General features: G+C 67.0%; 57 protein-coding genes and 2 pseudogenes (1 of these 59 running past the window's edge). 14 read left to right on the forward strand and 45 right to left on the reverse strand.

Annotated elements, in window-relative coordinates; genetic code table 11:
- The coding region (gene ilvA, locus PVZ72_RS16085) for a threonine ammonia-lyase, biosynthetic (RefSeq protein WP_273862458.1) at positions 1–1,167 on the forward strand (1,167 nt) is incomplete at its 5' end.
- Positions 1,168–1,979: 812 nt separating this feature from the next.
- Here the strand turns inward: ilvA and PVZ72_RS16090 are convergent.
- The 22 genes from PVZ72_RS16090 to PVZ72_RS16195 form a co-directional block, all read right to left on the reverse strand.
- A complete protein-coding gene (locus tag PVZ72_RS16090) occupies positions 1,980–2,216 on the reverse strand; it encodes a hypothetical protein (protein ID WP_133862244.1) in 237 nt (78 codons plus the stop codon).
- 59 nt (positions 2,217–2,275) lie between these two features.
- Positions 2,276–2,725, reverse strand: coding sequence for an excinuclease (locus tag PVZ72_RS16095; protein ID WP_158894320.1), 450 nt, complete (start codon positions 2,723–2,725; stop codon positions 2,276–2,278).
- A gap of 101 nt (positions 2,726–2,826) precedes the next feature.
- On the reverse strand, positions 2,827–3,225 hold the full coding sequence (locus tag PVZ72_RS16100; protein ID WP_133862242.1) for a hypothetical protein: 399 nt from the start codon (positions 3,223–3,225) through the stop codon (positions 2,827–2,829).
- A 23-nt stretch (positions 3,226–3,248) separates the two neighbouring features.
- Complete coding sequence (locus PVZ72_RS16105) at positions 3,249–4,481, reverse strand: beta-ketoacyl-ACP synthase (RefSeq protein WP_273862459.1); 1,233 nt, start codon at positions 4,479–4,481, stop codon at positions 3,249–3,251.
- A complete protein-coding gene (gene fabG / locus PVZ72_RS16110) occupies positions 4,481–5,218 on the reverse strand; it encodes a 3-oxoacyl-ACP reductase FabG (RefSeq protein WP_273862460.1) in 738 nt (245 codons plus the stop codon). The genes PVZ72_RS16105 and fabG overlap by 1 nt, the downstream gene beginning before the upstream one ends.
- Positions 5,215–5,664 carry an ApeP family dehydratase gene (locus tag PVZ72_RS16115; RefSeq protein ID WP_273862461.1) on the reverse strand — a complete coding sequence of 150 codons (450 nt, stop codon included), beginning with the start codon at positions 5,662–5,664 and terminating at the stop codon, positions 5,215–5,217. Before PVZ72_RS16115 ends, fabG begins: the two co-directional genes overlap by 4 nt.
- Positions 5,661–6,845, reverse strand: coding sequence for a beta-ketoacyl-[acyl-carrier-protein] synthase family protein (locus PVZ72_RS16120; protein ID WP_273862462.1), 1,185 nt, complete (start codon positions 6,843–6,845; stop codon positions 5,661–5,663). Before PVZ72_RS16120 ends, PVZ72_RS16115 begins: the two co-directional genes overlap by 4 nt.
- A complete protein-coding gene (locus PVZ72_RS16125; protein ID WP_273862463.1) occupies positions 6,842–7,342 on the reverse strand; it encodes a hypothetical protein in 501 nt (166 codons plus the stop codon). Before PVZ72_RS16125 ends, PVZ72_RS16120 begins: the two co-directional genes overlap by 4 nt.
- On the reverse strand, positions 7,339–8,586 hold the full coding sequence (locus PVZ72_RS16130) for an NAD(P)/FAD-dependent oxidoreductase (protein WP_093257486.1): 1,248 nt from the start codon (positions 8,584–8,586) through the stop codon (positions 7,339–7,341). The genes PVZ72_RS16125 and PVZ72_RS16130 overlap by 4 nt, the downstream gene beginning before the upstream one ends.
- Complete coding sequence (locus PVZ72_RS16135; RefSeq protein WP_187981070.1) at positions 8,579–10,903, reverse strand: MMPL family transporter; 2,325 nt, start codon at positions 10,901–10,903, stop codon at positions 8,579–8,581. The genes PVZ72_RS16130 and PVZ72_RS16135 overlap by 8 nt, the downstream gene beginning before the upstream one ends.
- Entirely contained in the window at positions 10,900–11,484 is a 585-nt protein-coding gene (locus tag PVZ72_RS16140) for an outer membrane lipoprotein carrier protein LolA (protein WP_187981071.1), read from the reverse strand. The genes PVZ72_RS16135 and PVZ72_RS16140 overlap by 4 nt, the downstream gene beginning before the upstream one ends.
- Positions 11,472–11,906 carry an acyl-CoA thioesterase gene (locus PVZ72_RS16145; RefSeq protein WP_187981072.1) on the reverse strand — a complete coding sequence of 145 codons (435 nt, stop codon included), beginning with the start codon at positions 11,904–11,906 and terminating at the stop codon, positions 11,472–11,474. The genes PVZ72_RS16140 and PVZ72_RS16145 overlap by 13 nt, the downstream gene beginning before the upstream one ends.
- A complete protein-coding gene (locus PVZ72_RS16150; protein ID WP_187981073.1) occupies positions 11,899–13,425 on the reverse strand; it encodes an HAL/PAL/TAL family ammonia-lyase in 1,527 nt (508 codons plus the stop codon). Before PVZ72_RS16150 ends, PVZ72_RS16145 begins: the two co-directional genes overlap by 8 nt.
- A complete protein-coding gene (locus PVZ72_RS16155; protein ID WP_187981074.1) occupies positions 13,415–14,335 on the reverse strand; it encodes an LpxL/LpxP family acyltransferase in 921 nt (306 codons plus the stop codon). Before PVZ72_RS16155 ends, PVZ72_RS16150 begins: the two co-directional genes overlap by 11 nt.
- Entirely contained in the window at positions 14,332–15,069 is a 738-nt protein-coding gene (locus PVZ72_RS16160; RefSeq protein WP_187981075.1) for a glycosyltransferase family 2 protein, read from the reverse strand. The genes PVZ72_RS16155 and PVZ72_RS16160 overlap by 4 nt, the downstream gene beginning before the upstream one ends.
- The gene (locus tag PVZ72_RS16165; RefSeq protein ID WP_187981076.1) at positions 15,066–16,712 is read right to left on the reverse strand and encodes an AMP-binding protein; all 1,647 of its coding nucleotides are present in this window, start codon (positions 16,710–16,712) and stop codon (positions 15,066–15,068) included. The genes PVZ72_RS16160 and PVZ72_RS16165 overlap by 4 nt, the downstream gene beginning before the upstream one ends.
- Positions 16,709–17,281: a hypothetical protein gene (locus tag PVZ72_RS16170; protein ID WP_187981077.1), complete on the reverse strand. Its 573-nt coding sequence runs from the start codon at positions 17,279–17,281 to the stop codon at positions 16,709–16,711. The genes PVZ72_RS16165 and PVZ72_RS16170 overlap by 4 nt, the downstream gene beginning before the upstream one ends.
- Positions 17,282–17,291: 10 nt before the next feature.
- Positions 17,292–17,546 (reverse strand): acyl carrier protein, encoded by a 255-nt coding sequence (locus tag PVZ72_RS16175; RefSeq protein ID WP_027599969.1) that lies wholly within the window; start codon positions 17,544–17,546, stop codon positions 17,292–17,294.
- Positions 17,547–17,556: 10 nt separating this feature from the next.
- Complete coding sequence (locus PVZ72_RS16180) at positions 17,557–17,817, reverse strand: phosphopantetheine-binding protein (protein ID WP_017642722.1); 261 nt, start codon at positions 17,815–17,817, stop codon at positions 17,557–17,559.
- Positions 17,810–18,577, reverse strand: a complete 768-nt coding sequence (locus PVZ72_RS16185; protein ID WP_187981078.1) for a lysophospholipid acyltransferase family protein — start codon at positions 18,575–18,577, stop codon at positions 17,810–17,812. Before PVZ72_RS16185 ends, PVZ72_RS16180 begins: the two co-directional genes overlap by 8 nt.
- Positions 18,574–19,296, reverse strand: a complete 723-nt coding sequence (locus tag PVZ72_RS16190; RefSeq protein ID WP_187981079.1) for a beta-ketoacyl synthase chain length factor — start codon at positions 19,294–19,296, stop codon at positions 18,574–18,576. Before PVZ72_RS16190 ends, PVZ72_RS16185 begins: the two co-directional genes overlap by 4 nt.
- A 368-nt stretch (positions 19,297–19,664) precedes the next feature.
- On the reverse strand, positions 19,665–20,942 hold the full coding sequence (locus tag PVZ72_RS16195; protein ID WP_133862224.1) for an MFS transporter: 1,278 nt from the start codon (positions 20,940–20,942) through the stop codon (positions 19,665–19,667).
- A gap of 107 nt (positions 20,943–21,049) precedes the next feature.
- Between PVZ72_RS16195 and PVZ72_RS16200 the strand changes: the two genes are divergently transcribed.
- A complete protein-coding gene (locus tag PVZ72_RS16200) occupies positions 21,050–21,946 on the forward strand; it encodes a LysR substrate-binding domain-containing protein (RefSeq protein ID WP_187981080.1) in 897 nt (298 codons plus the stop codon).
- Between the two features lie 21 nt (positions 21,947–21,967).
- Here PVZ72_RS16200 and PVZ72_RS16205 read toward each other — a convergent pair whose 3' ends face one another.
- The 3 genes from PVZ72_RS16205 to PVZ72_RS16215 all read right to left on the reverse strand — a co-directional run bounded on the left by PVZ72_RS16205 (position 21,968) and on the right by PVZ72_RS16215 (position 26,217).
- Positions 21,968–23,650 (reverse strand): ATP-dependent nuclease, encoded by a 1,683-nt coding sequence (locus PVZ72_RS16205; protein ID WP_187981081.1) that lies wholly within the window; start codon positions 23,648–23,650, stop codon positions 21,968–21,970.
- Complete coding sequence (locus tag PVZ72_RS16210) at positions 23,631–25,505, reverse strand: 3'-5' exonuclease (RefSeq protein WP_187981082.1); 1,875 nt, start codon at positions 25,503–25,505, stop codon at positions 23,631–23,633. The genes PVZ72_RS16205 and PVZ72_RS16210 overlap by 20 nt, the downstream gene beginning before the upstream one ends.
- 319 nt (positions 25,506–25,824) lie before the next feature.
- Positions 25,825–26,217, reverse strand: coding sequence for a globin domain-containing protein (locus PVZ72_RS16215; protein ID WP_187981083.1), 393 nt, complete (start codon positions 26,215–26,217; stop codon positions 25,825–25,827).
- Positions 26,218–26,432: 215 nt separating this feature from the next.
- Between PVZ72_RS16215 and PVZ72_RS16220 the strand changes: the two genes are divergently transcribed.
- Together PVZ72_RS16220 and PVZ72_RS16225 are read left to right on the forward strand one after the other, a co-directional pair.
- Positions 26,433–27,125: a bacteriorhodopsin gene (locus tag PVZ72_RS16220; RefSeq protein WP_187981084.1), complete on the forward strand. Its 693-nt coding sequence runs from the start codon at positions 26,433–26,435 to the stop codon at positions 27,123–27,125.
- Between the two features lie 2 nt (positions 27,126–27,127).
- Entirely contained in the window at positions 27,128–27,979 is an 852-nt protein-coding gene (locus PVZ72_RS16225; RefSeq protein WP_187981085.1) for a Brp/Blh family beta-carotene 15,15'-dioxygenase, read from the forward strand.
- On the opposite strand, the gene PVZ72_RS16230 is transcribed toward PVZ72_RS16225, so the two are convergent.
- Both PVZ72_RS16230 and proP read right to left on the reverse strand, forming a co-directional pair.
- Complete coding sequence (locus PVZ72_RS16230) at positions 27,953–28,432, reverse strand: Lrp/AsnC family transcriptional regulator (protein WP_064309082.1); 480 nt, start codon at positions 28,430–28,432, stop codon at positions 27,953–27,955. The two genes, PVZ72_RS16225 and PVZ72_RS16230, sit on opposite strands and share 27 nt — an antisense overlap.
- Before the next feature lie 490 nt (positions 28,433–28,922).
- Positions 28,923–30,374, reverse strand: coding sequence for a glycine betaine/L-proline transporter ProP (proP, locus tag PVZ72_RS16235; protein WP_133863240.1), 1,452 nt, complete (start codon positions 30,372–30,374; stop codon positions 28,923–28,925).
- Positions 30,375–30,665: 291 nt separating this feature from the next.
- Between proP and PVZ72_RS16240 the strand changes: the two genes are divergently transcribed.
- Positions 30,666–31,646, forward strand: a complete 981-nt coding sequence (locus PVZ72_RS16240; RefSeq protein ID WP_187981086.1) for a DUF6515 family protein — start codon at positions 30,666–30,668, stop codon at positions 31,644–31,646.
- 19 nt (positions 31,647–31,665) lie between these two features.
- Here PVZ72_RS16240 and PVZ72_RS16245 read toward each other — a convergent pair whose 3' ends face one another.
- Positions 31,666–32,349, reverse strand: a complete 684-nt coding sequence (locus PVZ72_RS16245; protein WP_187981087.1) for a class I SAM-dependent methyltransferase — start codon at positions 32,347–32,349, stop codon at positions 31,666–31,668.
- 898 nt (positions 32,350–33,247) lie between these two features.
- Here PVZ72_RS16245 and PVZ72_RS16250 point away from each other — a divergent pair.
- Positions 33,248–33,700 carry a type IV pilin protein gene (locus PVZ72_RS16250; protein WP_133863246.1) on the forward strand — a complete coding sequence of 151 codons (453 nt, stop codon included), beginning with the start codon at positions 33,248–33,250 and terminating at the stop codon, positions 33,698–33,700.
- On the opposite strand, the gene PVZ72_RS16255 is transcribed toward PVZ72_RS16250, so the two are convergent.
- Entirely contained in the window at positions 33,697–34,536 is an 840-nt protein-coding gene (locus PVZ72_RS16255) for a DUF6502 family protein (protein ID WP_273862464.1), read from the reverse strand. The two genes, PVZ72_RS16250 and PVZ72_RS16255, sit on opposite strands and share 4 nt — an antisense overlap.
- A 121-nt stretch (positions 34,537–34,657) precedes the next feature.
- A complete protein-coding gene (locus PVZ72_RS16260; protein WP_007161029.1) occupies positions 34,658–34,801 on the reverse strand; it encodes a hypothetical protein in 144 nt (47 codons plus the stop codon).
- A gap of 177 nt (positions 34,802–34,978) precedes the next feature.
- Here PVZ72_RS16260 and PVZ72_RS16265 point away from each other — a divergent pair, with 177 nt between their 5' ends.
- The gene (locus tag PVZ72_RS16265) at positions 34,979–36,079 is read left to right on the forward strand and encodes a catalase family protein (RefSeq protein WP_273862465.1); all 1,101 of its coding nucleotides are present in this window, start codon (positions 34,979–34,981) and stop codon (positions 36,077–36,079) included.
- A gap of 8 nt (positions 36,080–36,087) precedes the next feature.
- Here the strand turns inward: PVZ72_RS16265 and PVZ72_RS16270 are convergent, their stop codons facing one another.
- Positions 36,088–36,720 carry a glutathione S-transferase family protein gene (locus PVZ72_RS16270; RefSeq protein WP_273862466.1) on the reverse strand — a complete coding sequence of 211 codons (633 nt, stop codon included), beginning with the start codon at positions 36,718–36,720 and terminating at the stop codon, positions 36,088–36,090.
- Between the two features lie 127 nt (positions 36,721–36,847).
- Between PVZ72_RS16270 and dbpA the strand changes: the two genes are divergently transcribed.
- A complete protein-coding gene (gene dbpA / locus PVZ72_RS16275; RefSeq protein WP_273862467.1) occupies positions 36,848–38,221 on the forward strand; it encodes an ATP-dependent RNA helicase DbpA in 1,374 nt (457 codons plus the stop codon).
- Between the two features lie 261 nt (positions 38,222–38,482).
- On the opposite strand, the gene PVZ72_RS16280 is transcribed toward dbpA, so the two are convergent.
- From PVZ72_RS16280 to PVZ72_RS16300, 5 genes are all read right to left on the reverse strand, one after another.
- Positions 38,483–39,355 carry an oxygenase MpaB family protein gene (locus PVZ72_RS16280; protein ID WP_273862468.1) on the reverse strand — a complete coding sequence of 291 codons (873 nt, stop codon included), beginning with the start codon at positions 39,353–39,355 and terminating at the stop codon, positions 38,483–38,485.
- 3 nt (positions 39,356–39,358) lie between these two features.
- Positions 39,359–39,946 carry an NUDIX domain-containing protein gene (locus PVZ72_RS16285; RefSeq protein ID WP_133863251.1) on the reverse strand — a complete coding sequence of 196 codons (588 nt, stop codon included), beginning with the start codon at positions 39,944–39,946 and terminating at the stop codon, positions 39,359–39,361.
- Positions 39,947–40,061: 115 nt separating this feature from the next.
- The gene (locus tag PVZ72_RS16290; protein ID WP_133863252.1) at positions 40,062–40,709 is read right to left on the reverse strand and encodes a TIGR04211 family SH3 domain-containing protein; all 648 of its coding nucleotides are present in this window, start codon (positions 40,707–40,709) and stop codon (positions 40,062–40,064) included.
- A 236-nt stretch (positions 40,710–40,945) separates the two neighbouring features.
- A complete protein-coding gene (locus PVZ72_RS16295) occupies positions 40,946–41,158 on the reverse strand; it encodes a hypothetical protein (protein WP_133863253.1) in 213 nt (70 codons plus the stop codon).
- Between the two features lie 22 nt (positions 41,159–41,180).
- The gene (locus PVZ72_RS16300) at positions 41,181–42,017 is read right to left on the reverse strand and encodes a CDP-diacylglycerol diphosphatase (RefSeq protein WP_273862469.1); all 837 of its coding nucleotides are present in this window, start codon (positions 42,015–42,017) and stop codon (positions 41,181–41,183) included.
- Here PVZ72_RS16300 and PVZ72_RS16305 point away from each other — a divergent pair.
- Positions 42,016–42,282 (forward strand): DksA/TraR family C4-type zinc finger protein, encoded by a 267-nt coding sequence (locus PVZ72_RS16305; protein WP_017642690.1) that lies wholly within the window; start codon positions 42,016–42,018, stop codon positions 42,280–42,282. The genes PVZ72_RS16300 and PVZ72_RS16305 overlap by 2 nt on opposite strands.
- 150 nt (positions 42,283–42,432) lie before the next feature.
- Here the strand turns inward: PVZ72_RS16305 and PVZ72_RS16310 are convergent, their stop codons facing one another.
- From PVZ72_RS16310 to PVZ72_RS16330, 5 genes are all read right to left on the reverse strand, one after another.
- On the reverse strand, positions 42,433–42,804 hold the full coding sequence (locus tag PVZ72_RS16310; RefSeq protein ID WP_187981093.1) for a VOC family protein: 372 nt from the start codon (positions 42,802–42,804) through the stop codon (positions 42,433–42,435).
- A 65-nt stretch (positions 42,805–42,869) separates the two neighbouring features.
- Positions 42,870–43,568 carry a helix-turn-helix transcriptional regulator gene (locus PVZ72_RS16315; RefSeq protein ID WP_273862470.1) on the reverse strand — a complete coding sequence of 233 codons (699 nt, stop codon included), beginning with the start codon at positions 43,566–43,568 and terminating at the stop codon, positions 42,870–42,872.
- A gap of 78 nt (positions 43,569–43,646) precedes the next feature.
- Complete coding sequence (locus PVZ72_RS16320; RefSeq protein WP_252977265.1) at positions 43,647–44,012, reverse strand: hypothetical protein; 366 nt, start codon at positions 44,010–44,012, stop codon at positions 43,647–43,649.
- Positions 44,013–44,164: 152 nt separating this feature from the next.
- A complete protein-coding gene (locus PVZ72_RS16325) occupies positions 44,165–44,719 on the reverse strand; it encodes a GNAT family N-acetyltransferase (protein ID WP_273862471.1) in 555 nt (184 codons plus the stop codon).
- Positions 44,719–45,423 carry a glutathione S-transferase N-terminal domain-containing protein gene (locus tag PVZ72_RS16330; RefSeq protein ID WP_273862472.1) on the reverse strand — a complete coding sequence of 235 codons (705 nt, stop codon included), beginning with the start codon at positions 45,421–45,423 and terminating at the stop codon, positions 44,719–44,721. Before PVZ72_RS16330 ends, PVZ72_RS16325 begins: the two co-directional genes overlap by 1 nt.
- 145 nt (positions 45,424–45,568) lie before the next feature.
- On the opposite strand from PVZ72_RS16330, the gene PVZ72_RS16335 reads away from it, so the two are divergent.
- Both PVZ72_RS16335 and PVZ72_RS16340 read left to right on the forward strand, forming a co-directional pair.
- Positions 45,569–46,318, forward strand: a complete 750-nt coding sequence (locus tag PVZ72_RS16335; RefSeq protein WP_273862473.1) for an alpha/beta fold hydrolase — start codon at positions 45,569–45,571, stop codon at positions 46,316–46,318.
- A 3-nt stretch (positions 46,319–46,321) separates the two neighbouring features.
- A complete protein-coding gene (locus PVZ72_RS16340; RefSeq protein ID WP_208694025.1) occupies positions 46,322–47,368 on the forward strand; it encodes a metal-dependent hydrolase in 1,047 nt (348 codons plus the stop codon).
- A gap of 86 nt (positions 47,369–47,454) precedes the next feature.
- On the opposite strand, the pseudogene PVZ72_RS16345 reads toward PVZ72_RS16340, so the two are convergent.
- Positions 47,455–47,562, reverse strand: a pseudogene (locus PVZ72_RS16345) (hypothetical protein); the annotation flags it as partial.
- A gap of 168 nt (positions 47,563–47,730) precedes the next feature.
- Between PVZ72_RS16345 and PVZ72_RS16350 the strand changes: the two are divergent.
- Positions 47,731–49,176: an aminotransferase-like domain-containing protein gene (locus PVZ72_RS16350; RefSeq protein WP_273862474.1), complete on the forward strand. Its 1,446-nt coding sequence runs from the start codon at positions 47,731–47,733 to the stop codon at positions 49,174–49,176.
- Here PVZ72_RS16350 and PVZ72_RS16355 read toward each other — a convergent pair.
- Positions 49,173–50,891: a GGDEF domain-containing protein gene (locus PVZ72_RS16355; RefSeq protein WP_273862475.1), complete on the reverse strand. Its 1,719-nt coding sequence runs from the start codon at positions 50,889–50,891 to the stop codon at positions 49,173–49,175. The two genes, PVZ72_RS16350 and PVZ72_RS16355, sit on opposite strands and share 4 nt — an antisense overlap.
- Positions 50,892–51,136: 245 nt before the next feature.
- Between PVZ72_RS16355 and PVZ72_RS16360 the strand changes: the two genes are divergently transcribed.
- Complete coding sequence (locus PVZ72_RS16360; protein WP_273862476.1) at positions 51,137–51,646, forward strand: nucleoside 2-deoxyribosyltransferase; 510 nt, start codon at positions 51,137–51,139, stop codon at positions 51,644–51,646.
- A gap of 139 nt (positions 51,647–51,785) precedes the next feature.
- Here PVZ72_RS16360 and PVZ72_RS16365 read toward each other — a convergent pair whose 3' ends face one another.
- Both PVZ72_RS16365 and PVZ72_RS16370 read right to left on the reverse strand, forming a co-directional pair.
- Positions 51,786–52,487, reverse strand: coding sequence for a glutathione S-transferase family protein (locus tag PVZ72_RS16365; RefSeq protein ID WP_273862477.1), 702 nt, complete (start codon positions 52,485–52,487; stop codon positions 51,786–51,788).
- Between the two features lie 154 nt (positions 52,488–52,641).
- Positions 52,642–53,543, reverse strand: a pseudogene (locus PVZ72_RS16370) (LysR family transcriptional regulator).
- 87 nt (positions 53,544–53,630) lie between these two features.
- Between PVZ72_RS16370 and PVZ72_RS16375 the strand changes: the two are divergent.
- A protein-coding gene (locus tag PVZ72_RS16375; protein WP_273862478.1) for an NAD(P)H-dependent oxidoreductase crosses the window boundary here: on the forward strand, positions 53,631–53,795 show its beginning. Its footprint extends 618 nt past the window's final position; the window shows 165 of its 783 coding nt (coding positions 1–165); the start codon lies at positions 53,631–53,633; its stop codon lies off the right edge, out of view.

Below are 53,795 nucleotides of genomic sequence, written 5' to 3' on the forward strand. Positions count from 1 at the left end.
GTGGTGCTGCACGGCGACGCCTTTCCCGAGGCCCTGGCCGAGGCGCTGCGCCTGGTCGAGGAGCAGGGCTACACCTTCGTGCCGCCCTATGACGATCCGGACGTCATCGCCGGCCAGGGCACCGTGGCCATGGAGATCCTGCGCCAGCATCCGGGGCGGCTCGACGCCATCTTCGTCCCCGTGGGCGGGGGTGGCCTGATCGCCGGTATCGCCGCCTATGTGAAATACCTGCGGCCCGAGATCAGGGTCATCGGCGTCGAACCGGACGACTCCAACTGCCTGCAGCAGGCCATGGCGGCGGGTGAGCGAGTGGTCTTGCCGCGGGTAGGACTGTTCGCCGATGGCGTGGCCGTGGCCCAGATCGGCCACCATACCTTCGAGATCTGCCGGCGTTATGTCGATGAAGTCATTACCGTCAGCTCGGACGAGATCTGCGCGGCGATTAAGGACATCTACGACGACACCCGCTCCATCACCGAGCCCTCGGGCGCCCTGGGCGTGGCCGGGATCAAGAAGTACGCCGAGCGCGCGGGCTCCGGCGGCCAGGTGCTGGTGGCCATCGATTCCGGTGCCAACATCAACTTCGACCGGCTGCGGCACGTGGCCGAACGCGCCGAACTGGGCGAGCAGCGCGAAGCCATCATCGCCGTGACCATCCCCGAGCGGCCGGGCAGCTTCCGGGCCTTCTGCGAAGCCCTGGGCCGGCGGCAGATCACCGAATTCAACTACCGCTACCATACTGGCGAAGAGGCCCATATCTTCGTCGGCGTCCAGACCCATCCGCAGCGCGATCCGCGCGAGGCGCTGCTGCAGGGGCTGCGCGACCAGGGTTTCCCGGTGCTGGACCTGACCGACAATGAACTGGCCAAGCTGCATATCCGCCACACCGTGGGCGGTCATGCCGCGCGGGTGGGCCAGGAGCAGGTGTTCCGCTTCGAATTCCCCGAGCGACCGGGCGCGCTGTTCGACTTCCTCGAAAAGCTGGGCGGACGCTGGAACATCAGCATGTTCCACTACCGCAACCACGGCGCGGCGGACGGCCGGGTGTTCGCCGGGCTGGAAGCCAGCCAGGCCGAACGGCCGGAGCTGCTGGCGACGCTGGATGCCATCGGCTATCGCTACTGGGACGAGACCGAGAATCCGGCGTACCGGTTGTTCCTGGGCTGAGATCTGGCGGTGTTGGGCTTCGCCAGGCTCAGCGCCAACCTACAGGGGCATACGGGTAGCGTGGATAACGGCGTAGCCTTATCCACCCTTGGTACTGGAGCCCGTTAGTGGAAAAGGCTGCGCCGTTTTCCACGCTACAGAGTTCAACCGCCCCCTCTCCCTCTGGGAGAGGGCTGGGGTGAGGGCGGCCAGACACCGCGGCTCCTGCCCGTTGGGCTTAGCTGTGCTCAGCGCCAACCTACGGGTAGGATGCCTTGTCCACTATTGGCACCGGAGCCCCTCAGTGGAAAAGGCTGCGCCGTTTTCCACGCTACGGTGATGATCGCGGCCATGGGCCGCTCCTACAGGGAATGACGCTGTTGTAGGAGCGGCCGCAGCGGCGAACTGCCATGGTCGCGATGCGCCCACAAGCCCACGCTGGACCAGACCGCCCCCTCTCCCTCGGGGAGAGGGCTGGGGTGAGGGTAGCCCCATACCGGAAGGTGCCACCTGCTGGACTTTGCGGCGCCCAGCGCCAAGCTACGGGTAGGGTGGATAACGGCGCAGCCTTATCCACCGTTGGCACCGCAGCTCGTCTGTGGAAAAGGCTGCGCCGTTTTCCACGCTACGGGTAAGCGCAATTGATCGCGGCCATGGGCCGCTCCTACGATCAAGCCTGTAGGAGCGGCCCATGGCCGCGATTGGTATTTGGCGCAAAAAGTGGAAAACGCTGCGCGGTTTTCCGCGCTACGCGCTGCGGAGCCCAACCGCCCCTTCTCCCTGCGGGAGAGGGTTGGGTGAGGATGACCACGCGCCAGACGCTCGACACCAACCTACGAAGCCAGCGGCTCCACTTGGATATCCGTCAGTCCATGCACCTCCGCCTGGCGCAGGATGGCCGCGGCGGGGGCATCGGCGGGCGGCAGCGCCAGGCTGTTCTCGGCGTCGGCGCGCAGCTGTTCCAGCACCGCCAGGGCGGCTTCGTGCGGGGCGAGACTGGCCTGCGGATGCTCGAGGTCGAGCTGGCGGGACTCGCCGTCCTTGCGGTAGTGGACGCGAAACGTGGGCATGGCGGCGGCCTCTAGGTAGGTCTCTAGAAAGACCCACCCGGCCGCACCGCCGTTCCGAGCTACTTGAGGATGACCAGCTTGCCCTTGAGGGCGACACCGGCCATGAGGGCGCCGGCGTGGCACTCGTAGCGGGTGGGATCGCTCCACTCGTTCTTCTTGTAGTAGCTGGTGATGTCGGTGACCGCATTGGCACCGGCGGCCTTGGCCGCCTCCTGCAGGCGGATCAGCGCCGATTGCAGCACCCAGCGGCAGGCGACCTCGTCGGTCTTGTTGAAGGCGTTGGTCTTCTGGTTGGTGGTGATGCTGGAGTTGACCACCGTGGCCTTGCCCGGCACCGGGTTGCCGGCCAGGTAGAACTTCACGCTGCCATCCAGACGCTTGGCGGCCAGGGCTTCCTGGACGACTTCGGCGAAGGGCAGTTGCAGGGTGGTGTCGCGGGCCTGGGCGGCGCTGGGCAGCAGGGTGGCGAGGCTCAGGGTAAGGGCGAGGGTGGAGGCTAGGGTACGCATGGCGACTTCCTTGTGGTGGTGGGGATGACTGTTTAACCCAGAACGTCCGCGCCGTCAGCCTGGAGAGCGGCGTTCTGCGCTATCGCGCAGGCCACGGGCGGTCATTCCGCGTCGGCTGCGGGGGCGGGCAACTGCAATTGCCGGCGGATGTCGGCGTCGAGCAGCTGGACCCATTTGTTGTAGTTGCGATGGATGCGTTCGCCGTCGTAGTCGAGGCCGGCGCTGTCGCGGTAGCGGATCTGGTAGCCCTTGGTGCTGTAGGGGATATCGACCCAGGCCTGGTGGCGATCGCGCACCACGATGCTGGCGACCACCAGGCCGGGGCTCTCCTGGCCGACGCTCCAGCCACGGCGTTCGAGGGTGTCGACGATGGCGCGGCGGACATCGGCGGCGTTCTCCGTGCGGTCGGCGGGAAAGACCTCCTGGGGCGTCACCAGGGGCGCGCGGGTGCAGGCCGCCAGGAACAGCAGCGCGGAGACGAGCAGCAGGCGACGCAACATGGGAGTACCTCGGGCTATGGCCATCAGGACCAGCGACGGAAGATCAGCGAGGTGTTGACCCCGCCAAAGGCGAAATTGTTGTTCATCACGTGATCGGTACGCAGGGTCCGCGGTCCGTCACGCAGATAGTCCAGCTCGCCGCACTGGGGGTCCAGGTCATCGAGGTTGAGCGTCGGCACGAACAGCTCCTCGTTCATCATGGCGATGCTGAACCAGGATTCCAGGGCGCCGCAGGCACCGAGGGTATGGCCCAGGTAGCTCTTCTGCGAGCTGATGGGCATGCGGGCGCCGAACAGCGCCTGGGTGGCGCGGGTCTCGGCGATGTCGCCCTGTTCGGTGGCGGTGCCGTGACCGTTGACGTAGCCGATGGCCTCCGGCCTCAGCCCGGCGTCTTCCAGGGCCAGCTCCATGGCGCGCTGCATGGTGGCCTGCTCGGGGCGGGTGGAATGCTGGCCGTCGGCGTTGCTGCCGAAGCCGACGATCTCGGCGTGGATGTGCGCGCCGCGCGCCAGGGCGTGCTCCAGCTCTTCCAGCACCAGGATGCCGGCGCCTTCGCCGATCACCAGGCCGTCGCGTCCGCGGTCGTAGGGACGCGGCGAGGTGTGGGGGGCGTCGTTGCGCAGGCTGGTGGCATAGAGGGTGTCGAAGACCATGGCCTCGCTGGGGCAGAGTTCTTCGGCGCCGCCCGCCAGCATCAGCGGCAGACGGCCGAACTTGATGGCCTCGTAGGCGTAGCCGATGCCCTGGCTGCCGCTGGTGCAGGCGCTGGAGGTGGGGATCAGCCGGCCCTTGAGGCCAAAGAACAGACTCAGGTTGGCGGCCGCCGTGTGCGGCATCATGCGCACATAGGTGTTGGCATTGAGGCCCACCGCGGCGTCGCTGAGCAGCATGTTGGCCAGCGCCTTGATGTCGTCGGTGCTGCCGGTGGAGGAACCGCAGGCCACGCCCATGCGGCCGTCGGTGATGCGGGCGTCGTCCAGCAGCCCGGCATCGGCCAGGGCGCGCTCGCCGGCGGCCACCGCCAGCTGGGAGACGCGGCCCATGCTGCGCAGTTGCTTGCGCGTCCAGTGGCCGGGCACCTGGAAGTCGACGATGGGTCCACCCAGGCGGGTGTTCATCTCGGTGTAGCGATCCCAGGCGTCCATGCGGCGGATGCCGCTGTGGCCGGCGAGAAAATGGTCGCGGATGGTCGGCCAGTCACTGCCCAGGGCGGTGACGCCGGCCATCCCGGTGATCACGACGCGGCGGCCGTTCATCAGCACAGTCCTCCGTTGACCGCCAGCACCTGGCGGGTGATGTAGCCGGCTTCGGGGGCGAGCAGGAAGGCCACGGCGTGGGCCACCTCCTCGGGGGTGCCCATGCGCCCGGCGGGAATCATTTCGAGGATCTTGTCCACCGGTACGTGCTCATCGAGAATCTCGGTGTCGATCAGCCCCGGGGCCACGCAGTTGACGGTGATCCTGCGCTTGGCCAGCTCCACGGCCAGGGCCTTGGCGGCACCGATCAGCCCCGCCTTGGAGGCGCTGTAGTTGACCTGGCCGCGATTGCCGATCAGTCCGGAGACCGAGGTGATGCAGACGATGCGCCCTGGCGCGCGGCGGCGGATCATCGGCATGACCACCGGGTGCAGGACATTGTAGAAACCGTCGAGATTGGTGCGCAGGACCACGTCCCAGTCTTCCCCGGTCAGCGCCGGAAAGGCGCCGTCGCGGGTCAGGCCGGCGTTGCAGACCACCCCGTAGTAGCCGCCGTGGGCCTCGGTGTCGGCCTCCAGGATGGCGGCGCAGGCGGCGCGGTCGCCGACGTCGAATTGCAGCACCCGGGCCGTGCGGCCCAGGGCCTCGACCTCGGCGCGTACCGCGTCGGCTTCCTCGCGGCGGCTGCGGCAGTGCAGCACCAGGTCGTGCCCGGCGGCGGCCAGGCGCAGGGCGATGGCGCGGCCCAGGCCGCGGCTGGAACCGGTCACCAGGACCGGGGCGGGGGCGACGCTCATGGCGCGGGCTCCTCTAGGTACAGATCCGCCCGGGGCGGACGATAGACGTTCAGTCGGGCGCTGGCCTGGCAGCCAGGGCCCTGCAGGTGGCAGTCGAAGATGGCCATGCCATCGTCGTTTTCCAGCGCCGGCTGGGCGCGGATGCGCAATTCGCCACCGGCGGGAAAGGCCGGCACGTCGCAGGCGAACTGGCGGGTGCCGAGCAGGAAACCCAGGGCCGGGGCCTCGCCACGACGGCGCGCCTGGCAGCCAGCGAAGGCGGCCACGCTCTGGGCCATCAGCTCCACGCCGATCCAGGCCGGCAGGGCGCCGTCGGCGTCGGTGAAGAGGCCGCAACGCACCACCAGGCGGGTCTCGATGCCCTGATCGTCGCAGGCGAGGATCTCCTCGATCAGCAGCATGTCGCCGGCGTGGGGCACCAGCTCGGCGAGGGTCCAGGGGATCATGGCGTGGCTCCCAGGATGAGGCTGACGTTGCTGCCGCCAAAGGCGAAGCTGTTGCTCATGGCGTGGCGACGACCGTCCAGGCGGCTGTCGCCCGAGGTCAGCGCCAGCCCTGGCAGAGCCGGATCGGCCTGGCCGTCCCAGCGCTGCGGCGGCAGCTGGCCGGCGGGGTTGAGGTGCGGGTCCAGGGTCAGCCAGGCGAAGGCGGCTTCCAGGGCGCCGGCGGCGCCGAGGGTATGGCCGGTCAGCGGTTTGGTCGAGGAGCAGGGCACCCCGGCCGGGAATACCTCATGGGTGGCGTGGCTTTCCATGGCGTCGTTGTGTGGCGTGGCGGTGCCGTGCAGGTTGAGATAACCGATGTCGCCCGGCTGCAGACCGCTGGCGCGCAGGGCCGCCTGCATGGCCTGGACGGCGCCGCGGCCGCTGGGATCGGGGGCGGAGATATGGTGGGCATCGGAGCTGGCGCCGCCGCCGAGCAGGGCGATGGGGCCGGGCTCGCGGGTCAGCAGGAACAGCGCCGCGCCCTCGCCGATGTTGATGCCGCAGCGATTGACCGAGAAGGGATTGCACAGCGACTCGCTGACCGCTTCGAGGGCGGCGAAGCCGTTCAGGGTCAGGCCGCAGAGGCTGTCGACGCCGCCGCAGAGCACGGCATCGCAATGGCCCTGGACCAGCAGCCGACGGGCGCTGAGCAGGGCACGGGCGCTGCTGGTGCAGGCGGTGGACAGGCCGTAGCAGGGGCCGCTCAGGCCCAGGTAGCGGGCAAGGAAATCCGCCGGCGCCACCAGTTCCTGCTGGGCGTACTGATAGCCCTCGGGCAGCTGGCCGCTGCGCTGGTGCACGGCGATGCCCTGGCTGGCCTCGTGAATGCCCGAGGTGCTGGTGCCCAGCACCACGCCGATGCGGGCGGGGCCATGGCGCTCGATGGACTGGCGCACCTGGGGCTCGATCTCGGCCAGGGCCGCCAGCAGGAGCTGGTTGTTGCGACTGAAATAGGGCGTCCAGGCCGCTGGCCAGGCCGGCAGCGGGGCGCTGACGGTGCCCACCGGTGGCTGGCGCGCGGGAATCCAGCCCGGGGTGGGCTGCATGCCCGCCGTGTCGCCGGCGAACAGACCGCGCGCCACCTCGGCCTTGCCCTGGCCCAGGGCGCAGAGCAGCCCCAGGGCGTTCAGGTAGGCGCTCAAGGCGCGGACTCCGGCAGCAGGGTCAGGCGATAGCGCGACCCGTCCGGCGCCTCCAGCTCCAGGCGCTCGGTAGCAGGGTAGCGCACCTGCCAGTCCTTGAGGCGGCGACTGCCTTCGGCGTCCCTGTGCCAGTCGCCCGCGGCATAGGCCCGCGGCAACTGGTCGGTCGGGGTCAGGGCGAACAGCAGCACGCTGAAGAAGGTGCGCGCCCGGGGATTGGGCGGCAGCAGGCCGTCGGCGTGCCAGGCGCCGTCGAGCAGCCGCTGGCGCGCCTGGGGCACGCCCAGGGGATCGAACAGCGAAAAGCGCAGGGCCTGACCTTCCGGCTGGATGGCCAGCAGCAGGGCGTCATTGCCCTCGGCGGTCTGACGCTCCACCTGGTAGACGAGGGCGCGCGCCAGCGGGGGCGGATTGCTGGGCAGTGGCGGCTGGCTGGCGCAGGCGGCGAGCAGCAGCAGGCAGGCCAGCGCGAAGACGAACGGACGGGGCAGGGTCATGCAGGATGGGCCGAATTCAGCTGGCAGAGCTCGACAAGCAGGCGCAGGCGCCGCTTGGGCTCCTTGACGAAGGGGTTGCGAAGGTCCCAGGCGTAGCCGGCGAGAATGGCGCAGATCATGCGGCGGATCTCGGGATCGGCGTTCTCGAAATAGATGACGTCCTGGAAGCTGCCATCGTACCAGCCCTCCACATAGGCACGGAACGTATCGACGCCCGCCTTGAGCGGTCGGGCGAATTCGCCCTCCCAGTCCACCGCCTCGCCACGCAGCTGGCGATCCACCAGCGGCGCGGCCAGGCTGGCCGAGCGCAGGGCGATGGTGACGCCCGAGGAAAACACCGGATCGAGGAATTCGGCGGCGTTGCCCAGCAGGGCGAAGCCAGGGCCGTGCAGGCGCTTGACGTTGGCCGCATAGCCGCCCAGTTCGCGCACCGGGGTATCCCAGACCGCATTGTGCAGCACCCGGGCCAGGCTCGGGGTCTCGGCCACCCAGTCGCGCAGACAGGTGGCGAGATCGGGGGCGCGTCCGGCATAGCGCTCGGCGGCGGCCACCACCCCGAGCGAGGTGCGGCCATCGCTGAACGGAATGGTCCAGAACCAGACGTCGCGCAGGGTCGGATGGGTGGTGATGAGGATGCGTTCGCGGTCGAAGCCGGGATCGTCGATGCGATCCTCGACATGGGTGAAGAGGGCGCGACGCACCGGGAAGTCCGAAGGGGCTTCCAGGTCCAGCAGGCGTGGCAGCACCCGCCCGTAGCCGCTAGCGTCGAGCAGGAAGTCGGTGGTCAGCGCATAGGCCTGGCCGTCGTCGCCCAGCACCTCGATCCGGGTCCTTTCACCGCCTTCGCCCAGGGTCACGGCGGTCACCCGCTGGCCGTAGCGGATCGCCACGCCCTGGCGCGCGGCGTCATCGGCGAGGATCTTGTCGAAGGGGCCGCGCTGGACCTGGAAGGTGCTGCGGCCACCGCTATAAGTGTCGCGAAAGTCGAAGTCGGTGTAGCGCTCGCCCCAGGCGAAGGCGGCGCCGACCTTGGTCTGGAAACCGGCGGCCTCGACCGCCGGCAGCATCCCGGCTTCCTCGACGAAGTCCAGGCTGTGGGAGAGCAGGCTCTCGCCGATGGAAAAGCGCGGAAAGTGCTGGGCTTCCAGCACCAGCACCGGATGGCCGCGACGCTTGAGCAGGGCGGCGACCACGGCGCCGGCCGGGCCGGCACCGATGACGACCAGGGGGTGATGTTCAACCATGACGAAGGTCCTTTTCGTGGGAGACGGGGGGCGAAGCCCAAGGCGCCAGCAGGAAGCTGAATACCAGCCCCAGGCTGATGGCCAGGCCGAAGTTGGCGATGGCCGGGGTGCTGCTGAGCATCAGCAGACCGAACGACAGCCAGCTGCCGACGCCGGACAGCAGGCCGCCGAGCAGACTGACCGCCGCGCCGCCGATGGCCTCGTGCATGAGGATGGCGTAGTCCACGCCGATGGCGGTGATGAGCAGCAGGGCGAAGAGGCTGAACAGGGTCAGCGGCTGGCCCAGCCAGCCCAGGCAGGCCAGGGCCGCGAGGGCCGCCAGGAGCGGCAGGCAGACGATGCGTAGCGCCGCGCGGCGACCGAAGGCCCAGAGCAGTAGGAGGAAGATGGCCCCCGAGGCCAGCAGCTTGAGTTCCACCGCCAGGCGCTGGGTATGAAGGAACAGTCCGCGCAATTCGCCGAGGCGATCCACCAGCTGCACCCCGGGCAAACCCTCGGCCACCGTCTGCAGCACCTGGGCGTTGCCCAGCCCTTGCAGGCTGACCAGGCCGGCTGCGTTGCCGTCGGCCGTGCGGCCCAGCCAGAGCGGTCGCCAGGGCTCGCCCAGCGGGCCGGCCAGGGCCTGGTCGAGACTCAGGTCGGGTAGCTGCTGCAATAGCTTGAGTTCGGCGTCCAGCGCCTCGGCCGGTATGCCTACCGCCAGCAGGGGTTGCAGGCGCTCGCCCCAACCGGCCAGGGCCTGGCGCAATTCGGCCTGGGCTGCGGCAGGGGCGACCAGACCACTGAGGGCGCGATAGCCCTGCAGCTGACCCTGACTGACCAGGCTATCCAGGCGCTGCCCCAGGGCGGCCTGGCGGCGCAGCACCTCATCGGCATCCGCCCCGCGCACCAGGAAGAACTGGCTGGTGGGTTGCAGCCCGGTAAGGCGGGCGATGGCCTGGGCTTCGCGGGTCAGGGCCGGGTCTTGGCCAAGCCAGAGGCGCAGATCGTTCTGCAGGTGCAGTTGCCAGACGCCCGCGCCGCAAAAGGCCAGCAGCGCCAGCAGCAGCGGCAGGCTGCCGGTACGCGCCAGCAGGCGCAGCCGCAGGTCGAGCAGGCGCTGCATCAGCCGCAGCGGCGCGGCGGGCGGTGCCAGGTCCAGACGCTGCCACCAGGCCGGCAAGAGGCAGACGGTGGTGAGGTAGGCGCCGATCAGGCCGGCGGCGGAAAACGCCGCCACCTGGGTCAGCGCCGGAAAGGGCGTGCAGGCCAGCGCCAGGTAGCCCAGCAGATTGGTCGCCAGGCTCAGGGACAATCCCGGCAGCGTCTCGCGCAGGATGGCCGTGGCATTCCAGGGGCCGCCCTTCCAGCTCTTGCTCAGGTAGTGCAGCGGATAGTCGGCGGCCACCCCGGTCAGGCTGGCACCGAGGATCAGGGTGAGGGCGTTGATCTGGCCGAACAGCAGCACGCAGGCGGCGCTGCCGGCCAGGAGCGCCACGCCCACCGCCAGCAGGCTGAGCAGTACCCGCCAGCGGCGGAACAGCCCCAGCAGCAGGGCCAGGGTGCCAAGGGTGGCCAGGCCGCCGATCAGCGACATCTCGCGACTGGCGGTGGCCTGGCCGGCGGCGGCGTATCTCAGGCCGCTGGCGGCGAGTAGCTGACCGCCCTCCGCGACCACCTCACGGCGGGCGGCCTCGATCAGGGCTTCCACCCGGGGCGGGGCATCGAAGTCGAAGGCATCGGCGCGGGTACGTGCGCGGATCAGGGCCCAGGTCAGGTCGTCGCCCTGGGTCAGCAGCAGGCCGCTGCCGGCGTCGAATTGCACCTTGCTCGCCGGGGTGAGCTGGCGCTGCAGCAGCAGGCCGAGGCCGAACCAGTCCTGCTCCAGGGGCAGGGCGCCGGCGCCGGCGAAGGGATCAAAGAGGGCCGCGGCGCGGGCCTGTAGATAGCTGTTGGGCGTCTTGAGCAACTCGTCGCGCGCCGGCCCTGGTGCCAACGCCAGGCGACTGGCCAGGAGTTGCTGGCGCAGACCGGGCAGGTCCGGCGTGAGTTGCCACTGCACCTTCTCGAACAGCGGCTCTCGCGACCAGGCCTGGCCCAGGCGCTCGGTCAGGGCCGGCAGTCGCTCGCGCTGGGGATGGCCGACCAGCAGCAGGACCTCGCGATTGAGCGGCTCGGTCATGCGCGCCTCGGCCTGCAGGGTGAGGGCATCACCGGCGCCCTGGGGCAGCAGCGCCAGCAGGTCGGCGGCCACCGGCGGACCCTGCCGCCACTGCCAGGCGCTGAGCGCCAGCAGGGCGAGCAGGAACAGCAGGAAGGGGCGCTGCAGCCGGGTCACTGGAAGACCGCGCGCTGCTCGGCGCTCAGGGTGTCGCCAGGCTGGCCGTCCAGCTTGAGCAGGCTGCGGTCGCCCTGGGTCTCGCGGATCTCCACCTGTTCGACCAGGGCGCCGCCCTGGATGAGGATGCCGTCGAACACCTGCTTGAGCAGGGCGCCGCGCGGCGTCAGGCGCAGCTGCCAGTGGTTGGCGTCGCCGGTCAGGGCCAGCTCGAAGCCGCGTTCCAGGCCGCTGCGATCACCGCCGAGCACGGCCAGGAACAGTGCGCTCTGGCGCGCGGCCAGGTCGCTGCCGGGCAGGGGCGTCCAGCCCGTCGGCGTCTGCTTGGCGATGGCCCCGGGGGTGATGCGATAGGTCTGCGCCAGCGGCTTTTCCAGCCGCCAGAGCAGGCCCAGGCCGCGGGCCAGGGTGAAGTGACCGCTGCTGGTCAGCGGCTGCGGCAGGGCGCGCAGATAGCGCTGCTGGACGAAGCTGCCCGCGACCGCCGCGGGGCGCGCCAGCTGGGCGGCCAGGTCGTCGAGATCGAAGGCCTGGGCCAGGGGCGCGGCCAGGATGAATAGCAGAGCGATCAGCGTGCGCATGCCAGGGCCCTCTCCACGGCGTCGATGAAGACCCTGGGCGAGGCCAGCTGCATCTCGCGGCTGGCCAGGTCCACGGCGACCTGCACGGTGCTGGCGCGGGTCAGGCGCTCGCCGGTGGCGGCATCGCTGATCAGGTAGTTAAGCTTGAGGCGGTTCTCCCACTCCACCAGATCGGCCTTTACCCGCACGCGCTGCTGAAACAGCAGGGGGCGGATGTAGCGGATCTGCAGGTCGATCACCGGCCAGCCATAGCCGGAGTCGCGCATCTGCAGGTAGTTATGGTCAAGGCGGTCGAGCAGCGCGCAGCGCGCCACCTCCAGGTACTTCACATAATGGCCGTGCCAGGCGATTTCCATCATGTCGACGTCGAAGAAGGGGATCTGCATCTCCACCTCGACCTGCAGGGCACCGGTCTTACGCATAGAGCCTCCAGTGGCGGGCGCGAATCAGGGTCAGGGTCTGGCGCAATTCGGCTTCCAGGGCACGGTCTTCGATCAGCGGCGGGAAGGTCTCGCCCAGCGCGCGGTGCATGGCGGCCAGGGGTGCGGGCGGTTGCCCGCCCTGCTCGCACCTGAGCCAGACGCCCTGCTGGGCGGCCAGCAGGGTGGCGGCGGCCACCTGCTCGGTGAGCTCCAGCACGCGCAGGGCATCGCGGGCGGCGATGGTGCCCATGCTGACCTTGTCCTGGTTGTGGCATTCGGTGGAACGGGAGAAGACGCTGGCCGGCAGGGTGCCCTTGAGCGCCTCGGCGGTCCAGGCGCTGGCGCCGATCTGCACCGCCTTGAAACCATGGTTGAGCATGGCCCGCGCGGCCGGGGCGCCGGAGAGATTGCCCGGCAGGCCGTGGTTATAGCGCGCATCCACCAAGAGAGCGAGCTGGCGGTCGAGCAGGTCGGCGACGTTGGCCACCAGGGTCTTGAGACTGTCCATGGCGCAGGCGATATGGCCGCCATAGAAGTGGCCGCCGTGCAGCACCCGCTCGTCTTCGGCGTCGATCAGCGGATTGTCGTTGGCGCTGTTGAGTTCGGTCTCGATGAACTGGCGCAGCCAGGGCAGGCTGTCGGCCAGTACCCCCAGCACATGGGGCGCGCAGCGCAGCGAATATCTGTCCTGCAGGCGGTGCAGGGGCGCGGCCGGACCCTCTGCGGCCAGATCCGCGCGCAGCCAGGCGGCCACCTGGCCCTGGCCCGGATGGGGCTTGGCGGCGAACAGGCGCTGGTCGAAGTGCTCGGGGTTGCCGGCCAGGGCCACCACATTGAGCGCGGTGATGCGGGTTGCCAGGCGCAGCAGGTACTCGGCGCGGGAGAAGGCCAGGCAGGCCAGGCCGGTCATCACCGCGGTGCCGTTCATCAGCGCCAGGGCTTCCTTGGGTCTGAGCACCAGCGGCGTCCAGCCCAGCTCGGCATGGACGTCCGCCGCTTCCCGTAGCTCATTGCGCCAGAGCACCTGGCGCTCGCCGCAGAGGGCGGCGGCCACATAGGACAGCGGGGTGAGATCGCCGCTGGCGCCCACCGAACCCTCTTCGGGGATCAGCGGCAGGATGTCTTCGCGCAGGAAGGCGGTGAGGCGTTCGAGCAACTCGACGCGCACCCCGGAGACGCCCTGGCACAGCGACTGCAGCCGCGCTGCCAGTACCGCGCGGGTCGCCGCCGCATCCAGATGGCGACCCAGGCCGCAGCCGTGGAAGGTATAGAGCTGACGCGGCAGCGCCTCGACCTGGGCCAGGGGCACGGCGACCACGCAGGAGTCGCCATAGCCGGTGGTGATGCCGTAGACCGAGCCCTCGCGGGCCAGCAGCGACTCGACGAAGCGGGCACCGCGGGCGATGCCGTCGCGAAAGGCGGCGTCGTCCTGCAATTCGGCCTGGGCCCGGCCCTCGGCCAGGGCGACCAGGTCTTCGATGGCGAGGGCTTGGCTACCAAAGCGAACACTAGCGTTCATCGCGACTCCAGAAGGGGTAGAAGTTGAACCACTGCCGCGGCGCCTTGAGGCAATGGGCGGCAAGGCGCTCGGCATAGGCCTGGGCCAGGCCCTGGATGCCGGCGGCGCGCTCCTGGCGACGCCAGGCCGGGGCCGGGGCGAAGTCTTCCAGGTAGAGGTGGTAGCCGTCGGCTTCGCGCAGGCAGAACAGCAGGTTGGTCGGGCAGCGCAGCAGGTGCGCCAGCAGCCAGGGGCCCTGGGGGAAGGGCGCCGGGGCGCCGAGGAAATCCACCTCGACGGTCCGGCCGCCGTGCAGCGGCACCCGGTCACCGGCGATGGCCAGCCATTCGCCGCGCTCCAGGCGCTCGCTGAGCTGCAGCATCACCGCCGGGTCCAGCTCGCTGACCTGGATCAGCCGCAGATCACTGGCGCCGGCTTCCTCCAGCAGGCGATTGAAGGCTTCGGCATGGCGGGTGTGCACCAGCACATTGAGGCGCACCCGCCGCCCCAGCTGGGCCAGGGCGCGACAGACTTCGAGGTTGCCCAGGTGGGCGGTGACCAGGATCTCGCCGCGCGGCGCGTGCATGCGGCTGTGCACCTGATCCGGATCGTGCAGTTGCACCTGATCCAGGCCGAGACGGCCGTTCCAGGCATCGAGCTTGTCCAGCAGGGCTTCGGCGAAGGCCATGAACTGGGCGTAGCCGCTGCGCCAGCTGGGCTGCAGGTCGGGACGACCGCTCCAGCGGGCCAGGCGCTGCTGGTAGTCGCGGATGCCACGGCGGGCGCGGGCGCCGAACAGGAAGAAGTACAGCACGATCAGCCGCAGCAGCGGGGCGATGGCGCGGCGGCCCAGGTGCCGTGCCAGCCAGGCGGTGAGGCGCATCAGCAGGGGGCTGCCACGCTCGCGCTGCTGCGCCCAGTGGCCGCTCACGCGCGCACCCGGCGCCAGAGCAGGCGCGGCGCGCGCAGCAGCATGCCGAAGAACAGCCGGGTGTGCATGCGCGAGATCAGCACGTTGTCCTGCCAGAGGCGAAAGTGCGACCGGCCATCCAGCGGATAGTGCACCCGGGTCGGCCGCCAGCGCATGGGCTGCTCGCGCCAGGCCAGGCGCACCAGGATCTCCGGGTCGAAATCCATGCGCTTGCCCAGGCCGCCGGCGCGGATCACCGCCAGGGTCGGCGCCAGCGGATAGACGCGAAAGCCGCACATGCTGTCGCGGATCGCCAGCGACAGGCTGTTGATCCACACCCAGACATGGGTGAGGTAGCGGGCATAGAGCCGACCCCTGGGCACCGAGTCGTCGAATTGCGGATAGCCGCAGATCAGCGCCTCGGGATAGGCCTGGGCCTCGGCGAGAAAGGCGGCCACGTCGGCCAGGTCGTGCTGGCCGTCGGCGTCCACCTGCAGGGCATGGCTGAAGCCCAGCCGCTGCGCCTCGGCGAGTCCGGCCATCACCGCGCCGCCCTTGCCCTGGTTGACCGGCAGGCGCAGCAGATGGACGTCGGGCTGGGTCGCCAGCTCGTCCATCACCTGGGCGCAGGCGGGGCTGGAGGCGTCGTCCACCAGCACGCAGGGCAGGGCGCGCTGGCGCAGCGCCTGGACCACCAGCGGCAGGGCGTGCTCATGGTCGAACACCGGGATCACCGCGCAGGCCCGAAAGCTCATGGCTGCGCCTCCTTGAGCAGGATGCGCCCGGAAGAGCAGGCCGCGGTGCCCTGGCGAAAGGCGAAGTGCAGCTTGCTGCGGGTGGCGTCGAAGTGGAAGGTCAGGGTCACCCGGTCACCGGGGCGCAGCAGCTGCTGGAATTTCAGCACCTCCATCCCGGCGAAGTCCGCGGGCAGATCCAGGTGCTGGCGGGCCAGGCGCTGGGCCCAGCCGACCTGCACCACCCCGGGCACCACCGGCGCCGTGGGGAAGTGGCCGGAAAAGAACGCCAGGTCCGGGGCGACTTCCAGCTCCAGCCGCCAGCCGTCCGCGGTCCGCTCGACGTCGAGCGGTTCGATCTCCACTGGCCGTGGCTGGGCCAGCAGGCGTTCTACTTCGGCCTGGGCCAGCTTGCCCTGGGCGCTGTAGGGCAGCGCCAGCAGCAGGCGCCAGCGGCGTGGCAGGGCGATGGCCTCGCAATGGCCGACCAGGTGTTCGCGCAACTCGGCCACCAGGGCGCGGCGACCGCCATTGCGCAGCTGGTGCAGGCCGTGTTCGCTCAGGGCGACCAGGGCGCCGAGCAGGGCGCGACCCTGCTGCACCACGCCCAGGCGGACGTCGGCGACGGCGGGATGGTCGAGCAGGCGCGCTTCCAGTGCCGGCAAGGCGATGCGCTTCTCTTCCAGTTTGACGATGCGATCCAGGCGCCCGAGCAGTTCGAAGCGACCGTCATCCAGCAGGCGGACGCCGTCCATGGTCTGCTCGCGCACGCCCTGGGGCAGATAGGGCGAGGTCAGCCAGAGGGCGCCGTCAGCGTCCTGGCCCAGCTTCAGGTCGGCGAAGGCCTGCCAGGGCTGCGGGCCCTGGCGCCAGGCGATGCCGCCGGTCTCGGAGCTGCCATAGACCTCGGTGGGGTACTGGCCGAAACGGACCTGGCAGGCCGTCGCCGCCGCTTCCGGCAGCACGCCGCCAGAGGAAAACACCCGTACCACCTGAGCGAGGATGGCGTCGTCGAGGTTCTCGCCCAGGCGCTTGAGCAGCGCCGGGCTGCTGATCCACACCACACGGCGACCTTCGCGCAGCAGGGCGGCGGTCTCGCGCTGCAGTTCCTCGGTGAAGGGCAGCGCCTGGCGGGCGAAGGGGCGACCGGCGCAGAGCGGCCAGAGCACGCGAAACAGCAGGCCATAGATGTGCTGGGTGGAGACGCTGCCAAGGAAGGTCGCGTCGCCGAGAGAGCCACCCCACAGCCGCTCCAGGGCAGCGACCTCGTTGGCCAGCTGGAACAGCTGCTTGGCGATCAGTTTGGGTTCGCCACTGGAGCCCGAGGTGCTCAGGGTCAGCAGCGGTGCCTGGAGGTCGAGCGCGGCGGGCGCCAGGGGCTCGGCGGCCGTCCAGCCGGCAAGATCGTCGAGCCAGGCATCGAGTCTAGGCATCAGTCGAGCACGGGTGGCGGGCTGGACGTCGGCCGGCAGGATCACCTCGATGCCGGCGCGCCAGGCACCGAGCAGGGCGCAGGCCAGGTCCTCGGCATCGTCCAGATGCAGCGCCAGGCGCTTGAGGCCACTGGCCTGGAAGGCCGCCGCCAGGCTCAGGGCGCGCTGCTTGAGGGCCGCATCCAGCGGGCTCGCGGCGCCCAGCAGGTCGGCGAGAGGGGTGAACGTCATGACAGCCTCCGCACGCGCTGGCGGACCAGCCATTCACCGGCGAACAGCAGGCCCATCAGGCCATAGGCGATGACGCCGGTATAGAGGGTCCACCAGGCCAGCGGCGCCCAGAGCGCCAGGGCGGCGGCGGTGAGCGCATTGAACAGAAAGAACAGGCACCAGACCTGGGTCACCCGGCGGGTGTAGCGCATCGCACGGGGTGGCAGCTCGGGCTCGCGCAGCCGCGCCAGGCGCTCGATCAGCGGCTGGCCGCGCAGCAGGCTCAGGCCGAATACTGCCAGCAGGAAGAGGCTGAGCAGCACCGGATACCAGCGCAGCAGCACGGCGGCGTCGCTCAGGGCCAGCAGCAGGCAGAAGCCCAGGGCGACCAGGGCGGTGCCGCGCTGCAGGCCGTTGAGGCCGGGTTGCAGCAGGCGCAGGCCCCAGAGGGCGCCGAGGCCGGCGGCGAACAGGCGCGGCGAGAGGTGCTGCAGGCCGAAGTAGACGGCGAAGGGATAGGCCAGGCCGAGCAGGAGCAGCAGAGCACTGGCGACCAGGCCCAGGGGGGAGCGGGAAGGCAGGGCACTCATAGGCGGCGGATCAGGCGTCCGCCTGGCTGATGCGATGGACGGCCTCGACCACGTCACCCACGGTGCGCACCTGGCGGAATTGCTCGGCGGCGATCTTGTGCCCGGTCTGGCGGCGCAGGTGGTCGATCAGGTCGACGGCGTCGATGCTGTCGATCTCCAGGTCCTCGTAGAGGTTGGCCTCCAGGGTCACCCGCTCGGGCTCCAGTTCGAAGAGTTCGACCAGGGCGCTGCGCAGGGTCTCGAAGATGGCTTCACGGCTTTGCATGGCAATCTCCTCAGGCGGCGCGCTGGGCGGCGACGAAGGCCGCAAGGGCGTTGACGTTGGCGAAATGGGTGCGGGTGTCCTTGGCTTCGGCGTCGATGCGGATGCCGTAGCGCTTCTGGATCGCCAGGCCCAGCTCCAGGGCGTCCACCGAATCCAGGCCCAGGCCGTCGCCGAACAGGATCTGGTCGTCGCCGATGTCGTCGACGGTGACGTCCTCGAGGCCGAGCGCCTCGATGATCAGGCTTTTGAGCTCAAGGTTGAGATCAGTCATGGTTGCCGGTTTCCTTCAGGTAGAGCTGGTGCAGCTGGTCGTTGAGTTCACGCGACGCCAGCGGCAGCGGCCGCCCGGCGAAGGTGGTGGGGTCGATGTCGGCGCCCACTTCCAGCTGGAAGTCGAAGCGCCGGGAGGGGATGCGATACCAGGGCGTGGCCTTGGTCAGGGTGCTGGGCACCACGCGGATAATGACCGGGGTGATGCAGCGGGCGCCGCGCAGGGCGATGGCCGCGGCGCCACGATGGAAGCGCGGCGGCTCGCCGGGGGTGGTGCGGGTCCCCTCGGGAAAGATGATCAGCGTCTGGCCTTCGCGCAGGGCGTCGGCGGCTTCGTCGAGCATCTCGGCGCTGCCGTTGTTGCTGATATAGCCGGCGGCCTGGATCTGCCGCTTGAGATAGGGGTTCTGCCAAAGGCCCTGCTTGACCACGCAATTGGCGTCGGGCACCAGGCCGATGAGCACCACCACGTCGATCAGCGAGGGATGGTTGGCGATGATCAGCTGGCCCGGACGCCCCAGCCGCTCGTGGCCCTGGATACGCAGGTTCATCACCCGGGTCAGCACCATGAAGGCGACGAAGAAGCGGAACAGCCGGGCATTGGCCCGCCGCGCACGCTGGCGGCGGCGCAGGGGATCGCCCGGCAGGACCAGCAGGAGCGGCAGGATCAGCAGGCGAAAGACCAGGGCGCCGCAGCCGAACACCACGAAGTTGAGTCCCGTGGCCAGCAGTCGATAGCCGTAGTCCAGGCGGTCGCTCATCCGCAGGCCTCCGCCTGCCAGTGCCAGGCGCGCCCGGCATAGGCGAGGTGCAGGGCGCCAGGTGCTTCCAGCAGGCGCAGCAACTCAAGGGCATGGGGCCAGGCACTGGTCGCGGCATCCGCCGGAGCCGGTGCGCCGCTCAGGCCATGGCCGCTGCCAGGGGTGAGCAGCAGGCCCACGGCATAGGGAAAGGGGACATCGTCGATCTGCGGTGCATAGAGCGCCGGCGGCGCCTCTTCGGCGATCACCACCAGCACCCCGCTGGCGCCTTCGGCGAGCAGGGTGCAGGCCTCCAGCACGGCGTGTTCGAGACCGTCGCGGCCGGTGGCCAGGGCATTCATCTCGCTGTGGTCGCCGCGCAGGATCGACCATTGGCCGATGATGGCGTTGTGCACCGAGAGGCTGAACTGGGTCGGGGAGAGCGGCTCGCCGCGAGCCAGTTCCTGGAGGATGGCCAGGGTGCGCGGGGTCTCGCCATGACGCGAGGCAAAGATCAGCGGCAGCGGCTCGCCATGGGCGTCGGCCAGCGGCCAGGCCACCTGGAAGGTCATGCGCGCCAGCCGGCTCAGGCGGCGGCGCTGCATGGCCGGCAGGAAGCTGGCATCGGGTTGGCTGCCGTCGTCCGCCGGACGCCAGGGCGCGGCGCACCACTGCCGCCAGGCGTCCTGGTCGCCAAGACCAGGCGCCCAGGCGCGCCAATCGCTAATCTGGAAGTGCATGTTCACAGCCGAATCTACCCCGGAGCCTTGCGTGCTTGCCGTTTCATCTATCCCTGATGAGCAGGGTATTGCAGCGTTCGGCGCGCATTATCCAAGCGGCTCCCACCCTAGGCAAACATTTGTCTGAACTTTGCGAAGAGGTGACAGTCGCGCCGCCAAGCCAGGGACAGGCTAGCGTGGCGGGAGGCAGAGGGCCCCTTTTCAGGGCACGAAACGCCGCTCCGTGCGACGAGCGGCAGTAGAAACGGCGATTTAGGGAAGAGCGCTGAAGGTAAAGGTGAAGCTGTCGCTGACGGTTATCGCGATCATGGCTGCAGGGGGCCGCTCCACGGGCGTTTCAACCTCAAGGGAGCGGTCGAGGCCTGGCGTCACGCCGCTGGCAACGGCTGTAACCTGGACAGGCGGACCGCCACGGCCAGGGCCGCGAGCAGCAGGGCGCCGATGAACAGGCCGACGCCGGTCCAGCCCCCCAGGTGCCAGCAGACACCGCCCAGGGTGCCAGCCACGCTGGAGCCGGCGTAGTAGCTGAACAGATAGAGCGACGACGCCTGGCCACGCGCCTGGCGCGCCCGCCGCCCCACCCAGCTGCTGGCCACGGAGTGGGCACCGAAGAAGCCGAAGGTGAACAGCAGCATGCCCGGCAGCACCAGCCACAGCGGGGTGAACAGGGTCAGCAGCAGGCCGCACAGCTTGAGCACGATGGCGCCAGCGAATACCTGCCGCCGGCCGAAACGATCGGCCAGACTGCCGAACTTGGCCGAGCTGTAGATCCCCGCCAGATAGACCAGCGACAGCACGCCGATCCAGGCCTGGCTCAGGTGATAGGGCTCGGCCAGCAGGCGATAGGCGATGTAGTTGAACAGGGTAACGAAGGCGCCCATCAGCAGGAAGGCTTCCAGGAACAGCCAGGGCAGCCCGGCATCGCGAAAGTGCAGGGCATAGCCGGCGAGCAGGCTGCGTGGCCGCAGCGGCCGTGGCTGAAAGCGCTTCGAAGCCGGCAGGCTGCGCTTGAACAGCACCGCCGCCACCAGCGCCAGCACCCCCAGGGCGCCGAGGGCGATGCGCCAGGAGACGAAATCCACAAGCACCCCGCTGATCACCCGGCCGGACATCCCGCCCAGGGCATTGCCGCTGATATAGAGGCCCATGGCATAGCCCAGGTGTTCGGGATGCACCTCTTCGGCCAGGTAGGTCATGGCCACTGCGGCCACCCCGGCCAGCGACAGCCCGACCAGGGCGCGGGTCACCAGGATGCCGTCCCAGGTGGGCATCAGGGCGCTGAGCAGGGTGAAGCCGCCTGCGGCGAACAGCGCATAGACCATCACCGACTTGCGCCCGATGGCATCGGAGATCGGCCCGGTCACCAGCAGGCCGCAGGCCATGAGGCCGGTGGCCAGGGACAGCGACAGACTGCTGGCGGCAGCAGTGAGGCCAAAGGCCTGGGAAAAGATCGGCATCAGCGGCTGCACGCAATAGAGCAGGGCGAAGGTGGCGAAGCCGCCGCAGAACAGCGCCAGGGCGGTGCGCAGGAATTGCGGCGTCCCCTTTTCGATGAAGGCGTCCGGTGCGTGCTGCGGCTCATTGGCGGCAGGGCGGGTTTCCAGCGGCGGGGCAGGGGGCGTGGCGGACGACCGGGACGTGTTCACAGGTACCTCAAGGCAAGTCTGACCTCATCACCCTAGGCTGGTCGCTGTCATATATCCAATATATTGTCCGTCTCGATTGATAGGTTTTGCGACTCAATGGAGAAGGTATGGAATTGCGACACCTGAGGTACTTCGTGGCGGTGGCTGAAGAACTGCACTTCGGTCGTGCGGCCCAGCGCCTCAACATCTCCCAGCCGCCGCTCAGTCAGCAGATCCAGGCCCTGGAAGCCGAGCTGGACACCCGCCTGCTGGAGCGCACCAACAGACGCGTCGCCCTGACCGATGCTGGCCGGCTGTTTCTCGATGAAGCCCGGCAGATCCTCCTGGCCAGCGAACGCGCCGCCGAACGGGTCCGTCGCGCCGGGCGCGGTGAGACCGGGCAGCTTCAGGTGGGCTTCAGTGCCTCTTCGCCCTTCGTCGCCACCATCCCCAAGACCCTGTTCGCCTATCGCCGCGCCTATCCGGAGGTGCGCCTGCAACTGCAGGAGATGAGCAGCCGCGACCAGATCGACGCCATGCTCGCCGGCAACCTGCAGATCGGCCTGATCCGCCCCATCGAATTGCCCGACGCCCTGGTGGCGGTCGAACTCTTCCGCGAACCCCTGGTGGTCGCCCTGAGACACGACCATCCGCTGGCCCAGCAGGGCAGCGGCCCGCTGCCTCTGGCCGCGCTCGCCGAGGAGCCCTTCGTCTACTTCCCGCGCAGCTTCGGCACCGGCCTCTACGATCAACTACTGACCCTCACCGCCCGCGCCGGCTTCGCCCCGCGCATCGTCCAGGAGGCCAGCGAAGTCCTCATCATCCTCGGCCTGGTCGCCGCCGGCCTCGGCGTCACCGTGCTGCCCGCCACCTACCAACGCACCCAGATGGAAGGGCTGGTGTATCGGGAGCTGGACGATCCCGAGGCGACTTCGGCGGTGTGGTTGCTCAGGCGCCGGGATGAGGTGTCGCCGCAGGCGGAGGCGTTTGTGGGGTTGTTGGTAAGTCAATCATGTTCTAATTAGTTTAGTTGTTGCGGTTAGCAATCATGGCTCGTTTAATAGTCGTTTTAGGCCTCTTTCAGCAAGTTCATTTACTGCTTCGATAACGATGTCAAAGGGGGCTGGGTGCGATTCTTCGTAAGGATTTTTCATGTAATCTAACATTAAATTCATGAAGTTTTTTTTGTGTTGATCGAAGATTTTTACCTTCTTTATATTTTTGGCCGCGTCATAATCGAATCCTTCCGGATCAAACCAGTTTTGATGATCCCTATGGGCAGCCCATATCCACTCATCAGGGAAAAGGCCTTCTATTTCTTTTCCTCCAGGAATGGATGTGTAATCTCTGTCGGGATAAAAGCCACCCTTCGATCCGAAAAATCCCCTCAGATCTTGTGTTGCTCTATCTCCCGCCTCGTCTCCGTCAAAGAGCGAGATTGCAATCACTTCTTTTGAGATGAACTCGTAGTTTGCTCTGAGGAAGCCAGATAGATTTTTGCAGCCGCCAAAGCTAATTATGTTTGTATTGCTTCCAATTACAAGTTTCTTTGAGTGTTTATTTTCGTATGATTTTATTGCGGCTCGAAGATACTCCACATCGGTTTCTCCTTCGACAAAAATATTTATCTGCGAAAGGTTGAAATAGTCGGAAAATCGTACCCCTAGCGCGCTTCGAATGTCAGATGTTGCATGAGATATTGTTTTGTAGGTTTTAAGTGATGTGCTTTTTTCTTTTCTATCAAAAAATACGCCGCTTATTAGTGAGGGGTTGTTAGGAAGAAAGCCCAAACTGTGGGTCGTCTTTACAAGAGTAGAGGCATCTCCGAGTTTTTCAAGAATCATGCAGGCTTTCTGCGCCAATGCCGGATGCATAAAAGTTTCAGGTTCTTCTATGAGCCACACTACGTGATTGTCCTGTTGCTGCTTTGTAACCCACTCAAGCGCCGAAAAAAGAATCGTGGACTGCAGTCCCATTCCTTTTGAATAAATCGAGCTTTTGTTCGCATCGTCGACTTGCAGTTCTAAAGAAGATATCAGGTTTTCTAAAGCGCCTGATGGATAGTCTAGAGTAACTTCCGCTTCGGTAATTCCTGCTTCTGTCAGAGATTGATTCATGCTGATGCTAAGAGAATTGATGCTTTCTCTAATCATTGCATCATATGGCTGAATTGCTTTTGCAATTTCTTTTTTAACTAGTGGCGTTACAAACTCTTTATAGATTTTTTCAACGGATTTTTCAGATGGAATTCTGTAGCATTTAAAGTGATCCAGAATTGAGTCGATTACAAATTTTTGTAATGATAGGTATTCGGTTCTTTTTCGGATGTCTTGTTTTACTCCCGGGAATATCTGATATACGGGTGAGGACTTTCTAAAAACTAGATTTATTGTGAAAGTGTTTGTTATGCCCTCTTGTTTGTGATCAAGAAGCATGCCTTGCATTTTTCTTGCGGCATTTACTATTTCTCTGTCTAGGTTTTTGGATAAATCAAAATCAAATGCGCATGTTAGACTGGTTTGTATTGTTTCTTGATTGAATGGAAGGTCTATTGTGTGATTGTATTTATGGGTATTTTCCGGGCCAGTAAAGAAGTAGTATATGCCTAAAAGGGTGTTTGATTTTCCTGAGTTGTTAGGTCCTACGATCGTAAGTCCATTACTTAAGTCGATTACCTGTTCGGATGTTATGGTTCTTAGGTTTTTTATTCTAAGCTTGGATATTTTCATGATCGTATTTGCGTTTCTGGATGGTTAAGTTAATTTTTTGGGAAAAGGGTGAAGAGGTTTGATAACTCATCACCAACCGATCAATCGCCCGCGTCATCGCCACATACAGCAATCGCGCCTCGTCCGCTTCCGGCTCGCCCTGCTTGGGCATTTCGCCTAGTCCTGGAATCAGTACCAAACCAAACTCCAGCCCTTTGCTGGAGTGCATGCTGACGATCTTCACGCTGTCTTCGGCGTCGTAGAGTTGGGCGCGGCCCTTGTTGCTGGCGCCGGAGCGGTAGGGGATGGCAGCCTTCTTGAGTTCGTATTCGGCCTGGTAGGCCTGGCTGGTGCTGCGGTAGAGGATGGCCATGTCGCTGAGCAGGCGGCCGTTTGCCTGTTCGTCGCGGATGCGGGCGATGAGCAGGTCCCATTCCTCGCGGTCGCTGCCGCACTGGATGAGTTCGGGGAAGGGACCGCGGCGGCCGGCGCTTTCCGGGGCGATCAGGGGCACGCCGTCTTCGCTGGCGTCACGGCTGGTCAGCAGTTCGGTAGCGAAGGCACGGGCGACAGCGAGGATCTCCACCGTGTTGCGGTAGTTGAGCTTGAGGATGGTGGTGCGGCCCTGGGCCTGGATGCCGACGCTGGCGAAGCTGAAGTCCAGCGCCTTCTTGCCGCCCTTACCGCGGTAGATGGCCTGGGCGTCGTCATAGAGCACCAGCAGGGACTGGGTGCTGGGGTCGACCATCTGCACCACCAGCTGGAACCATTCAGGGGCGAAGTCGTGGCCTTCGTCGATCAGCACGGCGCTGTACTGGCCGCGGGGGATCTGGCCGCGGTCGACGCCCTCGATGGTGCGCAGCACGTACTGCTCCATCTTGGCCGCCACCGGCAAGCGGTGGTCCGGCTTGTCCACCTGGTAGGCGGTGAGTATCTCGGCGCACCAGGCATGGAAGTTCTGCACCACCACCCGTTCGCCCAGGCCCTTCTGCTCGATCACCTGGCGCAGGCGCCCGGCCAGGGACTTGTTGTAGCAGAGCACCAGGATGGGTTTGACCGAGACCTTGGCCAGGTGAGCGCAGCGATAGCCGAGGATCATGGTCTTGCCACTGCCGGCGGCGCCGTGGATGACGCGGTGGCCGTCACCCAGGGAGCGCGCCAGCTGTTCCTGCTGCAGGTCCATGACCTTGATCAGGCTGGGCAGCGGCGCCTCGGCAGCGTCGAACAGGCCGAATTGGCCGGGCTGGCTGTTGACCCGTACCTCGGGGTAGAGGTGATAGCGCACCCGGTCGATCTGCGGCAGGGTCAGGGCGCAGGGAAAGACGTGGGGGAACATGTCCCAGAGGCGTTGCTGGAAGGCTTCCGGGTCGGCGGACTCGGTCATCTCGTCCTGGAAGAGCACGCGCTGCGGATCGAGGACGTCGGCGAGGTCGGTCTGCTCGAATTGGCGCCGGGTGATGCCGGTGAGCACCACGCCCCAGCCCCAGGGCATGATCAGCTGGCCCGGATGGGGCGAGCCGGCGCTCTGGCGCAGCAGCGGATCTTTCTTGAGTAGCAGGTCGACTTCGAGGATGTAGGAGCGGGCTTGCAGCAAGGGATTGGCGACGGTCTTCAGGCCGTCCTGGGTATGCAGCCGCACCTTGCCCGGGGTGACGGATTCAAGGGTGGCGAGCTTCCAGTCCTTGACCTCCAGCACCAGGATGCCGCGCCGTGGATGAAGTACGACGAAATCCGGGTAGCGCGCCTTGGGGCCGACCGGGACGTTGCTCCAGCAGAGGTAGTCGTCTTCTAGCAGTTTTTCCAGGCGTTCGGCGAAGCGACGTTCACCGGGGGTATCGAACTGGCACTGGCTGCGAGCGGGGAAGAAGCGGGCCATCGGTCATCCATTCCGAGAGGCGGCAGGGTGCGGTAAAGCGAGACCTGGCGCACAAAAATCCTTTCGTCATACGTTAGTCAGGCAGGTGCGGCGGGTAAAGCGCGAGACGGGTGTTGCCGGGCGATTGGCCGAGTTGGCCGACCGATGGTGGCTGGCAGGTGGCCGGTATTGGGCTGTCTTGGGTGGGATAGCGGTACTTCGGAGTTTGGTTTGCCCTCACCCCGGCCCTCTCCCTGGGGGAGAGGGGGCGTTTGGGGGAGGTGCGGTGCCGTGGGGTGTTGGGCTGAGCGCGGCGAAGCCCAACAGGCCCCAGGCCGGCTCAGTAGTAACTACGCATCACCGCGATTCCCGCTTCCAGCACGCCCTGCCATTCCTGGCGCAACGCTGGAGAGAAGTCAGCATCGTGTTGAGCCAGGGTGGCGAGCAGACAGTCGACCCAGAGGTCGTAGAGCTCGGGGTCGATGTCCAGCCTTGCGCGGCAATGGCTTTCGCCAAGCTGACGCAGCTTGGTGGTGGGCATGCCGCGGGCGACGAGTACCAGATTCATGATGCCGTGACGCAGCAGCAGCTTCTGCGCGGCCATGTCGGTGTGGGCGAATTTCTCCCGGACCCGGGGCGAGCTGGCCAGGAAGCGCTGGTAGAAATCATCGAAGAAGGCGGGGCTGGCGCAGCAGCGTCCATAGCTCAGCATCACGTTCTGGGCCGGCAGCATGCGGATTCCTGGGCGGGCATGAAGCGGCGCAGCCTGCCTGGGCGCGGGGCAGGCCGTGTTGATCCGGATCAGGTGACAGCCAGTTTGCCGCCCTGAAACATTTTGAACCAATTCACAGGGCCGCTTCTCTACCCTAGGCGCAGCGGTAGCCGAGAAACCCCTACTCCAGAGGGTCTGGTTCGTCGCGGCGCGACTAACGTCCCCTGGAGAACCCCATGAGTCAGACTCCCCTGCTAATCGGCTTCGTCATCATGTCGCTGGCTTCCCTGGCCATCTATGCCAAGGGTGCGCACCGCGGACCGTTGCGCGGCCATACCCTGGTCCATGCCGCAGTGCCCTTCATCGCCGCCACGGCCTATCTTTCCATGTACCTGGGAGTCGGTAATCTGATCAAGCCCGATGGGAGCATCACCTATCTGGCTCGCTACCTGGACTGGACCTTCACCACGCCGCTGCTGCTGGCCGGGGTGGTCAGCTCGGCCTATCTGGGCGCACGCGAGCAGGAAGGCCAGGCCGGCTTCGTGGCCTCCATCGTCACCCTGGACGTGGTGATGATCGTCACCGGCCTGGTCGCCTCCCTGGCGCCCTACGGCACCCTCAAGTGGGTGTTCTTCGCCTGGTCCTGCGCGGCCTTCGTCGGGGTGCTCTATCTGCTGTGGAAACCGCTGGCGGCCCTGGCTGGGCAGCACGCTGCGATCGGCGCGGCCTATCGCAAGAATGTCGGCTTTCTCAGTGTGCTCTGGCTGATCTATCCGGTGGTCTTCGCCGTGGGTCCCGAGGGGGTCTGGGCGGTGAGCGACGCCGCCACGGTCTGGGTCTTCCTGATCCTCGATGTGCTGGCCAAGGTGGTTTATGCCTTCACCTCGGAGCGCAATCTCAAGGCGGCCCTGGCGCGGCCTGGCGTCTAGGGATGAGCGTGAGCGGGCGCGGCTGGCTGGCGCTGGTGCTGACCGCCGGGCTCGCCAGTCTGGCGAGCGGGGCCGGGCAACTGGCCTATGCCCTGGCGGTAGGCCTGGGTCTGGGCCTGCTGCATGGGGCCAGCGATCTGCGCCTGGTCGCACCCGGGCGGCGCCTCGCCTTTCTCGGCTGCTATCTGGCGACAGCCCTGGCCTGCCTGCTCTGCTGGCAACTGGCGGGCACGGCAGCGCTGCTGCTGTTCCTGCTGCTCTCGGCCTGGCATTTCGCCCATGAAGACGAGCTGTTTCCCAATCGGCTGACCTCGCTGGCCCTGGGGCTGTTCATCATTGGCGGTCCGGCGGTGGTGCACGAAGCCGCCGTCGCCCGGTTGCTGGCTTTGGCCATGGGGCCGGCTGCCTCTCTGGCCCTCGCGGACTGGCTGGCCCGCGTGCTCGCCCTGGGTGGGCTGCTGGCGCTGCCGGTGCTGTTGCTGGCCGCCTGGCAGCAGCGGTGCCCCAGGTTGGCGGTGACGCTGCTGGCCGTGGTGCTGGCGCCGCCGCTGGTGGGGTTCGCCCTGGGCTTCTACCTGCTGCACGCCGCGCCCCAGACCGGGGTGCGCCAACGTTTGTTGGGGGCGGCCACCTTCAAGGCCTATCTGCGTCTGACGTGGCCGATCCTGCTGGGCGCTGCGCTGTTTACCCTGGCCGGTGGCCTGGTGTTCCTGCTGCAGGAGCGCACCGGCATCCGCGCGCTATTCGCCGTGCTGGCTGCCTTCGCCGTGCCGCACATGCTGGTGTTGCCGCGTTTTCTCGAAGCCGGCGTCGAAGCCGCGCCGCGCTCAGGGCCGCAGGTGATTGAGCGGTAGCTCGGTACTGGCCAGGATCTGGTTGAGCACAAAGCTCGACCGCACGCTGGAGACGCCCTCGATGCGCGTCAGGGTGCCCAGCAGCAGCTGCTGGTAGTGCTCCATGTCGGGTACGACGACCTTGAGCTGATAGTCCGCATCCATGCCGGTGACCAGGCAGCACTCCAGCACCTCGGGGCACTGGGCGATGATCGCCTGGAAGTTCTCGAAGCGCTCGGGGGTGTGCCTGTCCATGCCGATCAGCACGAAGGCGGTCAGCGACAGGCCAAGTTTCTTGCGATCCAGCAGGGCGACCTGGCGGGTGATGTAGCCGCTGTCTTCCAGTTGCTTGACCCGGCGTGAGCAGGGTGAGGGCGACAGGCCAATGCGTTCGGCCAGTTCCTGGTTGGAGAGACGCGCATCGCGCTGCAGTTCTGCCAAGATTTTCAGATCGAAGCGATCGAGTTTGTCCATTTTGTGTGCCTTGCGCTAGCCGATTGCGTTCAATCCTAGGTTTGTGGTCATGGATTGCGCAAGAGGCAGGAAAGAAGCTGCACAACGCAACCCGCTGCCGGCAGCAGGGGCGTAAGCTGAACTCAACTTCGATAGCCCGGTAGAGCTGTCCAACGAAGGCGCCCCAGGAGGGCCTTTCGCATCGTCAACGACGGTATCCCGTCCGCGACGCCCGGGCCCGCCCAGGTCACCATTCCTGGTCGATCGCAGCCACCGTCACGAGCGGTGCGAGAGGACAACGAATTCAAGGGGAGGCCGCAAGGTCTCCCCTTTTCTTTTGGGCGGAAGTTTTTGGCGTTTGGCTTACCCTCACCCCGGCCCTCTCCCAGGGGGAGAGGGGCATTTGGGGGAGGTTGGGTGGGAAGAGCATCGCGGCCATGGGCCGCTCCTACCGCGTTACATGCCTGTAGGAGCGGCCGCGTCGGCGGACCGCCATGGCCGCGATCGGGGCTTACGCCTGCCCGGGCGGCTGCTTGTCCACGGTCAGGGGCGCGTCGCTGGCGAGGAATTCCTTGGCCTCCTCTTCGCTGGCCACCGAGGGCGGCGAGCCGCGCAGGGGCTGGCCGGCGGTTTCGCGCACGGTGAGCATGGTCAGGATGCCGATCACCGCCGCGGCCATCATGTAGTAGGCCGGCACCAGGGGGTCGCCGGTCTTTTCCACCAGCCAGGCGGTGACCAGCGGGGTGGTCCCGCCAAACAGCGACACCGAGATGTTGAAGGCGATGGACAGGGCGCTGTAGCGGATCGGGGTGTAGAACAGCGCCGGCAGGGTGGACGGCATGGTGCTGGTGAAGCAGGCCAGGGCCATGCCCAGGAGCATCAGGCCGAGGAAGATCAGCCAGTCGTGGCCGCTGCCGATCAGCTTGAGGCAGGGAATCGCCAGCACCAGGATCGCCAAGCAGGCACCGATGATCATCGGCTTGCGGCCCAGGCGGTCGCTGAAGAAGCCACCGAGGATGTTGAGCGGCATCATCACCACCATGACGATGAGGATCAGCAGCAGGCCCTTGGTCTCTGCATAGCCCATGGTCACGGCCAGGTAGCTGGGCATGTAGGTCAGCAGCATGTAGTCGGTGACGTTGAACACCAGCACCAGGCCGATGCACTTGAGCAGGGCGACGCGATGCAGGGTGAACAGCTCGCGCAGGCTGTGCGCCGGGCCGTCCGCCGCCTTGCCCTCGTTGGCCTCGGTATGAGCCTTGAATGCCGGGGTCTCTTCCAGCTTGAGACGCATGTAGAGGCCGAGCAGGCCGAGCGGGCCGGCGATGAAGAAGGGCACGCGCCAGCCCCAGTCGAGCAGCTGCTCCTGCGTCAGGGCCGCCGTGAGCGCCGTCACCGTTCCCGCGCCGGCGATGTAGCCGGCGAGGGTGCCGAACTCCAGCCAGCTGCCCATGCGTCCGCGGGTCTTGTCGGTGGCGTATTCGGCGATGAAGGTGGCCGCGCCGCCGTATTCCCCCCCGGTGGAGAAGCCCTGCACCACCCGCGCCAGCAGCAGCAGGGCGGGCGCCCAGATGCCGATGCTCTGATAGCTGGGGATGAGGCCGATGCTGAAGGTGCCCAGGGCCATCATGATCATGGTCAGGGCCAGCACCTTCTGGCGACCGTACTTGTCACCCAGGGGGCCAAAGACCATGCCGCCGATGGGGCGAACCAGGAAGGCCACGGTAAAGGTGGCGAAAGTGGCGATCAACTGGGCCGCGGCATCGCCGTCGGGAAAGAAGACCTTGCCGAGGGTTACGGCCAGGTAGCCATAGACGCCGAAATCGAACCACTCCATGGCATTGCCAAGGGCGGCGGCACCGACGGCGCGCTTGACCAGGGAATTGTCGACGATGGTGAGGTCGTCCGGCTTTACCTCATGGCGGCGTTTGAACCAGCCAACGTGATGATGGTGTTTCGACATGTGTTTTCCTCCTTGCGTGGGGCCATAGACCCGAGCGGACCGCTAGAAGTGCGATGACAGAGGGGCAGAAACTTCCCCGCTACCCCCAGGGATCGACCCCGGGAATGCCCGAAGCCCGAGATGATTGCAGGCGCGGACGTTCGCTCCGTCCTTGCGGGCTCCGGGTTTCTCGGCGTGCTCTCGGCACCTGCAGTGGCCGTTCGATGGCAGATCGGCGCGGGGCTAACAGCCAGGCTGGGGCAGGGTCCAAGCCTTGGGGTACTCTGGGTCATCCCCTCGTGGAGCCGTGCGATGAAATCGCCTGCCGTGCTGTGTGCGCTTGTCCTTTCCGGCGTTTCCCTGTGGAGCGCCGGGCCCGCCTGGGCCGATAACAACTATCGCCTCGGCGGCGGCTATGTCACGCCCCCGGCGGGCGCCCAGCCGCCGCCGGTCATGCCCCCAGGCAATGCCGGACGCTGGCAGGGCGGCGGTCAGGGTGGCTGGAATGGCGGCCCGCCCGGGCGGGGCGACGGTCCCGGGCGCGGCAATGGTCCGGCCCTGGAGCGCTGGGAGCGCAACGACCCCCCACCACCGCGGCCGGGCTATCAGCCGGCCTGGCAGGATCGACCCGTCCCCGTGCCGCGTCCCGGCTACATGATGCCGGCGCCCGACCAGCCGGGTCGGAACTATCCGCCGCCCCCGCCACCGCGTCCGGAGCGGGATCCGCACTGGGCCGGCCAGCGTCCGGGCTGGGGCGCCAATCCCCAGTGGCGACCGGGTTTCGAGGTGCCGGGCGTGCCGGCCGGCTTCACCCGCGTCTGGTACCGGGACAGCCAGTATTACTATGCCGACGGCTACTGGTATCGACCCCAGGGGCCGCGCTATGTGGTGACCCTGCCGCCGACCGGGGTGCGCGTCAGCGTCCTGCCGGCCTTCGCCGAGACCCTGTGGATGGGCGGCACCACCTACTATTTCGCTGCGGGCAGCTACTACCGCACCGATCCGGGTGGCGGCTTCGTCACCGTCGCCGATCCCAACGTGGCGGCCGTGCCGACCACGACGGCAGCGCCGGCAGGAACGGGTTACGACGCCTATGACGTCACCGCCTATCCCTTGCAGGGGCAGTCGCCGCAGCGCTACGCCACGGATCGCTACGACTGTCGGCGCTACGCCGCCGGAGAGTCGGGCTTCGATCCCGAACGCCCCGGCGCGGTCGCCGATCCCTATCTTGCCCAGCGCTTCCGCCAGGCCTTGGCGGCCTGTCTGGCGGGGCGTGGTTATCGCGTGGAGTAGCCGTCGCCTGGAGTAGCGCTCAGTCGTTGGTCAGTTGCACCAGGGTGAACAGCCCGAAGGGCGGCACGCTGCTGCGACTGGCGCGGCGCAGGTCTTCGCGGGAGAGGATGGAGTCCATGGCGAAGTCCGGGTGCCAGCCAAGCTTGCGCGAGGCCGGCGCCAGGGCTTTTTCCGCCAGCAGCCGCAGGCCGCTCTCGGCCTGGAAGTGATTGACCAGCAGCAGGTGACCGCCCGGCTTCACCACCCGGCGCATCTCCTGCATCAGCTTGCGCGGATTGGGCACCACGGAGGCCACGAACATGGCCACGGCGATATCGAAGGAGCCGGTGGGCAGGCCGGTGTCCTCGGCATTGGCTTCGAGCAGGGCGTCCACCGTGGTGATGGCATCGCGGCCGACCCGCTCCCGGGCCTTGGCCAGCATGTCGGGCGAGAGATCGATGCCGGTGACGCGCTTGTCGGCGCTGTAGTGGGGCAGGGCCAGCCCCGTCCCTACCCCCACTTCCAGTACCCGGGTACCCGCCAGGGCGTTGACCGCCGCCACCGCGCGCTTGCGGCCGGGGGCGGAAACGCCGCCGAACACCCGGTCATAGACATTGGCCCAGCGCCGATAGGCGGAAATGATGGCGGCATTGTCCAGCGCGGAGTGTGGAGCTGAGGTGTCGGCAGTATTCAGCGAGTAATCGATTTTCTTCGAGTCGTGCATAGCGGCCTTGTCATTGTCGGTAGATGAAAGCAGCGGTGTTACGAAGCGAATTCGGCGCGTCGTTTGAGGGTGATAAGTGCGATCTATGGGTGGCTACAGGCGTTGCGCTATTTCGTCGTGCGGATTGAAAGATGGCCTGCCGCTTGGCTGTCTAGGGCCTGCAAGCCAGGCGTAGCGGCTGCTCCAGATAGGGTTGTTACCGTTTTAGAACAATCTAACGGGGTTTGGCTAGTTATGGCTGGTGTTATCTCGCCTGGATGAGAAGTTGGTAGTTTTAATTGTTTTTGATTGTTCGTTCTTTCAATTTAAATATTATTTTATTGTTTGTTCGTTCAATCAAGCTGGTTGTCGGTTTGGGTTAATGAGATTTCCGCGCTGCTGCAGCGGAATAGTTGTGTAATCGTGGTCGTGGGAAGGCAGGTGCGGACGAGCGAAGCGTTTCGCAGATGACGTTGCAGGCTTAAAGGGATCAACATGCACGCCAAAGAGACTGGATGCGGCTTGTCTGCCCTGCATCCCCTATACCTGCTTACCGAAGCCCTTTAGCCTTGATAGGTCTCAAGATCAGACTCGTCGAAAGGCAGGCGCCTCTCCAACAAGAATCCTTGCGATTCGAATGCCATTACCTATCGTTAGGTTATGGGCACGGCAGATCAGACTCTGCTTCCTGCACCTTGAGCGTTGGCTTTGCTGCCGGTCGCCGAGCTTTGCGCAGGTTGAAAATCTGGTGTGCGGTAGTGGTCTAATCGAGCGTGAGGCCGGACATCTTGCTGGGCAACGCCTCTGGCCTGAAGAGCAGTAGCAATGTCGGCCTCGCCGCTGATACAGGTCATCAGGCATATCTTCCGCCAAACCTGGCGCACCTTTTCCAAGCAGAATCCTGATCCCTGAGGTAGCGATGCGAGCACGAGGCTTTACCCTGATCGAGCTGATGATCGTCGTGGCGATCGTTGGCATCCTGGCGGCCATCGCCTATCCAAGCTATCAGAACTATGTGCTGCGCTCCAACCGCAGCGAGGGGCAGGCCCTGCTCAACGAGGCGGCGGCGCGGATGGAGCGTTTCTATGCGCAGAACAATGCCTATCCGACCAGCGTGGCCAATCTGAACATCGTCAACAACAGGACGCCGGCGGGCAGCCAGACGGTGACCTCGACCAGCGGCTACTACCAGTTGAGTGCCGCCATCTATGCCGCCAACAGCGCAGACTACGCCAGCAACGGTCCCTATCTGCTGACCGCTACCCGCAGTGGTACCCAGACCCGCGATACCCTGTGTGGCGATCTCACCCTCAATGCCCAGGGCGTGAAAGGGATCAAGGGTTCCGGCAATGCCGCCGACTGCTGGCGCTAATCCTCCCGCCCCTGTACCAGGCCGGCGTCCTGGTCCTGTTCCACGCGATAGCCGCCAAAGCCCAGGGTGACCCGCTGGGTGGCGTCGGGCTTGCCGGCGTCGCGGGCTTCGTGTTCGACCACCAGGCGGTTGAGACGGTTGAGCAGGTGCATGGATTCGTCGTAGGCGGTGCGATAGAGACTCAGGGTCGAGTCCTGGGTCAGGTTGTGGCCGTAGACCACGTGAAAGGTGAAGTCTGGTGCGGCGCGGTCCTGTAAATAGAGGCGCTCGAAGCCGGCCAGCAGGTCGCCGGTGAAGTGGGCCAGCAGCCGCCCCGCGCCTTCCTGGCTCTCGGTGCCGCGCAGCAGCGAGCGGGGCGTGAGCACCACGCGATCTTCCTCGTCGAGACGGGCGTACCCCTTGCGCAGCCATTCATCCAGCACGGTGCGGGCGCGGACGTCGCTGCCGACGCTGGCGACCAGGGCGTCGAAACTCTGTTCGCCGCCGCGCCGCTGGGTGCGGGGGAGGGGGCGCAGATTGCCCTCGGCATCGAGCAGATCCAGCCGTGAAGTCCAGGCGCTGAGCACCTGCCATTCCAGGCTGGGCGTACAGGGTGTGCGTTCCGGGCTGGCCTCGCGCAGGGCGCGGACCTCGCGGCGCGGCAGGCCGGTCAGCACCGAGATGCGACTGTCGGAATTGGGCTTGTCGCGGAGCGGTTCGAAATCCTGGGCGACCTCGAAATAGGTCTGGCGCAGCAGGCGATCGAAGGTCTGGTAGGTCACGCCGGAGGCGATGGCGATACGCACCAGCCGACCGATCAGGCTGCGCAGAAGCAGGGGAACCTTGGTGGAAAGCATGGGGGACTCGACGCGGCAGACGCCCGCCCATCTTCGCGGGGCCTCGGGCCCCCGTCAAACCAGCCGGTCACAAAGTGTCGCGGACGCCGCTCAGGCTGTCGTCCGCGGGTCAGGGCGCCAGTTAGCCAGGCGTGCCCGATTCGGTCGCGCCGGCCACGTCCGGATCGTCCGGAAATTCCTCGGGTTCCATGTCCGCATAGGGTAGTTCTTCAGGCGGCGGGGTGTTGCTGGGGTTGTCGTAGGTCTTCTGGTCGGCGTCGCTCATGGTGGCTCTCCGGGGTAGGTATAGAGATATCGAACCCCTCTGGGCGGGGCCGTTCCCGAACAGCTGTCGACAGCGACCTCAGGTCGGCCAGATGGCGAGGGGCCGAACGTCGTTAGCGCGATAGCGGTCCATTGGCTGACCGTCTCCTCCGAATGACGGCGCCCGAGGATTCCCGTGATGACCACGCCTACCGCTGTCCATCCGTTGCCGTTCCAGCCCGCCTTCGAACAGGTGCCGGATGATGAAGCCGCCACCATTCGCGAAATGGTGGCGGCCATGAGAGACATCACCGAGACCACCTACGCCAATGGTGGCCATGCCATCCGCAGCGTGCATGCCAAGAGTCATGGTCTGCTCACCGGCCAGGTGACGGTATTGGGCGGCCTGCCGCCGGCCTATGCCCAGGGCGCCTTCGCCGTGCCGGGCAGCTATGCCGCGGTGCTCAGATTCTCGACCAATCCGGGCGATATCCTGGCCGACAGCGTCTCCACCCCGCGGGGCCTCGCGCTCAAGCTGATCGACGTGCCGGGCGAGCGCCTGCCTGGCAGCGAAGGGCAGGTGACCCAGGATTTCGTCATGCAGAATGCCCCGGCCTTTACCGCGCCGGATCCCAAGACCTTTCTCAAGACGCTCAAGCTGCTGGCCAAGACCACTGACCGCGGCGAGGGCCTGAAGAAGGTCGCCTCGGCAGTGTTGCGGGGTAACGAGAAGGTGGTGGAAGCCCTTGGCGGCGAGAGTCCGACGCTGAAGAGCCTGGGTGGCCACCCGGAGACCCATCCGCTCGGCGAAACCTTCTACACCATGGTGCCCTTTCTCTATGGTCCCTATTTCGCCAAGCTCAGCGTGGTCCCGGTGGCGCCCGAGCTAACCGCCCTGACCGATGCCCCGGTCGAGGTCAACGGCAAGCCCGACGGCCTGCGCGAGGCGGTCAATGCCCATTTCGCCCGGCACGGCGGCGTCTGGGAGATCCGCGTGCAGCTGGGCGTCGATATCGAGCAGACGCCCATCGAGGATGCCTCGGTGGTGTGGCCGGAAGATCTCAGTCCCTATGTGACCGTGGCGCGCCTGGAGGTCCAGCCGCAACCGGCCTGGAACGAGGCGCGCTCGCGCGAGGTGGACGACGCCATGGTGTTCAGCCCCTGGCATGGCCTGGCCGCGCATCGCCCGCTGGGCGGCATCATGAGGTCGCGGCAGCCGGCCTACGAGATGTCGTCGCAGTTCCGCAGCGAGCGCAACGGCTGCCCGTTGCACCATCCGCGTGGACCGGTGGAGCTGTAGCCGCGGTACTAGTTGAGCGTGGCGAGCTCGGCGTCGTCGAGCTCGCGGGCGCGTACCGCGGCCGGGCGGCTTACCAGCCCGGCGACATAGCGCTCGAAGTGCGGACGTTTCTCGACGGTGCCAAAGGCCATGCCCCAGGCGAGATGGGCACCGACATAGACGTCGGCGGCAGTGAAGCGATCGTCCACCAGGTACTCGCCCGGGGCCAGGGCGGCGTCGAGGGTGTCGAGCACCTCGGCGAGACTGCCATAGCCCACCGCGCCGCGCCTTTGCGGGTCCTCGGGCAGGACGACGCCCAGCGCCTGGTTGGTGGTGGCGGCCTCCAGCGGACCGGCGGCAAAGAACAGCCAGCGGTAGTAGGCACCGCGCGCCGGATCACTCAGCGGCGGTGCGAGCCCCGCGGCGGGAAAGGCGTCGGCGAGATAGGCGCAGATGGCGGCGGTCTCGGTCACCACTGCGGCGCCATGGCGCAGCGCCGGCACCTTGCCCATGGGATTGATGGCGCGATAGGCCGGGGATTTCATCGCCGGCCCGTAGTCGACCCGCTGCACCTCGTAGGGTTGTCCGAGCTCCTCCAGCAGCCAGCGCACGATGCGTCCGCGCGACATGGGGTGGGTATAGAGCACAGGCCGGTCGAACATGGTGAAGCTTCCTTGAGTTGTCGTACCCCTTAGCATAGGTAGCCCCTCATCCAGCGTCCATTCACAGGAGCCTGGGTACCCTTCTGCTAAACTGGTAAACCTTTACCAGCCGTTTCACAGGACTCCCGTGCCCTCATCCTTCGCTTCCCTGCCACTGGCCGAGGCCATGCAGGCCAATCTGGCCGAGCTCGGCTACCTGAGCATGACGCCCATCCAGGCGGCCAGCCTGCCCATCATCCTCAAGGGCCAGGACCTCATCGCCCAGGCCAAGACCGGTTCGGGCAAGACGGCGGCCTTTGGCATCGGCTTGCTGACGGGACTCAATCCGCGCTATTTCGGCTGTCAGGCCCTGGTGCTCTGTCCGACCCGCGAACTGGCGGATCAGGTGGCCCGCGAACTGCGCCGCCTGGCGCGCACCACGCCCAACCTGAAGATCCTGACCCTCTGCGGCGGCATGCCGCTGGGGCCGCAGATCGCCTCCCTGGAGCATGGCGCCCAGGTGATCGTCGGCACCCCGGGTCGGGTGCAGGAGCACCTGCGCAAGGGCACCCTGGTGCTGGACGGCCTCAATGTCGCGGTGCTCGACGAAGCCGATCGCATGCTCGACATGGGCTTCATCGAGGCCATCGCCGACATCCTGAGCCAGACCCCGGCACGGCGGCAGACGCTGCTGTTCTCGGCGACCTATCCGGAAGGCATCGAGCGTCTGGCCCAGGACTATCTGCGTGCGCCGCTGCGCATCAGCGTCGAGAGTCAGCACAGCGACACCCAGATCCGTCAGCGCTTCTACGAGATCGCCGCCCCGGACCGCCTCGCCTCCGTGGTGCGCCTGCTCCGGCACCATCGCCCGGCCAGTGCCGTGGCCTTCTGCCAGACCCGTCAGCAGTGCCAGGAGGTGGTCGAGGCGCTGCATGCCCAGCGCATCTCCGCGGCTGCCCTGCATGGCGATCTGGAGCAGCGCGAGCGCGATCAGGTGCTGGCGATGTTCGCCAACCGCAGTCTCTGCGTGCTGGTGGCCACCGACGTGGCGGCCCGCGGCATCGACGTCGCCGGCCTGGAGGCCGTGATCAACGTGGAGCTGTCCCGCGATCCGGCGGTGCACGTGCATCGCATCGGCCGCAGCGGGCGGGCGGGCGAGCAGGGCCTGGCGCTGTCGCTGGTGGCACCGGCCGAGGCCAGCCGCGCCCAGGCCATCGAGGCTCAGCAGGGCTCGCCGCTGGATTGGCAGTCCCTCGGCGCCCTGCGCGATACCCCGGAGCCGCTGGTGCCGACCATGCACACCCTGGCCCTGGCGGCGGGCAAGAAGGACAAGCTGCGCCCCGGCGACATTCTTGGCGCCCTGACCGGCGACGCCGGCCTGCCCGGCGCCAAGATCGGCAAGATCACCCTGTTCGACAACCAGGCCTTCGTCGCCGTGGAGCGCGATATTGCCCGCCAGGCGCTGCAGCGGCTGAGCGAAGGCAAGATCAAGGGCCGGTCGATCAAGGTGCGGATGCTGTAGGGCCAGGGGCGGATACCCTCTGTTGCTACGTCGAATCCCAGCTGTTGGGCTTCGACGGTGGAGCCGTCTCAGCCCAACCTACGGTGCGGCCTGAGGTGTAGCCGTAGCGTGGAAAACGGCGCAGCCTTTTCCACTGGGACTTCGTCGTGAGGCGCGCCCTCACCCCAACCCTCTCCCTGGGGGAGAGGGGGTCGTCCGAATGCCTTGACGTAACTCGGGCTCTTGGGCTTCGACGATGAAGCCGTCTCAATTCAACCTGCCTCAGCCCTCGATCCCCATCCGCCGCCTGGCGCGATGGGAAGAGCCGTTGCGGACGGCCCAGCGCAGCACCGGGGCGGTGGCGCCGATACCGGTACGAATCAGCCGTTTTTGCAACGGGCCCTGGTGGAAACCCAGTTCCGCGCTGGCCCAGTCGGGCAGCAGGTCGATGCCGGCCTGCATCATCAGGGCGCCGAAGGGCTTGGCCAGGGCGCTGGGCGCGGGCGCCTGCAGCAGCACCCGGCAGACCTCGCGGCTGCGTTCGTCGCAGACCAGTTGGGGGCGTATCGCCTGGTAGTAGGCGGCGATCTCCGCTCGCGAGCGGGGCACGTCGGTCGCGCCCAGGCGTTCGGCGACCAGGGCGATCTCGGCGTAGTAGCGATCCTGTTCGGCACCCGGCAGCTGAGGATCGAAATAGCGCAGATAGGCCGCGAGGAAATGGCTGACCTCGGCCACATGGACCCAGGTCAGCAGCGCCGGGTCTTCGGCGCTGTAGGGGCGACCGTCGGCGGCCCGGCCGCGGATATGCCGGTGGATGGCCTGGACCCGGGCGATCAGCCGCTCGGCATCGCCGCGGCTGCCGAAGGTGGTGGCGGCGATGAACTGGCCGGTGCGGCGCAGGCGGCCGAGCATGTCTTCGCGAAACTTCGAATGGTCCCAGACCCCGGCCAGGGCCAGCGGGTGCAGGGTCTGCATGAGCAGGGCGGCGATACCGCCGATCAGCATGCAGGTGAAGTCGCTGTGTACCCGCCAGGGGATGCTGTCAGGCCCGAACAGCCCCGGATCGCCCGGCGGCTGCTCGTAGTCGACTTCGCCCAGGGACAGTCCGGTGAGGCTCATCACCTGCCGCTCGATACGGTTGCGGATCAGTTCCATGGGCTAGCGCGACAGCAGGTAGAGGGCGGCGTACTGCAGCAGCATGATGGTCTTGCCATCCAGCAGCCGACCGTCACGGGCCATGGCCAGAGCCTCGTCGAAGGGCAATTCCAGCAGCTCTATGTCCTCGCCTTCCTCATGCAGGCCACCGCCGTCGGCGATGCGCTGGTCGGCGCGGTATTCAGCAGCAAAGAAGTGCAGCAACTCGGTCACCGAGCCGGGACTCATGAAGGCGTCGAACAGGTGCTGGACGTTGTCCAGGCGATAGCCGGTCTCTTCCTCGACTTCGGCCTTGATGCGCTCTTCCGGGGCGGCCGCATCGAGCAGGCCGGCGGGGGTCTCCACCAGCAGGCCATCGGCCAGGCCGTTGCCCAGGGTCGGCAGGCGGAACTGGCGGATCAGCAGCACGGTGCGCCGTTCGCGGTCATACAGCAGGATGGTGGCGCCATTGCCGCGGTCGTAGGTCTCGCGGGTCTGGCGTTGCCAGCTGCCGTCGCGGCGCAGGTAGTCGAAGGTGGTCTTTTTCAGCAGGCCCCAGTCGGCGGAAAGGGTCTCGACCTGCTGGATGCGAACGCGCGGGGTATCGGGCATGGGGGCTCGTCTGGACGGGAGGCGTCGGGCCACGGTAGCAGAAGCGGTGCCTTTTTAAGGCACGCGCCGCGACCCCGGGTTCCACCCCGCCGTGAGGACGGCTGATAGCCGACGTCTAGAACCAGCGGTCGTTCTTCTTGCGACCCCGCGTCATGGACGGCAGGATCAGGCCGGCCAGCAGGCCGGCGCCGGCGATGCTGCCGCCGTAGACCATGTACTGCATCAGCGCCTGCTTGTTCTCGTTGCCGAGCTTGGCCTGGGTGCTGCGCAATTCCGACTGGGCCTGGGTGAGCTGGGCGTCGAGATCCTTGCGGCGGCTCTCCAGTTCGTCGATCTGCTTCTTGCGCGAATCCAGGGTCTCCTGCATGCCCTGGACGCGATTCTTCCAGCTGTCGTCGATGGTCTTGAGCTGGCCGCTCAACTCGGCCACCTGCTGTTCCAGCTGCGGCAGGCGCTCGGCCTGGCCGGGCTTGGCCTGCAGGTCGGCATTGGGGATCCAGACGGTGCTGCCGCCTTCGCCGCGCACCTGGCTGTAGTCGCCCTGGGTGCTGATCAGCTCGACCTTCTGCCCGGACTTGAGGGTGCCGACGATGCGATAGCCATCGGTGGGACCACTGCGGACATAGGTGGTCAGGCTGTCGCTGACCCAGCGGGCAGTGCCTTCCTGGGCCACGGCGGTGCCGGCCAGGGAAGCGAGGGAGGCGGCCAGGCAGAGGCCGAGATGCGGGAGGCGGGACAGCAGGCGAGATGGGGACATGGGCATGATCGGGTCTTTATGCATGAGCTGAAAAGATGAAGGCCGTGGTGAACAAGCCGGATTATTGTGGGGCAGTACCCTAGCAAGCTGCCGCGCTCTATCCGCCAACCCGTAGCGCCCGCTGTTCGAGACGGTGAAGCAGTTCAAGCTTTGGCGGCGGAAAGCGACGGCCAGTGTCATCTTGCCGCCATGCGGCGGCAGGCGAAAGCTGCCAGGTCATTCAGGATCTTGCCGGCGGCGCTTCAGAGGCGCTGCAACAGATCCAGACTCAGGGCCGCGAGTGCGCCCAGGCCGGCGCAGCCGAAGGCCAGCGCCTTGCCCCACCAGTGTTTCCAGGCGATGGCGCCAGCCAGCATGCCCACCCCGCAGAGCAGCAGGCCGGACTTGAGATAGAAGTCGGACCAGGCGAGCAGCTGATCGATGAAGTCGAAGAGTTCTTGGAATTCCTGCGGCATGGGGCCTCCTGGCGCGCTGGCGCTATTGAGTCGCCGGGGCCCCGGTCGTTCCCTGGCAGTCCGCCGCCAGCAGCCGCTCGGCGGAACCCTGGTCGCCCGGCTGGCTGCCTGCGCGGCCGGCCAGCAGCAGGAACTGGCGGCTGGCGTCCCGGCTCGGCAGCGCCATCACCGCCAGCGACAGCCGTGGGTCCGGCAGCGGATAGGGCGGCTGGCTGGCCAGGGCCTGGAAGAAATCCGCGGCCAGCAACTGGGCTTCGCTCAGCCGCCGCGCCTGATAACGACTGCCCGCCAGCGCCATGGGCAGCGTGCGCCAGTGTTCGTCCAGCTCGGGCACCAGTGGCGAGAGCTGTTCGCGCACCTCGGGCCGCAGGCAGGCCAGGTGCACATGCAGCTGATCCTGGCTGCGCCCGCTGGGGGCATTGAGGGCCAGGGCGATCCGCTCGTCCGCCACCGGCGCCTGGCCCCAGGCGCCCAGGTACCAGCGCTGGCGCCAGGCCAGACCGAACCAGTTGGGTTGGCCGGGCTGCCAGAGCGCCGGACTCTCCAGCCCGCGCAGGGGCCGCAGGGGTACCAGGATGAAATGCTGTCGCTCACCTGGCGCGCGCAGCACGGCGAAGCCGGAGTCCTTGACCACCTGGCGACAGGGGGTGGCCAGGCCGGTGAGGCGGGCATTGGGTACGCAGAGCCCGGTCGTGACCTGGCGCAGCAGGTCGCGGCTGGCACAGCCTGTCAGCGCCACGCCCAGCATCAGCAGCCAGAGCAGGCGCTGCCACGACGAGCGGATGCTGGGCGGCAGCGAACAACTGCGCGAACTGCGCTTCCAATGGCTATCAGGACAATGCAGCGGGAGATCAGCCATGGCCAATGGTTGGGCCGGAGACGGCGCGGTTCAGGAACAGATCGACAGCACGGTGGACGATGCGGTGCAACGCGCCCGCAGCCGTCTGCACCGAGGCGCGAGCCTCACCCATTGTGAGGAGTGCGGCGACGCCATCCCCGAGGCACGCCGCCAGGCGGTCCCGGGTGTGCACCTGTGCATCCGCTGCCAGTCCGAGCAGGACGCCGAAGACCAGCGCGCCGGCGGCTACAACCGGCGGGCGAGCAAGGACAGTCAGTTGCGCTAGGGGTGGATGGGGCAGTGGCATGGTGCGGCGACCTGGACAGGGCTGGACGTCTCGCAGGATCGAGGCTGCTAAGGGTTTGTACCATGCGGGCCTCACTCCAGCAGCTGGCATGTGACGTGCCAGCTGCTGGAGTGAGGCCGCCAGCAGGAATCAGTCGGGATGCACCGCATAGCCTCGCAGTCGGTTACCGTCAGGATCGCGTACGACGAAGCTGCGGCCGAACGGCAGGTTGGTTGGCGGTAAAAGCGCTTCGGCGCCCTGCATGCGCCAGCGATCGTACAGCTCATCCACCGCCGGCATGCTGGCCACCTTGAAGCCCAATTCACCCGTCGCGCTTCCCGCGCCAACCGCAGGAACCACGGCTTCCCTTGTCCACAAGCCCAGGGCGAGACCGGACGGAAGCACGAAGAGGGCGAAACCAGGGCCGTCCTCGACCGGGGTGAGGCCAAGCAATTCGGCGTAGAAATTCCGGCTGGTACGGACATCGGCAACATAGAACATCAGACTGGTGCTGTAGTGCATGGCGCATCTCCTCTGTGGTGATGCCGCCCAGTCTAAGGAACCCCACTGCCAGTTTCTGTCAGCATTCAGGCAGGCATGGAACCCTGGCGTTTCATCTGCCTTCGCCAATCTCTGAGCAGGCTCTGACGGCGCTGTGGATAGCGTTCTTCGCAGGCCTTTGCCGAGACGATGCGATCGGCGCGAAAGCTACGGAAGTCTTTACGCAACTCACACCAGCCGAGCAGCACCCGTGCGGCGTCGAAGTAGGCCAGCGCGAAGGGCCAGATGGTGCGCTGGGATTCGCTGTCAGTGGCATCGCGATAAACCAGGGTGAGCTTGGTTTCCTGGCGTATGGCTTGACGCAGGATCGCCGGATCGACCTGGTTGCGGGGTGTTTCCCGACTCGGTCCGATGAGCAGGGTGGTCATGGCCAATTCGTTTTGCAGCTCGCTCGGCAGGACCGCGGAGATCCGTGCCAGGGCATTGCTGGCGGCCGCTGCCAGGCTGCCATCGGTGCGTTCGGCTACCCAGCGCGAGCCGAGGACAAGGGCTTCAAGTTCTTCGGGGGTGAACATCAGCGGTGGCAGCAGAAAACCTGGCTTGAGGATATAGCCGACGCCCGGTTCACCCTCGATCGCCGCACCCAGCGCCTGCAGGCTGGCGATGTCGCGGTACAGAGTGCGTAGACTGACTCCCGTTTCTGCGGCCAAGGCGCGGCCACTCACGGCGCGGCGGTGCCTGCGCAAGGCCTGGAGCAGATCGAACAGCCGTTCTGAGCGTGACATCCGCGCAGTTTAATCTGGGAGCAGGTGATGCTCTAGCCGTGGCCAGGCGCGTTTAGGCTTCTTGATAGGGCAGGTCGGCTATAGAAAGTTACCGGGCTGACGCAAAAGCTCGTTGGCCATCTCTCTGAGGCGCGCGATCTCGATCCTTTGCGTCTGTTGCTCCTCTGGCCCAAGGTCTCGCTCGCCATATTCGCGGCTCAGATAGAGGATGGCATCGTTGCCATCCGGGTCGTCGCTGTAACTGGAGTGGGCTGCGATTTCGTTCAGCAGTGCGTGCGAAATCGGCGCAATGTGCACGTGCAGGGAGAAGCCTGCGGAAAAGCCCAGCTTGTAGAAGACCACCCTGTAGGGTGCATAACAGCGCTGCAGAAGTTTCTCGGCGAACCCCAGTTGCTGACCTAATTCGGCCAGACTAGGCGCGTCGAGTGTGTTGAAGTCGCTCACGGCTTGTTGACTGCTCAGGGTCAGAAGACCGGGATACCGAGAGTCCCGCCGATAACCCAGGCGCCAGTGGACTGTCTCGACTATCAGGGTCGCCTCGTGTGTATCCGGCCTTGCAGTCATCGGTACCGCTCTACCTTGGAGAAGGGGACAGTCTACTCAGCTGCGACGCGCGCGGCCGTCCATTGCGCCTGGCTCAGCCGAAACAGCCGATGCGGTCGAAGCGGATGGCTTGGTGGCAGACGCGGATGTTCGAAGTGACCGGCGTCGGCCATCGCCAGCCGGCGCATCACGGCCAGTGACGGCTGATTGGCTGCCGCGGTAAAGGCGACCACTTCGTCGAGTCCGAGAGTGTCGAAGGCGTGGGCCAGGGCCAACTGGGCACCGCGGCTGGCGTAGCCCTTGCCCCAATAGGGGCGATCCAGCCGCCAGCCGATCTCGACCGCAGGTGCAAAAGGAAGATCGGATGACACCGGGCTGATGCCGAGCAAGCCGAGCAGGGCGCCGTCGGTACGGCGCTCCAGCGCCCAGAACCCCCAGCCGCGCTCGGCAATGCCCTGCCGGCAACGCTGGAGCAGCGCATCACTGGCCGCCCGGTCCAGGCAGGCAGGAAAATGCCGCATCACCTCGGGATCGGCATTCAGCCTGGCGAACGCGGCGCCATCCTCCGCTCGCCACTGGCGCAGCCCCAGGTCGACGTCGGCCGGCATCAGGACGCAGCCGGGATCTGCAGGCCGCGTTGCACCGCCGGGCGGGCGAGGAAGGCGTCGAGGGCGCGACGGACCTCGGGAAAGTCCTGGAAGCCGATCAGGTCGGCCACCTGGTAGACCTCCAGCAGGGCGCGGATCCAGGGGAAGGTGGCGATGTCGACGAGGCTGTAGTCCTCGCCCAGGATCCAGGCGCGGCCCCCGAGCTGACCTTCCAGCACGCCGAGCAGGCGCCGGGCCTCGGTCACGTAGCGGTCGCGGGGGCGCTTGTCTTCGATGTCCTTGCCGGCGAACTTGGTGAAGAAGCCGAGCTGGCCGAACATGGGGCCGATGCCGCCCATCTGGAACATCAGCCACTGGATGGCCTGGTAGCGTTGCGCCGGCGCCTCGGGCAGCAGGCGTCCGGTCTTTTCCGCGAGGTAGAGCAGGATGGCGCCGGATTCGAACAGTCCCAGGGGTTCGCCACCGGGGCCGTCGGGGTCGAGGAGGGCGGGGATCTTGTTGTTGGGGCTCAGGGAGATGAATTCCGCAGTGTGCTGGTCGTCCTGGCCGAAGTCGATGCGATGCACCTCGTAGGGCAGGCCGAGCTCTTCCAGCAGGATGGCCACCTTGACGCCATTGGGCGTGGGCAGCGAATAGAGTTGCAGGCGCTCGGGATGCCGGGCGGGCCAGCGGTGGGTGATGGGGAAGCGCGACAGATCGGCCATGGTGGACTCCGGAAAGGGGGTGGTTCTGGGTGAGACCGGCGAGCGCGGCCCGGGTTGCCGGGTCTTCAGCGAAGCGGAACTTCGCGCGATGCCTACCCCTCCATCTGAGACGTATCCGCCTTCAGCCCCGCACCGAGGATTTCCCATGCTTCCCCACAGTCAGCAGGGCAGCGGTTCGCCCACCTTCGTGCTCATGCACTTTCTCGGCGGCTCGCACCGCACCTGGTTTCCCACCGCGCCCTACCTGGATGGCGAACACCGTTGCGTGGCGCTCAATACGCCGGGCTTCGGCGATGCCGCCGCGGTCGAGGGTTACAGCGTCGCCGAGATGGCCGACCAGGTGGATGCCAGCATCCGCGCCCTGGGCCTGGAGCGGTGCATCCTGGTGGGCCATTCGATGACCGGCAAGGTGGCCGTGGTGCTGGCGGCGCGGCGACCGGAGTATCTGCTCGGGCTGATCCTGGTGGCGCCTTCGCCGCCCGGGCCGCAGCCCATGAGCGAGGCGGATCGCGATGCCCAGCGCGCCTATGGCAAGAGCCGGGCGGAGGCCGAGGCCTTTGTCGACGACTCCAGCGCCCATCGCCTGCCCGATGCCATCCGCGAGGTGGTGATCGCCGATGCCCAGCGGCTGAATCTGCAGGCCTGGCGGGCCTGGGTCGATCAAGGCAGTCGCGAGGACTGGAGCGACCGCATCGAGACCCTGGACTATCCGGTGCTGCTGGTCTGCGGCGCCGATGACCAGCAGGTGCCGGGTCCGGACGAACAGCGCCGCACCACCCTGGCGGCCTTCCCCAACAGCCGGCTGGAGGTCATTCCCGGTGCCGGTCACCTGATGCCGCTGCAGACGCCCCAGGCCCTGGCGCGGCTGATGCTCGACTTCGCCCGGGAGCTCTGACCGGTGGATTCGCTGACCCAGGCCGTGCTCGGCGCTACCGTCCAGACCGCACTGCTGGGTCGCTGGCAGGGTCGGCGCGCGATCCTCTATGGCGCCGCCCTGGCCACCCTGCCGGATCTCGATGTGGTCATCGACTACGGCGATGCCGTCAAGGAGATGACCTACCACCGTGGCTTCAGCCATTCGCTGTTCGTGCTGACCGGACTGGCCCTGCTGCTGACCTCGATCTGCAGTCGCTGGCGCGATCCGGGTTACAGCCAGGCACGCCTGTTCCTGACGCTCTGGCTGGTGCTCATTACTCATCCCTTGCTGGATGCCTTCACCACCTATGGCACCCAGCTGTTCTGGCCGCTGCCGACCACCCCGATAGCCTGGTCCAGCGTCTTCATCATCGATCCGCTCTATACCCTGCCGTTGCTGGTGGCGGTACTCGCTGGCCTGGTGATTGGCCCCCGGGGCCGAACCCCTCGGCTGGCCATGGTGGCCCTGCTGCTCTCCACGGCCTATCTGGGTTGGACCCTGGTGGCCAAATATTCCGCCGAGCGCCAGGTACGCCAGGCGCTGGCGGCCCAGGGGCAGGCGGATGCACGCCTGTTCAGCGCGCCGCTGCCCTTCACCAGTCTGCTCTGGCGGGTCATGGTGGATGACGGACCCGAACGCTACCGGGAAACCTGGGTGGGGCTGTTCGACGACCGCCCGCCCACCTTGGTCCCGCTGCCACGCGGGGGCGAACTGGCGCCGATCGTCGCCGACTCGCCGGCCGAACAGCGGCTGCGCTGGTTCACCGACGACTGGCTGCGCTATGACCGCCTGGGCGACGACCTGGTGGTGACCGATCTGCGCCTTGGCGCCACCGGCTACCACAGTTTCCGTTTCGCCCTGGCTCAGCGCGAGGCCAGCGGTTGGCGACTGGTCGCCGAACCCTCGCTGTGGCCGCGCGAGCGCGGCGGTCGCGAACAGCTGGCGGTGGTCTGGCGCAGACTCTGGCACCCGGAGTCGCCGGCACCGGTGGCGGACTGGGCGGCGCGGCTGTCGCGCCTGCCGGACTGACGCCAGGCCTCCAGCAGCAGCCGCCACCAGGGGCGCTGGGCCTCGTGCAGGGCGGTATGGCGATCCAGGCCGATATCGGCCAGTTCCCGGTCGGTAAGGTCCGGCAGGATGCGGCGGGTGGTCAGCTGGCGCTGGAACAGCAGCCAGCAGCCGCTGGCGCGGGTCTGATCGTGAAGGCTGGGGTCTCTGGGCATGGCGTCTCTCCTGGGCTGTCTCCATGCTCCGCCGCCTCTACGGTCAGGGGCAGACCCAGGTCGATGGGTTGTCCGCCATACAGCCGCCTTACAGCGGTCAGCTGTATGGTGCAGGGCGTGGCCATCTGTATGGCGCGCGTTTCCTGTCTACGCCGCTATAGTCCGAGCATGAATCGCTATCAGCTGCTGGCCGATGCCCTCGGCCATCGTATCGAACAGGGTCTCTATCGACCGGGCGAACGCCTGCCGTCGGTGCGCGTCCTGGCCCAGGAGCACGGGGTCAGTCTGGCCACGGTGCAGCAGGCCTATCGGCTGCTGGAAGATCGCGGGCTGGTGGAGCCACGGCCCAAGTCCGGCTATTTCGTCCGCCTGGAAAGACGCGTCATCGAGTTGCCGCGGGTGACCCGTCCGGCGCGCTGGCCGGTGGAGGTGTCCGGGTGGGAGCCGGTGCGCGAGCTGATGACCAGCACTCCGGATTCGGTACGGGTGCAACTCGGCCGCGGCCTGCCGGATACCGAGGCGCCGACCCTGGCCCCCTTGCTGGCCGGCATGGCGCGCCTGGCGCGGCGGCCGGGCAATGCCGGGCTGTCCTACGACAGCATCCAGGGCGTAGTGGCCTTGCGCGAACAGGTGGCCCGGCTGCAGCTGGATGCCGGCTGCGTGCTCACCGCCGATGACATCGTCATCACCAGCGGTGCCCACGAGGCCCTGGCCACGGCCTTGCGCGCCACCTGCCAGGAGGGCGACATCGTCGCGGTGGATTCGCCGACCTTTCACGGGGTGATGCAGACCCTCAAGGGTCAGGGCCTCAAGGCACTGGAGATCCCTACCGATCCGCGCACCGGCATCAGCCTGCCGGCGCTGGAACTGGCCCTGGAGCAATGGCCGGTACGGGCCATCCAGCTCACCCCCAGTTGCAACAATCCCCTGGGCTACTGCATGCCCGAGGCCAACAAGCGCCAGCTGGTGGCCCTGGCGCGCAAGCACGACCTGGCGGTGATCGAAGACGATGTCTATGGCGATCTGCTCTATGGCTATCCGCGGGCGCGAGCGCTCAAGGCCTTCGACGAAGACGATCGGGTAATCCTCTGCAGTTCCTTTTCCAAGACCCTGGCACCCGGTCTCCGGGTTGGCTGGGTGGCGCCCGGGCGCTATGCCGAGCGAATCCTGCACCTCAAGTACATAGGCACCGGCTGTACCGCTCCCCAGCCGCAGCTGGCCATCGCCGAATTCATCGCCGCCGGTCACTACACCGTGCACGTCCGGCGCATGCGCGCCCGGTACCAGCGCAATCGCGACCTCATGAGTGCCTGGGTGCAGCGCTACTTTCCCGCCGGAACCCGGGTCAGCCAGCCCCAGGGCAGCTTCCTGCTGTGGGTGGAGTTGCCCGAGGCCTGCGACAGCCATCGACTCAATCGCGAACTGCTCGCCCAGAGCGTGCAGATCGCCTGCGGCAGCATCTTTTCTGCCTCGGGCAAGTACCGTAACTGCCTGCGCCTGAACTATGCCCAGGCCCAGCGTCCGGGGATCGAGGAGGGCGTGCGGCGCGTCGGCGAGGCCGCCTGCCGCCTGCTCGACGAAGCGCTGCCGCGGTCGCTGGCCCTGCCGGTCTAGCCGAGTTCGGCGATCTCGCTGCAATTGCGCCCGCGATGCTTGGCGCGGTAGAGGGCGGCATCGGCCTGGGCCAGCAGGCGGACCGGGACGCCTTCCGCCAGCCGCGGCGTCACCGCCACGCCGAAGCTGGCGGTGACCGGCAGCGCCTCGGTCGGGCCGACGGCGAAGGGCGCCTCGGCGATGCCGCAGCGCAGGCGCTCGGCCAGTGCCAGGGCGTCGGTCGGCTGGGCTACATCGGCGAGCACGGCGAATTCCTCGCCACCGATCCGGGCGATGCGATCACCGGGACGCAGCAGCTCGCGGCAGCGCTGCGCCAGTTGCTGCAGCAGCAGATCACCGGCGGCGTGCCCGTAGGTGTCGTTGATGCGCTTGAAGTGATCGATATCGAAGGCGATCGCCGCCAGCTGCCCGGCGGTGCGGGTCACCCCCTGCGCCAGCTCGCGTTCGAAGGCGCGTCGATTGGCCAGGCCGGTCAGGTAGTCGGTCTCCGCGCGGACCCCCAGTTCGGCGATCAGGGCATCACGCTCCTCACGCAGCCGGTCGGCCTGCAGTAACTCGTCCTCCAGCTGGGCGAAGGCGGCGAACAGGCTGCGCGGGTCATCTTCGGCCACCGTCCCGAGCGGTCGGGCGCGCCGGCTGAGGCTGAGCAGTCGCTGGGTATTGGCCAGCAGCGGCGTCAGCAGGCGCTGCTTGAGCAACAGTAGACCGGTACCCAGCGCCAGCAGGATGCCCACCGCCGCGGCGATGGTCAGCCACAGCCGCAGCTGGGCCTCGCGTGCCAGGGCATCGGCTTCGTCACGGGCCAGACTCAGCATCTCGTCGCGCAACTCCAGGATGCTGACCATGGTCGGGACATAGCCCTGGGCGAAGCTGGCCGCAGTGGGTGCCGTGCCGGTCGCCAGGGCGGCGAGGGTCTGGTGGTACCAGTCCAGGCCTTCGCCCAGGTAGCGCTCCTGCACCTGCACGAAGCGGTCGTGCTCGGGACGGCCGGGGGCCAGGTTGAGGTTGCTGCGCAGGAGATCCATCAGCTGGTTGATGCGGCCCTGGGTCTGCAGCAACTGGACCTGTTCCGCGCCGCTGGGCAGGCGCTGCGCCTGCAGCGCGGGGGTCAGCAGCGAGCCCAGCCGTCCGGCGGTGTCGCGCAGGCGGGCGGCCAGCTTGGCATTGACCAGGTAGATGGCCACGGCCGGGCTGCGCTGGATGAGGTCGTGCAGGGTGAGGTCGGCGGTGATGAAGTTGCTGTCGAGGGCGCGGAACATGCCCTGGACCAGGGTGGCGATGTCCTGGGACGGGGGATCGTCCGGCGTCCCCCGGAGGCGCTGGTCGACCCGGGCACGGGCCTGCAGCAGCGTCTGATAGCCGTTTGCCGCCTGCTCGGCGGTCACGCTGCATTGCCGGCAGCCCTGCAACAGCACCTGTAGCCGGGCGAAGCGCTGATCGCTCAGGGCCCGGGCGCGCGCCAGCTCATGGCTATCGCCGCCGCGACCGCCGAGCAGGGCATTGGTCGGGCCACGCTCGGCGGAGACGGCCTCCACCAGCCGCAGCGCCTCCTCGTAGACCGGCAACTGGTCACGGGTCAGGCCCATGCTCGTCGAATTCTCCTGGGCCTGCTGGACGAGCAGGGCCATGCCGCAGGCGGTGGCGAGCGAGGTCACCACCAGCAAGGCATTAATCAGTCGATTGAGATGAGCGGTCAGCAGAAAACGGCCAGACATCAGGCGACACCGAAGCGAGCATGCCCAGGAGGCGAGCCGATTCCGGACAGCGGAGGATTCAGGCTCTCAAGGTGCGCCGATGTTAAAAGGTCTAGCTTTCAAAACGTATACAGCTGGGGCCGGGCGGATTGGTTATTGCGCCAACGGTCATGCCGACAGCACGAGTGGCAGGGCGGCCACGAAACCTCGTCAGGCAGACGGGGTATCGCCCACCCTCTACACTGGCCATTTCGCGAGGTCCTGCCATGCCACCCTGTATCTATCTCGCCGGTCCCGAAGTCTTCCGGCCCGATGCCGTCGCCCAGGGCGACGCGCTCAAGGCGCTGTGCGCCCGTCATGGCTGCACGGGGCTGTTTCCGCTGGACAACGCCCTTCCCCCGAGGCTGACCGAACCAGGGGAGCAGGCGGCCTGGATCTATCGGGCGAATCTGGCGCTGATCGAGCAGGCGGATGGCGTCCTGGCCAGCCTGGATTTCTTTCGCGGCGCCGAGCCTGACAGCGGCACCTGTTTCGAGGTGGGCTATGCGGTAGCGCTGGGCAAGCCGGTGGTGGGCTATGTCCCGGAGGCGGGCAGCCTGGCCGAGCGGATTCGCGCGCGACATCCCGAGTGGGTAGGCGTGGGGCTGCTGGACCGTGACGGCTGGACGCTGGAGGAATTCGGCCTGCCGCTGAACCTGATGCTGGCGGTACCGGCCAGCATCGTCGTCGGTGGGCCGGAGGTGGCCCTGGCGGTATTGCGCGAGCGGCTCGGCTAGCGAGTCAGGTGGGTACGACCCTCACCCCGGCCCTCTCCCAGGGGAGAGGGGGTGGTTAGCGGTCAGTCCAGTGGAAAAGGCTGCGCCGTTTTCCACGCTACGGGGCCTCGACCCAGGCAGATCGGCGGTCTGAACGGAATCAGCCGCGCGCCAGGGCCGCCAGTTCGTCCAGTCCGCTGTTGCCGTCGGCATAGGCCGCGCGGAAGCTGTCGCGCTGCTGCCAGCGCGCCCAGAAGGCCGCCAGGTGCTCGAAGCGCTCGTCCAGCGGCGTCTGGTTGGTGGGGAACTTGGAGAAGGCGATGGCGGTGCACAGGGTGATGTCGGCAAAGGTCGGCGCCGCGCCGCCCAGCAGCCACTCGCGACCATCCGCCAGGTGCCGATCCACCAGCGCCGCGTGCATCAGGGCTTCCTTGCGGCAATGCTCGCCCCACTGCGGATTGTGGGTCAGCTCCAGCTTGTGGCCGAGGCCTTCGTGCTGCACATGGAACATGGTCACGATGCGATAGAGCACATGGATGAAGATGCGGTCATTCCACATGGCGTCCTGGCCCTGCTCCAGCGGCGTTTCGCCCATTACCTTGCGGCCGGGATAGCTGTTGTCCAGATAGCGGGCGATGGCCGCGCTCTCGGCCAGGTAGCCGCCGTCGGCGAGTTCCAGGGTCGGCGTCTCGCCCCAGGGATTGCGCTTGAGATGCTGCCACTGGCGTTGCTCGCCTTCGGGCGCCATCTTCAGGATGACCTCCTCGAATTGGTCGGCGATGCCCTTTTCCTGGATGAACAGCCGCAGCCGTTGCGGGTTGGGAAAGGCAGATGGCGAGGTGAAGAGACGTAGCTTGGCCATGGAGGACTCCGGAAGGGACAGTGACGAAGCATGTGACTGCGGGCAGTCGTGCCGCGTTCGTACGAGGTGACCAAGGATGCCGGGCCAGGGCCGGGGCGAACAGCCAAGCCGCTGTATGCCCTCCATGCAGAGAGTCGATTGGTCAGGCGGGCGTTCAGCTCACGAGGCTGGCGACGATCCGTTCGCGCAGCCAGGCATGGGCTGGATCGCGGTGCAGGCGTTCGGGCCAGAGCAGCAGCATGTCGAAGCCCAGGATGGCCAGGGGGGCGGCTGGACCTGGAGACCGGGATGGTTCAGGGCGATCTGGGCGGGCAGCAGGGCCACCAGATCGCTGACCAGGAGGACACTGGCCAGGGTGGCGAAGTGGGGCACCGACAGCACCACCCGCCGTTCGCGGCCCTGTTCCGCCAGCAACCGGTCAGTGACGCTGGCGAAGCCGCCACCGCTCGGCGAAACCAGCGCCTGATCCAGTTGGCAGAAGGTTTCCAGGGACACAGGTTGCTGCAGCGCCGGATGGCCGCGCCGGCCCGCCAGCAGATAGTGTTCGGTGAACAGCAGCCGCTGACGCAGACCCGCTGCGGCGGTATCGGCCACGTCCAGCGCCAGGTCCAGGCGATCCCCCTCCAGTTGCTCGGCGAGCAACGCCGGCTTCTTGTCCAGCAGCGCCAGGCGGATGCCGGGCGCCTGCTGGCGCAGGTCAGCCAGCAGCGGGGTGAGCAGGGTGGTGGCACTGTGGTCGCTGGCGGCGATGCGCCAGGTTCGCTCGGCGCGAGCCGGTTCGAAGGGGGCGGCCGGTGCCAAGGCCTCGTCCAGGGCTGCCAGCGCCTGGCGCAAGGGTTCACGCAGCGCCGCCGCGCGCGCCGTGGGTCGCATGCCGCGCGGCCCAGGTAGCAGCAGGGGATTGTCCAGCAGCTGGCGCAGCCGACCCAGCTGCAGGCTGACGGTGGGCTGCGCCAGATTCAGGCGGCGCGCGGCGCGGGTGACGTTGAATTCCACCAGGAGGGCGTCGAGAGTCACCAGCAGATTGAGATCGAGGCGGCGCAAGCTATTGTGCATGGCAATGGCCACTGTTTCGGTAATTCATTTCCAGCATAACTCCGCCGTCACCTAGCCTGGCCTCCTTTCCCTCGAGAGGTACGTGCCATGAAGGTCCTGCTGGTCTACGCCCATCCCGAACCCCGATCGCTCAACGGTGCGCTGCGCGATTTCGCCGTGGCCCATCTGCAGGCGGCCGGCCATGAGGTCCGGGTCTCCGATCTCTATGCCCTGCACTGGAAGGCCACCCTGGATGCTGCGGACGCGCCACAC

The sequence above is a fragment of the Pseudomonas sp. LA5 genome (assembly GCF_028640825.1).
Lineage (GTDB): Bacteria > Pseudomonadota > Gammaproteobacteria > Pseudomonadales > Pseudomonadaceae > Chryseomonas > Chryseomonas aestiva.

Coding starts and splice junctions, on each gene's coding strand:
- PVZ72_RS16180 (WP_017642722.1), bottom strand. CDS start 17,817: ATGACTGATCTCAACCTTGAGCTCAAAAGCCTGATCATCGAGGCGCTC.
- PVZ72_RS16325 (WP_273862471.1), bottom strand. CDS start 44,719: ATGCCGGCCGACGTCGACCTGGGGCTGCGCCAGTGGCGAGCGGAGGAT.
- PVZ72_RS16290 (WP_133863252.1), bottom strand. CDS start 40,709: ATGCCCATGTCCCCATCTCGCCTGCTGTCCCGCCTCCCGCATCTCGGC.
- PVZ72_RS16205 (WP_187981081.1), bottom strand. CDS start 23,650: ATGAAAATATCCAAGCTTAGAATAAAAAACCTAAGAACCATAACATCC.
- PVZ72_RS16330 (WP_273862472.1), bottom strand. CDS start 45,423: ATGGCCGATCTGTCGCGCTTCCCCATCACCCACCGCTGGCCCGCCCGG.
- PVZ72_RS16240 (WP_187981086.1), top strand. CDS start 30,666: ATGAAATCGCCTGCCGTGCTGTGTGCGCTTGTCCTTTCCGGCGTTTCC.
- PVZ72_RS16260 (WP_007161029.1), bottom strand. CDS start 34,801: ATGAGCGACGCCGACCAGAAGACCTACGACAACCCCAGCAACACCCCG.
- PVZ72_RS16305 (WP_017642690.1), top strand. CDS start 42,016: ATGGCCAATGGTTGGGCCGGAGACGGCGCGGTTCAGGAACAGATCGAC.
- PVZ72_RS16360 (WP_273862476.1), top strand. CDS start 51,137: ATGCCACCCTGTATCTATCTCGCCGGTCCCGAAGTCTTCCGGCCCGAT.
- PVZ72_RS16365 (WP_273862477.1), bottom strand. CDS start 52,487: ATGGCCAAGCTACGTCTCTTCACCTCGCCATCTGCCTTTCCCAACCCG.
- PVZ72_RS16210 (WP_187981082.1), bottom strand. CDS start 25,505: ATGGCCCGCTTCTTCCCCGCTCGCAGCCAGTGCCAGTTCGATACCCCC.
- fabG (WP_273862460.1), bottom strand. CDS start 5,218: ATGAGCGTCGCCCCCGCCCCGGTCCTGGTGACCGGTTCCAGCCGCGGC.
- PVZ72_RS16100 (WP_133862242.1), bottom strand. CDS start 3,225: ATGTTGCGTCGCCTGCTGCTCGTCTCCGCGCTGCTGTTCCTGGCGGCC.
- PVZ72_RS16145 (WP_187981072.1), bottom strand. CDS start 11,906: ATGCGTAAGACCGGTGCCCTGCAGGTCGAGGTGGAGATGCAGATCCCC.
- PVZ72_RS16200 (WP_187981080.1), top strand. CDS start 21,050: ATGGAATTGCGACACCTGAGGTACTTCGTGGCGGTGGCTGAAGAACTG.
- PVZ72_RS16165 (WP_187981076.1), bottom strand. CDS start 16,712: ATGACGTTCACCCCTCTCGCCGACCTGCTGGGCGCCGCGAGCCCGCTG.
- PVZ72_RS16095 (WP_158894320.1), bottom strand. CDS start 2,725: ATGCGTACCCTAGCCTCCACCCTCGCCCTTACCCTGAGCCTCGCCACC.
- PVZ72_RS16115 (WP_273862461.1), bottom strand. CDS start 5,664: ATGATCCCCTGGACCCTCGCCGAGCTGGTGCCCCACGCCGGCGACATG.
- PVZ72_RS16125 (WP_273862463.1), bottom strand. CDS start 7,342: ATGACCCTGCCCCGTCCGTTCGTCTTCGCGCTGGCCTGCCTGCTGCTG.
- PVZ72_RS16160 (WP_187981075.1), bottom strand. CDS start 15,069: ATGAGCTTTCGGGCCTGCGCGGTGATCCCGGTGTTCGACCATGAGCAC.
- PVZ72_RS16130 (WP_093257486.1), bottom strand. CDS start 8,586: ATGGTTGAACATCACCCCCTGGTCGTCATCGGTGCCGGCCCGGCCGGC.
- PVZ72_RS16315 (WP_273862470.1), bottom strand. CDS start 43,568: ATGTCACGCTCAGAACGGCTGTTCGATCTGCTCCAGGCCTTGCGCAGG.
- PVZ72_RS16310 (WP_187981093.1), bottom strand. CDS start 42,804: ATGCACTACAGCACCAGTCTGATGTTCTATGTTGCCGATGTCCGTACC.
- PVZ72_RS16105 (WP_273862459.1), bottom strand. CDS start 4,481: ATGAACGGCCGCCGCGTCGTGATCACCGGGATGGCCGGCGTCACCGCC.
- PVZ72_RS16255 (WP_273862464.1), bottom strand. CDS start 34,536: ATGCTTTCCACCAAGGTTCCCCTGCTTCTGCGCAGCCTGATCGGTCGG.
- PVZ72_RS16150 (WP_187981073.1), bottom strand. CDS start 13,425: ATGAACGCTAGTGTTCGCTTTGGTAGCCAAGCCCTCGCCATCGAAGAC.
- PVZ72_RS16335 (WP_273862473.1), top strand. CDS start 45,569: ATGCTTCCCCACAGTCAGCAGGGCAGCGGTTCGCCCACCTTCGTGCTC.
- PVZ72_RS16090 (WP_133862244.1), bottom strand. CDS start 2,216: ATGCCCACGTTTCGCGTCCACTACCGCAAGGACGGCGAGTCCCGCCAG.
- PVZ72_RS16220 (WP_187981084.1), top strand. CDS start 26,433: ATGAGTCAGACTCCCCTGCTAATCGGCTTCGTCATCATGTCGCTGGCT.
- PVZ72_RS16185 (WP_187981078.1), bottom strand. CDS start 18,577: ATGAGCGACCGCCTGGACTACGGCTATCGACTGCTGGCCACGGGACTC.
- PVZ72_RS16230 (WP_064309082.1), bottom strand. CDS start 28,432: ATGGACAAACTCGATCGCTTCGATCTGAAAATCTTGGCAGAACTGCAG.
- PVZ72_RS16295 (WP_133863253.1), bottom strand. CDS start 41,158: ATGCCGCAGGAATTCCAAGAACTCTTCGACTTCATCGATCAGCTGCTC.
- PVZ72_RS16270 (WP_273862466.1), bottom strand. CDS start 36,720: ATGTTCGACCGGCCTGTGCTCTATACCCACCCCATGTCGCGCGGACGC.
- PVZ72_RS16225 (WP_187981085.1), top strand. CDS start 27,128: ATGAGCGTGAGCGGGCGCGGCTGGCTGGCGCTGGTGCTGACCGCCGGG.
- PVZ72_RS16355 (WP_273862475.1), bottom strand. CDS start 50,891: ATGTCTGGCCGTTTTCTGCTGACCGCTCATCTCAATCGACTGATTAAT.
- PVZ72_RS16175 (WP_027599969.1), bottom strand. CDS start 17,546: ATGCAAAGCCGTGAAGCCATCTTCGAGACCCTGCGCAGCGCCCTGGTC.
- PVZ72_RS16250 (WP_133863246.1), top strand. CDS start 33,248: ATGCGAGCACGAGGCTTTACCCTGATCGAGCTGATGATCGTCGTGGCG.
- PVZ72_RS16265 (WP_273862465.1), top strand. CDS start 34,979: ATGACCACGCCTACCGCTGTCCATCCGTTGCCGTTCCAGCCCGCCTTC.
- proP (WP_133863240.1), bottom strand. CDS start 30,374: ATGTCGAAACACCATCATCACGTTGGCTGGTTCAAACGCCGCCATGAG.
- PVZ72_RS16190 (WP_187981079.1), bottom strand. CDS start 19,296: ATGCACTTCCAGATTAGCGATTGGCGCGCCTGGGCGCCTGGTCTTGGC.
- PVZ72_RS16350 (WP_273862474.1), top strand. CDS start 47,731: ATGAATCGCTATCAGCTGCTGGCCGATGCCCTCGGCCATCGTATCGAA.
- PVZ72_RS16170 (WP_187981077.1), bottom strand. CDS start 17,281: ATGAGTGCCCTGCCTTCCCGCTCCCCCCTGGGCCTGGTCGCCAGTGCT.
- PVZ72_RS16285 (WP_133863251.1), bottom strand. CDS start 39,946: ATGCCCGATACCCCGCGCGTTCGCATCCAGCAGGTCGAGACCCTTTCC.
- PVZ72_RS16215 (WP_187981083.1), bottom strand. CDS start 26,217: ATGCTGCCGGCCCAGAACGTGATGCTGAGCTATGGACGCTGCTGCGCC.
- PVZ72_RS16280 (WP_273862468.1), bottom strand. CDS start 39,355: ATGGAACTGATCCGCAACCGTATCGAGCGGCAGGTGATGAGCCTCACC.
- PVZ72_RS16245 (WP_187981087.1), bottom strand. CDS start 32,349: ATGCACGACTCGAAGAAAATCGATTACTCGCTGAATACTGCCGACACC.
- PVZ72_RS16300 (WP_273862469.1), bottom strand. CDS start 42,017: ATGGCTGATCTCCCGCTGCATTGTCCTGATAGCCATTGGAAGCGCAGT.
- PVZ72_RS16140 (WP_187981071.1), bottom strand. CDS start 11,484: ATGCGCACGCTGATCGCTCTGCTATTCATCCTGGCCGCGCCCCTGGCC.